Source organism: Streptococcus sp. HMSC073A12, from assembly GCF_001812815.1.
Taxonomy (GTDB): domain Bacteria; phylum Bacillota; class Bacilli; order Lactobacillales; family Streptococcaceae; genus Streptococcus; species Streptococcus vaginalis.
The window spans coordinates 17,828-75,498 of sequence record NZ_KV810536.1 but is presented as its reverse complement, the minus strand read 5'-3'; the positions used below and the strand labels follow the sequence as shown (position 1 = coordinate 75,498).

The following is a 57,671-nucleotide window of genomic DNA, read 5'->3' as shown; positions in this document are numbered from 1 at the left end:
GTAGCCAATTGAATACAGTCATCCAAGACTAAGTCTTCTGGATTGATTTGACTAGATTTGCCATCGCGAATGACCGTTATCTTTTCTTTGTTTAAAAGATTCAGTTTGTCGACCATGTGTTTAGCTCGCAATTCTGTCACGATACCAGAGAGGGCATTAAAACAGATAACAGCAAAGAAAACCAAGTTGCTCCATGCTTGTACAGTAACGAGTGCCAGGGCAATGGTAAAATTTAACGCATTAAATAGCGTAAAAACATTGCGCTTGATGATTTGCCAGGTGCTGGTACTCGTATTGGCTGTAAAATTATTGGTAAGTCCTTGTGCAATTTTTTCTTGGACTTGCTGGTGGGTTAATCCTGTAAATTCTTTCATGTTCATGAGGATAATCATACCATTTTTTTAATAAAATTTCTAATAGAATCCATTCAGCTGTAACAGTTTTAAAGCAAAAAAAGTTTGCGAGTGGTCATTGGATAAGGTATAATAAAAAGGATAAGAAGGGAGAGCCTATGTTTTATAGATATTTAAGAAGATTGGTGATGTTGATTTTATGGGCTTTAAATGGTAATGCTCAATACCATCATTTGGAGAACATTCCAGACCAAGAGGAAAATTATATTTTAGTGGCTCCACACCGTACTTGGTGGGATCCTGTTTACATGGCTTTTGCAACAAGACCCAAGCAATTTATCTTTATGGCAAAAAAAGAATTGTTTACAAATCGCATCTTCGGTTGGTGGATTCGCATGTGTGGTGCATTTCCGATTGACCGTGAGAATCCAGGAGCATCTGCTATTAAATACCCCGTCAAGATGTTGAAATCAAGCAATCGGTCTTTGATTATGTTTCCAAGTGGAAGTCGGCATTCGACAGATGTAAAAGGGGGCGTTGCACTGATTGCTAAAATGGCAAAGGTACGCATTCTTCCAGTTGTTTATGTAGGACCGATGAGTTTGAAAGGTTTGGCAAAAGGCGAACGTGTAGACATGGATTTTGGACAACCCATTGATATTTCAGACATCAAAAAGATGAATGATGAGGGTGTGGAAGAAGTTGCCTGTCGTATTCAGACAGAATTTGATCGTTTAGATGCAGAAGTAGCAGCTCTTGAAGTGAAAAAAAATCCAAATATATTATTGCTAATCCCCCGTTTGATCGCTCTGTTACTGTCAATTGTTGTTGGCTTGCTGACATTTGCTTTCAGTTTCATCGCAAGTTTCGTTTGGGATCCTGATAAACATAGGAAATAAAAATCTTGTAGAAGAGGTATGCCTCACCTTTCGAGAAGGAGCATCTATGAAAATAGCAGTTTTGCTGTATCCAGCATGTTCATTGCAGGAAATCACAACTTTGACATCAACACTTTGTCTTTCTTTTGGACAATCTTTGGATTATCTTGCTTCAGAAAAGAAAGTCTATACGAGTGAAGAAGGATTGCAAGTTATTCCAGATTTTACTTTTAAAGAAGTGCAAAATGAAAAGTATGATTGCATCATATTGCCAGGCACGCTAGAGCCATTTGTTAGCCTTTATGATTCCAGACTAATTTCTTTTTTGGAAAGGGTAGACACAAAGCGGACGATAGTAGCGGCTATTTCCTCATCTCCTATGTTTTTAGGGAAAGCAGATTTGTTGAGAAGCCGGTATTACACAGGTGGTCTGTATATGGAATTAGTAGAGTATTTTTCTTTTTTGGAAAAAGGAACTTTCCTCCATCAGCCTGTTGTAAAAGACAAGAATGTTATTACAGCCATTGGATTTGCTTATGTAGAATTTTCTCAAACCGTTTTGAATGCTTTAGGATTAGAAGTGCCGAGCGATTTCTTTTTGAGAAAAAATTCCTACACTCCAGAAGAGTTAACGTATCATTTAGAGACTGCTGATTATCAAGAAATACTGCAAGAAATTTTACGATATGAACAAAAATTCCAGGAATGATTTTCTGGTTTTTTACTATGAATTTTAAGATATAAGGAACCAAAACACACGAAACTTATATGAAACCGCTTGCTAAAATAGATTTAAAATAGTATACTAAATTTAAGGTATACGGTTTTAAAAAGGTGATAAGAGTGATGCTCACTCTTAAAAGTTGATGTATTCAACATGCAATCATAAAAGGAGAAATATATGAAAAAATTGATTTTTCGCTTAACAATTCTGCTATCTACTCTCATTCTCTTTCCTTTTCAAGCAGTAGAAGCCTGTACAGGTTTTATTGTTGGGAAGAACTTGACAGCAGATGGTTCGACTTTGTATGGTCGTACAGAGGATTTGGAGCCTAATCATAACAAAGTCTTTAAAGTTCATCCAGCCAAGAACAATCAAGCGGGAGAAAAGCTGATTGATGAAGCCAATGGCTTTGAATGGCAATTACCCGCACATAGCTATAAATATACTTCTGTTTCGGACGTTACACCAAAAGACGGTATTTTTGATGAAGTAGGCTTCAATGAGCATGGAGTTTCCATTTCTGCTACAGTATCAGCTAAGGCGAATAAAGATATCCAGAAAGTTGATCCTTATGTGGAAAAAGGTTTAGCAGAATCCATTATGACAACGGTTGTCTTGCCACATGTCAAAACGGCTCGTGAAGGTGTGGAGCTCATTGCAGAGATTGTCAAAAAACAAGGCGCTGCTGAAGGAAACATTGTGACAATTGCAGATAAGACAGGTGTCTGGTACATGGAAATCTTATCTGGTCATCAATATGTTGCCATTAAATATCCAGACGACAAATATAGTATTTTCCCTAACACCTTTTTCTTAGGAAGTGTTGATTTTAATGATAAGGAAAATGTCATTGCTTCAGAAAATGTAGAAAAAGTAGCACGAGATGCAAATTCCTACAAGGAAATCAATGGCATGTTCCATATTTCCCAATCTTACAATCCGCCAATGGCAGAAGCTGATCGTTCGCGTGCTTGGGCAGGTATTAAGGCTTTGAATCCAGACGCACCAGTCAATTATGATGATAAATATTTTGATTTGTTGCAATCTAGCAATAAGAAAATCAGTGTTGCAGATGTGATGCGGATGCAGCGGAACCGTTTTGAAGGAACGCAATTTAAACCCCTTGACCAAATGGAATTGGACGGGAAAGGCATTCCTCAACGTGGAAAAGTAGATCCAGTCTATAAATATCCTCTTGGCAATCCAAACGTAATGGAAGCGCACATTTTCCAATTGAAAGATAATATCCCTGCTAGCATGGGTGGTGGCACAATGTGGCTTTCTGTTGGTAGTCCTCGCTTTGCACCATACTTGCCATACTATGGAAATATCAACAATACTTATGCTGCTTATCAAGTTGATACAACGAAATATGACAAAGATTCTTGGTATTGGGTTGCGTCACACATTTACGATATGGCAGCCAAACATCAAAAATTATTTGGCAATAGCATTCAAGAAAAAGGGAAAGCTTTGGAAGCACGATTGATTGAAGAACAAGCCAAATTAGATGAACAATACGCAGCTGCAGGTGGAGCTTCGTCAGAAGAAGTGACTGCGTCTAGTATGGCGCGTGCAGAGGCAGTCTTTAAAGAAATGAAAGCTCTAGAAGCTGAAATGGAAGAAAAGATTAAAAATGAGCAAACGCCACCAAGCTCTAGCTTAGAACCATCTTCAAGTACAAGTGAGTCATCTTCAACCACATCTTCCACTTCATCTACATATCAATCTTCTTCAAGTACAAATGAAACGTCTACATCTAGTTCATCAGATACTGAAAAACCTAAACCAAGCGAAACTTCTGATACCTTAGTGGATACAGCCACAGGGGTTCGCTTGCAAAATGCAGATTTGGTGAAAGCTAATCTCAAATTAGCAGTTAAAAAGACGATTGAAGAAAACGCAGATAGCTATGACATTACCTTGACCAATCCAAAAGGCGAAGCAGTGTCACAAGTCAGTTCAACAGTAGTGACAGTACCAGTGAAGCAAGGTGCTACGGTGGATTCTGTTTATGCTATGAAAGACGGCAAGCAAGCGGAAAAATTTGATTTTGTTCTCAACAAAGATCAAACGATTAGCTTTAAAACAACACACTTCTCTACTTACAAAGTAAATTACAAAGTTGTCAAAGAAACGCCAAAACAAAATAAACGTGGCTTCCTTCCGTCAACTGGTGAAAAAGTAACCTTCCTCGGTTTGGTAGGAATTGTCATTTTAGGAGTTGTCATCTTCATCTTAGCAAAACGTTCAAAAAAGAATAATGACTAGTTGAAGCAAGAAAATCAACATCATGTTGAAGGGATTCCCTCAAAGTTAGGTACAAACTAATTTTGGGGGATTTTTATATGAATTGGATAAATTTCTACATTGAATTGACAATGATAATGTTAATGATTTTTGATAACAATAGTTGTCAAAATGACACGAATGAGTTACAATAGAGATGAAAGGAGAGGAGCATATGAAGCTGGAAAATCGATTAAAAGAACTTCGAGCGCGAGATAGGTTGAATCAAACAAAGTTGGCTAAAAAAGCAGGAGTTTCTCGACAAACCGTCAGTTTGATTGAGCGGGGAGAGTATGCTCCGTCTGTCATCATTGCCTTGAAGATTGCACATATTTTTGGAGAAAACGTAGAAAATGTATTTTATCTAAAGGAGAATAGCGATGAAAAAATGGATGAAAATTATCGGTTTACTAGTAGTGAGTGTTTTGCTAGGAATTTTTGTAGCAAATAGTTGGCTCGGAAATTTCCATTTTCCAACTTTTTAAATAGTACACTTTTCGGGTGGATGATTCGTGTGCTTAATCTGATTTTATTCTGTATGACAATTTATTTACTACAGTCTAGTCGGACAATTCAAAGCCAGTCAGAATTAACAAATGGAGATGAATTAAATGAACAACTTTATCAGAAGATGTTCAAAAATTTGGAATATGGTACTATTTTATTAGACGTTGTGACAATCTTGACGATTTTTGATATACTAACATTAATGTATTCATTACTAAAAATAGTGTTTTGATTACAGGCAGTTTATTTCCTTATGTAGCACTTGCTTTTATTCTATATGGACAATATTGTCTCCAAAAGACAATTGAGTAGGTTCGGCATGTTAAATTGCCAATCGTTACATTTCCCGAAGATGTTTTAGCCTTGATGAAGACCTATGATGAAGCAGAAAGAGAAGCACATTATGAGCAGAGCTTTAAGATTCTTTTTCAGTTAAATCAGTTTATTTTGCCAGCGTTCTACATCCTCCTGTTTACTATTTCGCTTCTATTACGTGAAATTCAATACCTTCCTATTGCAATTGTAGTATTTATCCGTCTTTACATCAATGTAGTAAATATTTCTATGATAAAGAAATACTTTAAATAAGGCTGGTCAAAAAGTATCTCTACCTCTATCTCATTTAGTGATAAGCGAATAGCACAATAGGTGATTGCTCAAAGCATTGCTTTGAGGTGGCGGATAGGGCTTGCGAAGCAAGTCTGAAACCTGTTCGCTTTTCAAGCTAGAAAGAACACTTTTGACGAAAACTCTGTTTTCTTTATCCACCGCCTCAACAGTCAGGGAGACTGTTGATCAGTCTTTCATGTAGGGAACTACGAACTTAAATTTTTCAAGATAAGTTCTGTCCCAATCTTATGAAACATAACTAGTTATACGAGGAGCATTTTAATGAAAAAAATAGCCCATCTTGGACTTGGAATTTTAAAATTATTGGGACTGATTGTGTTAGTCATGGCTATCAATGGCATTCCTATGTTGTTTCTAGCTAGAGGGCAAGATTTGCCCGTGTATATAGAAATTTTACTGGTGTTAGCCTACCTTGTGCTCGTGTTTTTTGCTATCCGCACTTTATGGAGAAGATACCAAACACACATCTCAAAAGACGTCAAAGTTCTGTCGTTTTCTTGGGGAGATTTTGGAAAAGTCTTGTTATTCTTTTTAGTGGCGAGAGTGGTAGCAGTAGTTGGAACTTATCTAAATATTCTTTTAACAGGACAAAGTACGACCAGCAACGATAACGCTTTACAAAGTCTAGGAAAAATTATGTCTGTTAATCATATTTTTTTTGCTCTGTTATATGTAGTAACTGTTGCAATAATAGCTCCGGTGATTGAAGAATTAGTATTCCGTGGTTTTGCGACAATCTTTTTCTTTGAGAAAGATCAAAAAATATCAGCAGCCATCATAACATCTATCATTTTTGCACTTCCTCATATTTCAAAATGGACAGAGTTTCCACTTTATTTTGCCATGGGATTAGTGCTTTATGCTGCCTTTGCACGTCGAGGAAATCTCAAGGATTCAATAGCTGTGCATATTTTAAACAACACACCAGCAGCTCTCGTTATGCTGCTTACGATGTTTCAATAGTGGTTTAAAAATGGCAAATCATTCATAATTTAAAATCAAAAACACGAAAGGAGTAGTACCACTTATTGTTGGTATGTCCCATTCGTGTTTTTGTGTTATTAGATGTTATTTTTGTTAATTGATATTTTATAACCCGTAATTATAATCATCATCTTGCATGGCTTCAACTTCACCAAGAAGATAACCGTTTCCGACTTGAGAAAAGAAGTCATGGTTAGAGGTTCCAGTTGAAATACCATTCATGACAATCGGATTGACGTCATCAGCTGTATCAGGGAAAAGTGGGTCTTGACCAAGATTCATCAGAGCTTTATTAGCATTATACCGAAGGAAAGTTTTGACTTCTTCCGTCCATCCGACGCCGTCATACAAAGTTTCTGTATAGTCTTCTTCGTTTTCATAGAGGGTGTAGAGCAGGTCGTACATCCATTCTCGGAATGTTTCTTGTTCTTCTTCTGGCAATTCGTTAAAGCCTAACTGGAATTTATAACCGATATACGTTCCGTGGACAGATTCATCGCGGATAATCAATTTGATGATTTCAGCTACATTGGCTAATTTGTTATTTCCAAGATAGTAGAGCGGAGTAAAGAAACCAGAGTAGAAGAGGAAGGTTTCTAAAAAGACACTGGCAACCTTCTTTTCAAGAGCATTTCCATTGAGGTAAATCTCGTTGATAATTTCTGCTTTCTTTTGCAAATAAGGATTTGTATTGGTCCATTCAAAAATTTCGTCAATTTCTGATTTCGTGTTAAGGGTTGAGAAAATAGATGAATACGACTTAGCGTGAACAGACTCCATGAATTGGATGTTATTCAACACAGCCTCTTCATGAGGTGTGCGAATATCTCCTCGGATAGCTTCGACACCTGATTGGGATTGCATCGTATCCAATAATGTTAATCCGCCGAAGACCTTACCAACAAGGTCTTTTTCTTTAGGTGATAATTTTCTCCAGTCATCCAAATCGTTGGAGAGGGGGATTCGCGTATCGAGCCAGAATTGCTCGGTCAGCTTTTCCCAAGTGGACTTGTCAATGACATCTTCAATGGCATTCCAGTTTATGGCTTTATAATAGGTTTTCATGTTGATTACTTTCTTTTATTCCAATTGATTTTTATCGTTTACAGATAGTTTAAATTTGTTCTGAAAGGTTTTTAAAAACTTTATATAGTACAAAAGAATCTCGCTCATAGCAGCTGTTGTACTAACATAAACAAGAGAAATTTTAATCCTCGTTAAATCACGCAGCTCTCACACTGGTTGGCTCCAACTTCGCCGCCGTCATCTGTAAAGGTGCGGACATAGTAGATCGATTTGATGCCCTTGTTAAAGGCATAGTTGCGCAGGATAGACAGGTCGCGTGTCGTTTGTTTGTTTTCGGTTTTCCATTCGTAGAGTCCTTGCGGAATGTCGCTACGCATAAAGAGGGTCAGAGATAGTCCTTGATCTACATGCTCAGTCGCTGCTGCATAGACATCAATGACCTTGCGCATATCCATGTCGTAAGCGCTGGTATAATAAGGAATCGTCTCAGTTGATAGACCAGCTGCGGGATAGTAGATTTTTCCGATTTTCTTTTCTTGGCGTTCTTCGATGCGTTGCGTAATAGGGTGGATAGAAGCAGATACATCATTGATATAGCTGATAGAGCCATTCGGTGCAACGGCTAGGCGGTTTTGATGGTAGAGACCGTCAGCCTTAACCTTATCGCGTAACTCTGCCCAGTCTTCTGCAGACGGGATAAAGATGCCTGTGAAGAGTTCTTTGACACGGTCAGACTGAGGTACAAATTCACCCGTCAGGTATTTGTCAAAGTAAGTACCGTTGGCATAATCAGATTTTTCAAAGTTGTGGAAAGTCATGCCACGCTCACGAGCAATATTGTTGGATTCAACAAGTGTCCAATAATTCATGAGCATAAAGTAAATGCTGGTAAACTCAACTGATTCAGCTGAACCATATTCAATCAACTGTTGAGCCAGATAACTGTGTAAGCCCATGGCTCCTAGCCCAAAAGTATGAGCTAAGCTATTGCCATGATCAATAGTCGGAACGGCTTTGATGTGAGAGCTATCTGTAACAAACGTTAGCGCCCGCGTCATGGTACGGATAGACTTACCGAAATCTGGTGAAGTCATCATATTGACTACATTGGTCGACCCAAGATTGCAAGAAACATCCGTTCCCAAATGTACAAATTCTTGAGCATCATTCAGGAGACTTGGTTCTTGTACTTGCAGGATTTCAGAGCAGAGATTACTCATGATGATTTTACCGTCGATTGGATTTGAACGGTTAGCTGTATCGATATTTACGACATAAGGATAGCCAGATTCTTGTTGGAGTTTAGAAATTTCTGTTTCTAAATCACGAGCTTTAATTTTCGTTTTATTAATCTTAGGGTTGGCAACCAATTCGTCATATTTGTCAGTAATATCAATATAAGCAAATGGGACACCGTACTCGCGTTCAATAGAGTAAGGACTGAAGAGGTACATTTCCTCATTCTTACGAGCTAATTCGTAAAATTTATCTGGAATGACAACTCCTAAAGAAAGAGTTTTAACCCGAACTTTTTCGTCAGCATTTTCTTTCTTTGTAGAAAGGAAAGCGATGATATCTGGGTGGAAGACATTGAGGTAAACAACCCCGGCTCCCTGACGTTGCCCCAGCTGGTTAGAGTAAGAGAAGCTGTCCTCAAACAGTTTCATCACTGGTACAACACCAGAAGCAGCCCCTTCATACCCTTTGATGGGAGCACCTGCTTCACGCAGGTTACTGAGAGAGATCCCAACGCCACCACCGATACGAGATAGCTGCAGAGCAGAGTTAATGGAGCGGCCGATAGAGTTCATATCATCTGTTACTTGGATGAGGAAGCAAGAAACTAGTTCACCGCGACGGGCACGTCCTGCATTGAGGAAGCTTGGTGTAGCCGGTTGATAGCGCTGGTGAATAATTTCATTGGCAATATCCTTGGCGATTGCTTCATTACCGTTGGCAAAATAGAGCGCATTGAAAAGAACGCGGTCTTCCATGCTTTCAAGGTAATACTCGCCGTCATTTGTTTTGAGAGCGTATTGATTGTAGAATTTATAAGCTGCCATGAAAGATTTAAAGTGGAAATCTTGCTCATGAATGAAGGAAGCTAGCTCTTCGATGTATTCAGGTGAATAAAGCTGGATGAATTCTTTTTCTAAATAGTTTTCTTGAATTAAATAGTGAATTTTTTCTGTGATAGAAGAGAATTTTTTCGTATTTGGTTCAACATTTTCTTTAAAGAATGCTTCCAAGGCTTCCTTATCTTTGTGAAGCATAATCTGTCCGTTGATTGGACGGTTGATTTCGTTATTCAGACGGAAATACGTCACGTCTTCGAGTTGTTTAAGTCCCATATTGTTCCTTTTCTAAATAATTGAATTGTTTTGCAAAAGAAAGAGCTTCTATGGTTTATAGAAGCGGCTGGATAGCTCTATGATTACAACAATTTTATGATAATTTTTTCAATTTACCTGGTTGAAAACCGGAAAATGCTTCCGTTGGAGTTTGAACGACTGGAGCAGCATTAAAGCCTAAGCTTTTCACATGATCGATGTATTCAGGCTGTTCGTCCAAGTTGATTTCACGATATTCGACATGATTCGTATCTAAGAAGCGTTTTGTCATTTTGCATTGCACGCAATTATTTTTTGAGTAAATAGTTACCATAATGAACTCCTAATTTCTTTAAATTCAGTATAGAATTAGTATATCCAAATCAGGGAATTTTGTCAACTGTCACGTTCTAAATATTGTGTTTTGTTTTGGAATTTTAAATACCATGATACTAGATATAGTGTTTTCTTGGAAAGAGAAAAAGATAGAATGAACTCCTGTTTTGGGCTTCGTTAGACTAAGCTTTCCTTAGGGAACAATGGATTAAAAATGTGTCAATCAATTGGACAGTGAAAATCTCGTTTTAATGAAATTTCAGTAATTCTCATAAAAAAGACTTGCTGAATACACATAAAATTCTTGAAAAAATTTTACAAAGATGTTATAATCTAGAATTGTAAGGGTTATCACATGAGACCCCAAAAAGATTACATTAAAGGAGAGTCAAACTATGGCTTCTAAAGATTTCCACATTGTGGCAGAAACAGGTATTCACGCACGTCCAGCAACTTTGTTAGTTCAAACTGCTAGCAAATTTGCTTCAGATATTACTCTTGAATACAAAGGTAAATCAGTAAACCTCAAATCAATCATGGGTGTTATGAGTCTTGGTGTTGGTCAAGGGGCTGATGTAACAATTACTGCAGAAGGTGCAGACGCTGATGATGCAATTGTAGCAATCGCAGAAACAATGACAAAAGAAGGATTGGCTTAACATGACAGAAATGCTAAAAGGAATTGCAGCATCTGATGGTGTTGCTGTTGCTAAGGCATATCTACTTGTTCAACCGGATTTATCATTTGAGACTGCTTCAGTCGAAGATACAAATGCAGAAGAGGCTCGTTTGGATGTAGCTCTTGAAGCTTCACAGAACGAGCTTTCTGTTATCCGTGAGAAAGCAGTAGAAAGCCTTGGAGAAGAAGCAGCTCAAGTATTTGATGCTCACTTAATGGTACTTTCTGACCCAGAAATGATTGGTCAGATTAAAGAAACAATTCGTGCAAAAAAAGTGAATGCTGAAGCAGGTCTGAAAGAAGTAACAGACATGTTCATCACTCTCTTTGAAAATATGGAAGATAACCCATACATGCAAGAACGTGCAGCAGACATTCGCGACGTGACCAAACGTGTGTTGGCTCACTTGCTTGGTGTACGCTTGCCAAACCCTGCTATGATCAATGAAGAAGTGGTTGTGATTGCTCACGACTTGACTCCTTCTGATACCGCTCAATTAGATAAAAACTTTGTTAAAGCTTTTGTAACCAACATTGGTGGACGTACAAGTCACTCAGCTATTATGGCTCGTACTCTTGAAATTGCTGCGGTTCTTGGAACAAATAACATTACCGAATTAGTAAGAGACGGTGATACAGTTGCTGTGAATGGAATTACTGGTGAGGTTATTATCAATCCAACAGAAGAACAAGTTGCAACCTTTAAAGCAGCGGGTGAAGCCTATGCAAAACAAAAATCTGAATGGGATTTACTGAAAGATGCTGAAACAGTAACAGCTGACGGAAAACATTTTGAACTGGCTGCAAACATCGGTACACCAAAAGATGTTGAAGGTGTCAACGCTAATGGCGCTGAAGCTGTCGGACTTTACCGTACTGAGTTTCTTTATATGGATTCCCAAGATTTCCCAACAGAAGATGAGCAATATGAAGCTTACAAAGCTGTTTTGGAAGGCATGAATGGTAAGCCAGTTGTTGTCCGCACAATGGATATTGGCGGAGACAAAGAGCTTCCTTACTTTGATCTTCCAAAAGAAATGAATCCATTCCTTGGATTCCGTGCGCTTCGTATTTCAATTTCGGAAACAGGAAATGCAATGTTCCGCACACAATTACGTGCACTTTTGCGTGCATCTGTTCATGGGCAATTGCGTATCATGTTCCCAATGGTTGCTTTGTTGACTGAATTCCGTGCAGCAAAGGGCATTTTGGAAGAAGAAAAAGCTAAATTGCTTGCAGAAGGTGTGGCAGTTGCGGACAATATTCAAGTTGGTATCATGATTGAAATTCCAGCGGCAGCAATGCTCGCTGACCAATTTGCAAAAGAAGTTGACTTCTTCTCAATTGGTACCAATGACTTGATTCAATACACAATGGCTGCTGATCGTATGAACGAACAAGTTTCCTATCTTTACCAACCATATAACCCATCTATCCTTCGCTTAGTGGATCGAGTGGTCAAAGCTGCTCACGCTGAAGGCAAGTGGGCTGGTATGTGTGGTGAAATGGCAGGTGACCAAACTGCTGTTCCACTTCTAGTTGGTATCGGTCTGGATGAGTTCTCAATGAGTGCAACATCTGTTCTTCGTACACGTAGCTTGATGAAGAAATTGGATACGAAGAAGATGCAAGAACTTGCTCAACGTGCTCTTACAGAATGTGCAACGATGGAAGAAGTTCTTGAACTTGAAAAAGAATATCTTGATTTTGAATAATATCGAAACGGAGACCATGGTCAATTAAGACAATTGGAATCTCAATTATTGAAAGAGGGCGTTGTTGTCCTCTTTTTTATATTGCAGATAATTTAGTTTTTCCATGCTCCTTTTCACTTCCTTTTGCTCATTTTTGCTATAATGATAATTATGAACAACTTGATTAAATCAAAATTAGAATTGTTGCCTACTAGTCCAGGTTGCTATATTCATAAAGATAAAAATGGCATTATCATCTATGTCGGAAAAGCTAAGAATCTGCGTAATCGGGTGCGCTCTTATTTTCGTGGGAGCCATGATACTAAAACGGAAGCACTGGTGTCTGAGATTGAGGATTTTGAGTTTATTGTCACGGAGTCTAATATTGAAGCCTTGCTGCTTGAAATCAATCTAATCAAGGAAAATCGGCCTAAATATAACATCATGCTTAAGGACGATAAGTCCTACCCTTTTATCAAAATCACCAATGAGATATATCCGCGACTTATTATTACACGTCAGGTTAAAAAAGATGGTGGTTTATATTTTGGCCCGTATCCTGATGTAGGTGCTGCGAATGAAATTAAGCGCCTGCTGGATCGCATTTTTCCTTTCCGCAAGTGTACCAATCCACCTGAGAAAGTTTGCTTCTACTATCATATCGGACAGTGTCGAGCTCATACTGTCTGCCATAATGATCCACATTTCTTTCAAGAGATGGCTCAAGAAGTAGCAGATTTCCTCAAAGGTCATGATAATAAGATTATTGATGAATTGAAAGGAAAAATGACTAGTGCTGCTGAAAATATGGAATTTGAAAAAGCGGCTGAATACCGAAATTTGCTTCAAAGTATTGCGACACTTCGCACCAAGCAACGAGTGATAGCAAAGGATTTACAGAATCGGGATGTCTTTGGATATTATGTGGACAAAGGATGGATGTGTGTACAGGTTTTCTTTGTCCGTCAAGGAAAACTCATTGAGCGAGATGTAAATATGTTTCCTTATTACAATGACCCTGACGAGGATTTTCTGACCTATATTGGTCAATTTTATCAGGAAAAATCTCATCTGATTCCCAATGAAATTTTGATTCCATCTGATATTGATGAAATAGCTGTTCAGGCTGTGGTGGATACGAAGATTCTCAAACCTCAGCGAGGAGAGAAGAAACAGCTGGTTAATTTGGCTATTAAAAATGCGCAAGTTAGTTTGCAGCAGAAGTTTGATTTGTTGGAGAAATCTGTTGAAAAAACACAGGGAGCTATTGAAAATCTAGGTCAGTTGCTCAATATTCCCACTCCAGTTCGGATTGAATCGTTTGATAATTCCAATATTATGGGAACAAGTCCTGTTTCAGCTATGGTGGTTTTTATCAATGGCAAACCCAGCAAAAAAGATTATCGCAAGTATAAGATTAAGACAGTTATCGGTCCTGATGACTATGCTAGTATGCGAGAAGTGATTAAGCGCCGTTACAGTCGGGTTATGCGAGATGGTTTAATACCGCCTGATCTTATTGTCATTGACGGTGGTCAGGGTCAAGTCAATATTGCTAAAGACATCATTCAAAATCAATTAGGGTTAGATATTCCTATCGCTGGTTTGCAAAAAAATGACAAGCACCAGACGCATGAATTGCTCTTTGGCGATCCTTTGAAAGTGGTTGAGTTATCTCGCAATTCGCAGGAATTTTTCCTCTTACAACGCATTCAAGATGAGGTGCACCGCTTTGCCATTACCTTCCACCGCCAGCTTCGCTCAAAAAACTCCTTTTCTTCGCAACTAGATGGCATTGAAGGACTGGGGCCTAAACGCAAGCAAAATCTGATGCGACATTTTAAATCTTTGGCCAATATCAAGAAAGCTAGTGTTGATGAAATTGTCGAAGTGGGTGTACCGCGAAAAGTGGCAGAGGCAGTGCAGAGAAAATTGAGAGAGTCTAGAGATAAAAAAGAATAACAACAACTAGGTCTTAAATCTTATGAATTAAGGTGAAAGCGTTCGTTTTCTCATAAAACCCCTGCAAGCTCTTCCAATTTATGGTAAAATGGAATGAGTATAATAAGAAAAGGAAAGTCCTTATGAAATTTCTTGAATTAAATAAAAAGCGTCATGCAACTAAGCATTTCAATGATAAAGCAGTTGATCCGAAAGATGTGCGGACGGCGATTGAAATTGCAACTTTAGCGCCAAGTGCTCATAATAGCCAGCCTTGGAAATTTGTAGTTGTGCGTGAGAAAAATGCAGAGTTGGCTGAGATTGCTTTCGGTGCAAACAAAGACCAAATCACAGAAGCACCTGTGACGATTGCTCTTTTTACAGATACAGACTTAGTTAAACGCGCTCGGAAAATTGCTCGTGTGGCTGGGGTCAATAATATGTCCGATGAATTGTTGCAATATTATATGCAAAATTTACCGGTTGAATATGGGCATTATTCTGAGCAGCAAAAAAGCGATTATTTGGCTTTAAATGCTGGTTTGGTGGCAATGAATCTTGTTTTAGCATTGACTGACCAAGGAATTGGTTCCAATGTTATCCTTGGATTTGATAAGTCGAAAGTCAATCAAGTGCTAGATATTGATGAACGCTTCCGTCCAGAACTTTTAATTACCGTTGGTTACACAGACGACAAACTGGAGCCAAGTTATCGTTTGCCAGTGGATGAGATTATTGAAAAACGTTGATAGAAAGGAATCTGATTTTATGACGATTGATTTTAAAGCAGAAGTTGAAAAACGTCGCGATGCTCTGTTGAATGACTTGTTTAGCCTTTTGGAAATTAACTCTGAGCGAGATGACACGAAAGCAGATAAAGAACATCCTTTTGGGCCTGGACCTGTTAAGGCTTTGGAAAAATTCTTAGAATTAGCTGCGCGTGATGGCTATCCAACGAAAAATGTTGACAATTATGCAGGGCATTTTGAATATGGCGAAGGAAAAGAAGTGCTTGGAATTTTTGCGCATATGGATGTTGTGCCGGCTGGAAGTGGCTGGGATACAGATCCCTATACGCCAACTATCAAGGATGGTAAATTATTTGCGCGTGGTGCGAGCGATGACAAAGGGCCAACGATGGCTTGCTATTATGGACTGAAAATTATCAAAGAATTAGGCTTGCCGACATCTAAGAAGGTTCGTTTTGTAGTTGGTACAGATGAGGAATCCGGCTGGGCTGATATGGACTATTATTTCAAACACGTTGGTCTGCCAGAGCCAGATTTTGGCTTTTCGCCAGATGCAGAATTTCCGATTATCAATGGTGAAAAAGGAAACATCACCGAATATCTTCATTTTGCAGGGGAAAATGGCGGAGCTGCGCACTTGCATAGCTTTACTGGCGGACTTCGTGAAAATATGGTTCCTGAATCTGCAACAGCAGTGGTATCAGGAAATGTGCCAAATCTTGAAGATGAATTAGATGAATTTGCAAAAGAACACGGACTTCGATTTGAATACCAAGAATTACCGAGTGGTCAAATAACAATTACGATTGTTGGGAAATCCGCTCACGGAGCATCTCCACAATCCGGTGTCAATGGCGCGACTTATCTGGCGAAATTCTTGACCCAGTTTGATTTTGCAGATTCTGCTAAAGACTATCTTGAAGTGACTGGGAACATTCTTTTAGAAGACCATGCAGGAAAAGCTTTAAAAGTGGATTATATAGATGAAAAAATGGGTGCTCTTTCTATGAATGCTGGGGTTTTCCGCTTCGATGAAGCAAGCAACGACAACACCATTGCTCTTAATTTCCGTTATCCACAAGGAACCAATCCAGAAATGATCAAATCTAAATTGGAAAACTTGCCAGTAGAAAAGGTGACATTGTCCGAGCACGAGCATGTTCCCCACTATGTTCCAATGGAAGATCCGCTTGTGAAGACACTTTTAGATGTGTATGAAAAGCAAACAGGTCTGAAAGGTTATGAGCAAATCATTGGTGGAGGAACGTTTGGTCGTCTCTTGAAACGCGGTGTTGCTTATGGTGCCATGTTCCCAGGCTATACAGATACCATGCACCAAGCAAATGAATTTATAGATGTAGAAGATCTTTTCCGTGCAGCAGCTATTTATGCTGAAGCAATTTATGAACTGATTAAATAAAACAGGTAAACTCAGCTAGAAATAGTTGAGTTTCTTTCAAAGAAAGAGAACAATTATGATTTACACAATTACGAGTGCGACAGGTCAATTGGGGCAAAAGGTTGTTGCTGAGGCACGAAAACATTTAAATTCTAATGAAATTCGGCTATCTGTTCGAAGTCCCAAAAAAGCAAGTCAATATGTAACAGCAGGGATTGATGTTAGAGCAGCTGATTATTTAGATATGGATTCTATGGTCGAGGCTTGGCGTGGAACGGATGTTTTGATTTACATTCCAAGTATTTCCCATCCAAGCATTGTGCGTGTGCCAGAATTTTAAAATTCGGTCATTGCAGCAGAAAGAGCTGGAGTTAAGCACTTTATCTTTGTTGGATTTTTCGCCGATCAAGTCAATAGTCCATTTCACATGGCAGCTTTCTTTGCATATGCCAATACTCGTCTAGCGTCAGCTGGATTTTCTTACAGCATTATCAAAAATGCTATGTATGCTGATCCATTGGTGCCTTATTTACCTGAGTTAATAGAGCGCAAGGCTGTTATTTATCCAATGGGCAATGCCAAAATGAGCTTTGTTCCGCAGGAAGATAGTGCAGAAGCTATTGTCAAACTGGCTATGTTACCTGCCTTACAGGGAAAGACGTATGTTTTGACTCAAGAACGCAATTACACAATGTTGGAGCTGGCTAATCTTTTGTCCGAGGTTTCTGGTCACGAGATTGGCTACTAACCAGTGACGGTTGAGGAATTTGCTGCTCTGTATGATCAGCCTAAAGGTTTCGGTGTTGTGCTGGCTTCCCTTTACCAAGCTGGAAGTCAAGGCTGTTTGGACATTGTGACAGATGATTTTCGGACGATCACAGGACGGCAGGCAGCTGATTTGAAAACTTATATGAAGAAGAATTATCAAAAATAGAGGCAAGAAATGGAAACGCTAGAAGACATTAAGAAAGCTATTATGGATGATTCACAAAATCAAGCATATACAAAGCGAGGAATTGAGCCGCTTTTTGCAGCGCCTAAAACGGCACGTATCAATATTGTCGGTCAAGCACCGGGCATCAAAGCGCAGGAAACGCGCTTGTACTGGAATGATAAGAGCGGTGATCGCTTGCGTGAATGGATGGGTGTTGATTATGATACTTTTTATCATTCAGGTTATTTTGCTGCGATTCCAATGGACTTTTACTTTCCAGGTCATGGAAAATCAGGAGATTTGCCACCTCGCAAGGGTTTTGCTGAAAAATGGCATCAACAGATTTTAGAATTGTTACCAGATCTGGAATTAACTATTCTTATTGGCCAATATGCTCAGAAGTATTATCTTCATCAAAAGGGAACTGTAAAGTTAACCGATACGGTAAAACATTATCAAGATTATTTGCCAGAATATTTCCCACTTGTTCACCCATCTCCACGAAATCAAATCTGGCTGGTCAAGAATCCTTGGTTTGCAGAGCAAGTGATACCAGATTTGCAGGCGAATGTTCAACAGATTATTTCAAGATGAGCACTTGCTCATCTTTTTTTTGAAACCAAATCTTTGACAAAAAAAGGTTCGATATAGTATTATAAATAAACTTCTATATCGTATGTTTTAGAAAGAAGAAAAATGGGTAAAAAAGTAGTCAATAGTGGATTTTACATTGGGAAAATTCATCGTTTATCTAATCGATTAATGAATCATATTTTGTTAGAACGAGGGATTCAAGCTTTTAATGGAGAACAGGGACGTATTTTACATGCGCTTTGGCAAAAAGATTATCAAAGCCAAACCGAACTGTCAGAGCAGACCGGTTTGACGTTGAACACTCTAACCAAAATGATTGACCGAATGATTCGCATGAAGCTTGTGGAACGGTGTTCTCATGAAAAAGATAAGCGGAAAAAGATGATTTGTCTGACAGATTATGCAAAAGGATTAAAAGCAGAATATGATGCAATTTCTGATGAAATCATTGAAATCTTTTACAGTGGTTTTTCTGATCTGGAAATCAGTGAATTTGAGATTTATTTAGAGCGTATTTTAGTAAATTTAAGCCAATCAAGAAAGGATGAAGCATGAACGAGTTAATCAAATTAGTCACCAATCAATGGCAGTTTCTGTTAGGTCTTATCTGGGATCATGTCTGGATATCGGGTTTGTCTATCTTACTTGCTTTAATTTTGGGAGTTGGGCTTGGAATTTTCATCAGTTTCAAAAAAAGCTGGGCTGGTGTCGTTATCGGAATAGTGAATATTCTTTATACAATTCCCTCTATTGCCCTTTTAGGGATTTTGATTTCAATTACAGGAATTGGTAACAAGACAGCAATTGTAGCTTTAACCTTGTATGCACTGTTACCCATGGTACGGAGCACTTATACAGGGATTACAGGTGTTGATCCGCTTCTCGTTGAAGCAGCAGAAGGAATGGGTTCTACTCGCAAGCAGATTTTAACCAAAGTGCAATTGCCGCTTGCCTTTCCGGTCATGATGGCAGGTTTTCGAAATATGGTGACGATGACCATTGCGCTAGCCGGGATTGCTTCTTTCGTTGGTGCTGGTGGTCTGGGGCTTGCAATCTATCGTGGAATTACCACTAATAATCAAACCTTGACCTTAGTCGGAAGTGTTTTAGTAGCTTTGTTGGCACTAGCCTTTGATTTTCTCCTTTCTTTGGTCGAAAAATAAATCTTAAACCATAAAAAAGTATCCAAAAAATGGTTGGTTGTTTTAGGTTTCATAACTTTTTTGACAGCAGGAATAATAGCGTTTTTCCAAATGAATCCAATGGGTGGAACGGTCAAAATTGCGACCAAGCCACAGACAGAAAACTATATCTTAGGGGAAATGCAAAAGCAAGTTATTGAAGAATACACCAATCTGAAGGTCAAAATGACCAAAGGTGTTGGTGGTGGTACCTCAAATATTCATCCAGCAATGGTTAAAGGTGAATTTGATATTTATGCTGAATACACCGGTACAATCTGGGAAGTTATTCTCAAAAAATCAGGCTCGTATGATGAAAGTCAATTTAAGACGCTTGAAAGTCAATACCGCAAGAAATATCAACTTGCATGGGCAAATACATTTGGCTTTAATAACACATATGGCTTAGCCGTTCGCAAGGATGTAGCAGAAAAATACAATATTAAAACCTTTAGTGATTTAGCCAAAGCTAGTTCTAATTTAACTTTTGGTGCAGAGTATGACTTTTTTGGTCGTGAAGACGGTTTTGCACGTTTGCAATCTACCTATGGTATGAAGTTCAAATCTCAAGTAGATATGGATAGCGGATTGAAATATCAGGCTATTAAATCCGGAAAAGTTGATGCGATTGATATTTTTACTACAGATGGACAGCTTTATGGTGCCAATCTAGTGGTTTTGAAAGATGATAAAAAAATCTATCCTTCTTATCAGGCAGGAACAGTTGTTCGAGAAGCCACTCTAAAAAAATACCCACAATTGAAAAAAGCATTGGCAAAATTAGACGGTATTTTAACGGATAGTAAAATGGCAGAATTGAACCACAAAGTAGAAAACGACAAAGAAGAGCCTGCTAAAGTTGCTCATGACTATCTTGTAGAGAAAGGGATTTTGAAGAAATGATTGAATATAAAAATGTCAACAAATCATATGGAAATCAAGACATTATCAAAAATCTAAATCTAAAGATTGAAGATGGCACTTTTCTGACAGTTGTGGGGACTTCTGGTTCGGGCAAAACGACATTGTTAAAGATGATAAATGGTTTGGTCAAGCCGAATCAAGGGCAAATCCTTATCAATGGTCAAGATGTGCAGGACACGGATTTGATTGAATTGCGGCGAAACATCGGTTATTCGATTCAAGGAAATGGGCTTTTTCCGCATTTGACAGTTGCCGAGAATATCGCTTATGTGTTGAATTTGCAAAAGAAAAATCAAGTGGAAATAGAGAAAGTTGTAGATGAAAAGTTAGCCATGCTTGGTTTGGATACCCAGCTAAAAAATCGCTATCCAGCAGCTTTGTCTGGTGGACAGGCGCAACGAGTGGGGATTGCACGTGCATTAGCTGCAACTCCTAATATTTTGCTAATGGATGAGCCGTTTGGAGCAGTGGATGCTATTACGCGCTATCAGTTACAGCGTGAATTAAAGTTACTGCATGCAGAAACCGGAATTACAGTTGTGTTTATCACACACGATATAGCAGAAGCTTTGAAACTAGGTACGAAAATCCTCGTTTTAGATAAGGGAGAAATCCAGCAATATGGCACGCCGCAGGAAATAAAAATGCAGCCTGCAAATGATTTTGTCAGAAAACTACTAGAATTAGCAAGCTAAGGAGAAGTTCTATGAATCAAAAAATGAAAGCCATGGTGATTTATGAGCCTGGTGGTCCAGAAAAATTTGTTCTAGAAGAACGAGCCATCCCGAATGTAAAAGCAGGCTGGACTCTAGTCAAGATTAAAGGTTTTGGTATCAATCATTCAGAAATTGTCACTCGGAAAGGTCTATCTCCAACTGTTCAATTCCCTCGTATTTTAGGAATTGAGTGTGTAGGACAAGTAGTTGAAACGACAAGGAGAGATTTGCAAGAAGGGCAAAAAAATTGTTTCCATCATGGGTGAAATGGGACGTGCCTTTGACGGTTCTTATGCTGAATATGCTCTACTTCCAAATGAGCAGATTTATCCCGTAGATAGCCAATTACCTTGGTCTGAGTTAGCAACAGTACCAGAGACCTATTATACCGCTTTTGGCTCCTTCAAAAATCTGCAGATAAAAGAAGGAGATTCAATCTTAGTCCGAGCTGCGACAAGTGGCGTTGGATTAGCTTTCTTAAAATTGGTAAAGGCGCAATTCCCACAGAATCGTGTAGTTGGCACAGTTCGTTCTCTCGCTAAAAAAGATTTGCTTCAATATCTAGGTTTTGATGAGATTATTTTAGATGAAAAAGGAGTTTTGCAAACTGAGGAAAAGTTTGATAAAATCCTTGAATTAGTCGGTCCGGCTACTCTAAAAAATTCATTTGACCATATTCAAAGTGCAGGAATTATCTGTAACACTGGTCAATTAGGTAGCAAATGGTATGTAGAGGAGTTTGACCCAATCGTAGAAATAAAAAATAATAGTTTTTTGACGAGCTTTTATTCAGGCAATGTGAGCCAGCAGCTTATTGATGAACTTTTTAGCTATATTGATGCTTACCAAATAAATGTATCTCCTCAACGAGTCTTTTCATTAGAGCAAATCCCAGCAGCCCATTCTTATATCGAAAGTTAAGTGGGATTTGGTAAAATGGTCGTCTTAAATGATTAACTAGAAAAATTAAAAGTGTGCAAATTGCATGCTTTTTTGAATTGACAGACAGTATATCTACGCTTATAATGAAAATTAGAAAATTCTATAAATGAGGCAATACAGATGAAAAAAAGGATTGGGATTTTATTAGTAGCGAGTTTTTTTCTTTTGACAGCTTGTGGGGGAAAGAAAACGAATGTGGAAACGAAACAAGAAGGAAAAGCAACGTCTGCAAAAGTTGCGTCCTCTGAGCCAGCAAAGAAAAAAGCAAAAGTTCATTATAATGGTTCTTACTATAGTGTAAAAGGAAAATACGATGAAATTGTTATCGCAAATAAACATTATCCATTATCTTCAGATTATAACCCCGGTGAAAATCCTACTGCTAAAGCAAAATTGCTGGAATTGATTACTGCTATGCAGCGCGAAGGCTATCCTATCAGTCATCAATATAGCGGTTTCCGTAGTTATCAAACGCAGGTTACTCTTTATCAAAATTATGTCAATCAAGACGGGAAAGAAGCAGCAGATCGTTATTCTGCCCGACCTGGCTATAGTGAACACCAAACAGGCTTGGCATTTGACTTGATTGGCACAGACGGAAATCTAGTAACAGAAGAAAAGGCAAGTCGATGGCTTTTGAAACATGCAGCCGAATATGGTTTTGTCGTGCGCTATCTAAATGGTAAAGAAGACAAAACTGGATATATGCCAGAGCAATGGCATCTCCGCTATGTTGGAAAAGAAGCAAAAGCGATTGCAGATTCAGGACTATCTTTAGAAGAATATTACGGTTTTTCCGGGGGAGATTATAAGGATTAAAGTTGAACACAAGGAGACAATACACATGAAAATTTACACAATGAACCCTACTATTGATGTCGTGGAAACACCTGTTGAAGAAACTAACCGCATCATCCGTCATCCTCACTTAGAAGAAGGAAAAATAATTCCTGGACACAAGGCTGATGCTTTGGTGACTGTTGTCTGTCTAGAGGGAAAGGTTGATTTTACAGCATCTGGTCAAACCGTTCAACTTGTTCCTGGAAGTTTTTTAACCATGGAACCCAATGAACTTCATAGTTTATATGGTGTGAAAGATAGCCATGTATTGGTTATTCAGCAATTAAAATACTGAATGTGAAAAAAGGTAAAAACTTGGAAGTCATACTGTCGTAGATTCCAAGTTTTGTTGATTATATAAAAAACCTTTCCCAAAATTGGAAAAGGCTTATTATCAACATTTTTTGTAATGTAAATACGATTTTTATTTGAGACCGTATTTTTTGTTGAAACGATCCACACGTCCATCTGCTTGAGTGAATTTTTGACGTCCAGTATAGAATGGATGTGAGTCTGATGAAATTTCCACACGGATCAAAGGATAAGTGTTTCCATCTTCCCATTCAACAGTTTCGCTAGAATACTTAGTAGAACCACTAAGGAATTTGTAGCCGGTTGAAGTATCCATAAAGACAACAGGACGGTATTCAGGATGAATATCTTTTCTCATTTTTAAAAATTTCCTTTCTGCCATGGTCTCTCTGCGAGCCATAGATTCGTTACTTTGATAGTTTACCAAATTCTAGCGGATTTGACAAGTCTTTTCTACCAAATTATTTCCTTTTTGCCAATTCTTTCAATTCTTGATAAACTTCTTCGATTTCTTCTTTGGAGTAAGCATTGGCACCACTGGCAAGAGGATGACCGCCTCCGTCGTGTTTTTTAGCTACTTCATTGATCGGGATAAATTTACTCCGTAGTCGAACGCGGTAATTGCCATTTTCTTGCTCAACAAAAATTCCCCATAATTCAACACTGTCAATACGCCCTGGAGCTGAAACGATAGCGGAAGTATCAGCATCTGTTAAATGATTGGCTTTGAGAAGTTCCTGAGTTAAAATGACACGAGCTGCACCATTTTCATCGACTTCTAAATGGTCATAAACATAGCCTTGAAGTTTAGCGATTTGATAGCTGAAAGAGTCCATTTTTCGAGCCAAAGCAGCAAAATCAAAGGGATACTCGCGAAGTTTACTTGCGACAGCCATTGTGCGGGCAGTTGTGGCAGGATATAGGAAACGTCCTGTATCACCGACAATTCCAGCATAAAGCAATTTAGCAGAATAATCATCTAGTTTGAGTTTATTTTCCAATGCAAAGAGAGCAATTAACTCACTAGCACTACTAGAGCTAGTATCTACCCAAGAAATGTCCCCGTAAATATCATCGTTTGGATGATGATCAATTTTGATGAGAAAATCTCCTTTGTTGTACCGTTCGTCATCAATCCGAGCAGTATTTGCTGTATCACAAACAATAACTAAAGCATGTTTGTAATCATCATCTGAAACATCATCCATTTTAGCCATCCAAGCAAGAGTAGGTTCAGTCTTTCCTGCTACTTTAATCTTTTTCTCAGGGAAATTGACTTGAAGTAATTTTTTCAAACCGACTTGACTTCCTAAGGCATCAGGATCAGGTCGCATGTGACGATGAATGATGATTGTATCATATTCTTTAATTTTATGTAAAATTTGCTTGAAAATTTCCATATGATAACCTCCGCTCTACCTTTTATTCATTGTATCATAAGATGATTATTTTAAAAAGTAAAAGGGAAAAGTAGGGAACTTTAAGAGATTGGAAGTGCAACAATTTGTTCAATGTGTTATAATAAACTGATAGAATTTTTTTGGAGGAAATTATGGCTTTAGCAAAAATTGTATTTGCGAGTATGACAGGAAATACAGAAGAAATCGCAGATATTGTAGCTGATAAATTAAAAGAACTTGGTTTAGAAGTAGATATTGATGAATGCACAACGGTTGATGCAGAGGAATTTCTAGAAGCAGACATCGCAATCGTTGCTTCTTACACATACGGTGACGGCGAGTTGCCTGATGAAATTGTTGATTTTTATGAAGATTTAGCTAGTCTTGACTTGACCGGAAAGATTTATGGTGTTGTCGGATCGGGCGATACATTCTATGATGAGTTCTGTAAGGCCGTAGATGACTTTGATCGTGCTTTTGCGGCAACAGGTGCTGAAAAAGGCGCTGAAAATGTCAAAGTCGATCTATCAGCAGAAGATGAAGATATTGAAAATCTGGAGAAATTCGCTGAAGCATTAGCCGAAAAAGTACGGTAATCATGTAAGAAGGCTGGGAAATTTTCCTAGCCTTTTTTAGCTTAATTTATTCGATTTTAGGCATATATTCTGACATTTCTAATATAGAATAGTATAATAAGAGAAGAGAATTTGTATCAATGGGAGGAATGAGATGACGAAAGAACGAGATTATACCTTTGGATTTCATGACGATGTGAAACCTTTGTTCTCAACAGGCAAAGGTCTGACAGAAGAGGTTGTTCGTGAAATTTCTGAAATTAAAAATGAGCCACAATGGATGTTGGATTATCGCTTGCGTTCTTTAGAATTATTCCATAAATTGCCCATGCCTGATTTTGGACCAGATTTATCCGGCATACGATTTGATGATATTGTCTATTATCAAAAATTAAGTGGGGATCGGGCTAGAAGTTGGGATGAGGTACCAGATGAAATAAAGAAAACCTTTGAGCGTCTGGGGATTCCTGAAGCAGAGCGTCAATTTTTGTCAGGGGCTGTTGCTCAGTATGAATCTGAAGTGGTCTATCACAACATGAAAGAAGAATTTGCCAAGCAAGGCATTATCTTTACCGATACTGACACGGCAGTACAAGAATATCCGGATTTGGTAAAAAAATACTTTGGAACAGTCATTTCTAATGCAGAGCACAAGTTTTCCGCTTTGAACAGTGCTGTTTGGTCAGGTGGCACATTTATCTATGTTCCTAAAAATGTTCAATGTCAGGTGCCAGTTCAGACCTATTTCCGTATCAATGGAGAGAATGCCGGTCAGTTTGAACGCTCGCTCATTATCGTAGAAGAGGGTGGCTCTATTCAATACATTGAAGGTTGCACAGCGCCGACTTATACGACCAATAGTCTTCATGCTGCAAATGTGGAAATTATTGTCAAAAAAGATGCTTTTTTCCGCTATACAACGATTCAAAACTGGTCAGACAACGTTTATAATCTGGTGACAGAGCGTGGAACGGTTGAAGAAGGCGGTACTTTGGAATGGATTGACGGAAATCTGGGCAGCAAGGTCAATATGAAATATCCTTGTAGCATTTTGAATGGCCGCAATGCAAGAACTTCAGTCCTTTCCATGTCCTTTGCTAATTATGGTCAGCATTTGGATGCGGGTTGTAAAGTCTATCACAATGCGCCAAAGACTTCTAGCACATTGATTTCCAAGTCTGTTGCCAAAGACGGTGGTAAGACGGATTACCGTGGTCAAGTCCGTTTTGGCAAGAACAGTGCTGGTTCAAAGTCTCACATTGAGTGCGACACGATTCTTATGGATGGTGAATCCAGCTCAGATACCATTCCATTTAATGAAATTCACAATTCAAATGTTGCACTTGAACACGAAGCTAAGGTTTCTAAGGTTTCAGAGGATCAGCTTTATTACCTTATGAGCCGCGGTATTAGCGAAGAAGAAGCAACTGCTATGATTATCAATGGCTTTATGGAACCAATCACCAAAGAACTCCCAATGGAGTATGCAGTCGAACTTAATCAGCTCATCAATATGAGTATGGAAGGCTCTGTAGGATAAAAGTAAAAACAGTCGTGAGGCTGTTTTTTTGAAACAAGAGAAAGAAAAAAGCACCGAATCGGTGCACGCTTTTGCAAGCTTGAGTACGGACAAAGCCTTATTTTAACTTGCTGTGCTGTTTCGAATGGTTCCAAAACACAATACACTTTAATCATAGGACTTGCAAAATTTTTCAATCGTGCTATAATATTTTTTAGAGACATATCGCTGACTGGAATCTTTTAGAGAGCGCGTGGAGCTGAAAATCGCGCAGAGAAAGGCAGTTGAGACTACTCTGTTAGCTTTTATGCAAACATAAAACGGTGGCTACGTTAGAGCCAATCAGAGGTGTCAACAAACTTTTTTGTTGTACATGAATGAAGGTGGAACCACGTTGCGACGTCCTTTTCGGGATGTCGTTTTTTTTTTATTTTGTTGAAGGGAGGAAAAGTTATGCTATATATGATTGGCTGATCACCCTGCAGCGGGAAATCAACGCTCGCTTCCCTTCTTGCTCGGAAGTACGATTTGCTTCATATCAAGCTGGATGATTTGGTAGATGAGATGATAGCTCAAGCAAGAGAGGACTTAAAGCCGATTTCCCTTCTGAGACAGGACAGAAATCCGGAACAAATCTGGATGAGAAATCCAGAAGAGATGGCAGATGAAGAATGGCGTTTTTATGAAGAGATTTTTCCTTATGTGACATCTTACTTGATAAAAAATCAAGACAAAGCCCTCTTGGTGGAGGGAGCAGGGCTTCTGCCTCACCTGATAAAAAGTCTTGAAGAACCAGCGGTTTCCTATCTATGCTTGACTCCGACAGTTGATTTTCAGAAAAAGCATTATAAGCAGAGAGAATGGGTTCCTTATGTTTTAGAGGGAACTTCCAATCCTGAGCAAGCTTTTGAAAACTGGATGCAGCGTGACATTCTTTTTGCCCAAATGGTGCGGAAGGAAGCTCAGAAATTAGGCTATCCCAGTCTCATGACAGACGGCAGTCAATCAATCGGAAAAGGAGACTGCTGAAGAGATTGCCAGGCGCTTAAAATTGCCCAATACAAATAAATAGATATTAAAGGAGAAAACTATGATTAAGATTACTTTCCCAGACGGCGCTGTTCGTGAATACGAAAGCGGCAGCACAACATTTGATATTGCTCAGTCTATCAGCAATTCCTTGGCAAAGAAATCCTTGGCTGGTAAATTCAACGGCAAACTCATCGATACCACTCGTCCTATTACAGAAGACGGTAGCATCGAAATTGTGACACCTGACCACGAAGACGCCCTGCCTATCTTGCGCCATTCGGCTGCTCATCTCTTTGCCCAAGCTGCTCGTCGTCTCTTCCCAGACATTCACTTGGGTGTCGGTCCAGCTATTCAGGACGGATTTTACTATGATACAGACAATACCGCAGGACAAATTTCCAACGAAGACTTGCCTCGTATCGAAGAAGAAATGAAGAAGATTGTCAAGGAGAATTTCCCGTCAATTCGCGAAGAAGTGACAAAAGATCAAGCGCGAGAAATTTTCAAGAAAGATCCTTACAAGTTGGAATTGATTGAGGAGCATTCAGAAGATGAAGGTGGTTTGACAATCTACCGTCAAGGTGAATATGTGGATCTCTGTTGTGGACCTCATGTCCCGTCAACTGGACGTATTCAAATTTTCCATTTGTTAAATGTAGCGGGTGCTTACTGGCGTGGAAATAGCGATAATGCTATGATGCAACGGATTTATGGTACAGCTTGGTTTGATAAGAAAGATTTGAAAAACTATCTTCAAATGCGTGAAGAAGCGAAGGAACGTGACCACCGTAAGCTCGGTAAAGAGTTGGATCTTTTCATGATTTCTCCTGAAGTTGGGCAAGGTCTTCCATTCTGGCTTCCAGATGGTGCGACTATTCGTCGTATCGTAGAGCGCTATATTACAGACCGCGAAGTCAATGACGGCTACCAACACGTGTATACGCCACCGCTTGCAAGTGTGGATTTATACAAAACTTCTGGTCACTGGGAACATTACCAAGAAGATATGTTCCCGCCAATGGATATGGGAGACGGTGAACAATTTGTTCTTCGTCCGATGAATTGCCCACACCATATTGAGGTTTATAAAAACCATGTTCATTCTTATCGTGAGTTACCTATTCGTATTGCGGAACTTGGTATGATGCATCGCTTTGAAAAATCAGGTGCACTTTCAGGACTCCAACGTGTTCGTGAAATGACCCTAAACGATTCTCACTTATTTGTCATGCCAGAGCAAATTCAAGAAGAATTTAAACATGTGCTGGATTTGATGATTGACGTTTACAAAGACTTTAATATCACAGATTATCGTTTCCGTCTGTCTTATCGTGACCCGAATGACAAACATAAATATTTTGATAATGATGAAATGTGGGAAAATGCTCAACGCATGTTAAAAGGAGCAATGGATGACTTAGGTTTGGACTACTTTGAGGCAGAAGGCGAAGCTGCTTTCTACGGTCCTAAATTGGATGTCCAAGTAAAAACGGCTCTTGGAAATGAAGAAACCCTTTCCACTATTCAATTGGACTTCTTGCTACCAGAACGTTTCGACCTTCATTATGTTGGAGCAGACGGTGAAGAGCATCGTCCAGTCATGATTCACCGTGGTATTGTGTCTACTATGGAGCGCTTTATTGCTTACTTGATTGAAACATACAAAGGTGCTTTCCCAACTTGGCTTGCTCCTCATCAAGTGACGGTCATTCCAATTTCTAATGAAGCGCATGCTGATTACGCTTGGAAAGTAGCGAAAGAACTGCGCAATCGTGGTGTCCGTGTGGATGTCGATGAACGCAATGAAAAAATGCAATACAAGATTCGTCAAAGTCAAACTCATAAAGTTCCTTATCAATTGATTGTAGGGGACAAGGAACAAGCAGATGGTACGGTGAATGTCCGTCGTTATGGCAGCAAACAAACGCATACAGAAACACTTGCAGAATTTGTAGACCATATTTTGGCTGATATTGCTAGAAAATCACGCATAGATGATAAGGACAACTAAGCTAAAAAGTAGATGATAGGATGCAATGATGACACAGATGCATATAAAAATGTGCAACAGAGAATTATACCATATATTCTGTCATCTCACTTTACAATCTTTCAATTTCTGAGCTTAAGCTAGAAAAGATATAAATCAAAAACTCTATTTCTAAAAGGAATTTTCCCGATTAGAAATAGAGTTTTTTAGTTTATCATTGCCAAGCGTCATAATCAAATGTTTGTAAAATCGTATTCGTCATTTCTTCAGGTGTTTCTTTAGTGCCACTTGAAATCCAAAGTGAGATAATGCCCTCTACACTAGATAGAAAAACTTCAAGCGCATATTTTTCAGAAATAGTGAAATTTTCTTTTAAAAAGTGTTCGGTTTGAACTTTGTGCTGATCGTTCGTTAAAATACTAAGCATAAATTCACGGATTGTTTCACGGAAATTGAGGTAATGACTTTGAGAAACAGCATAAATCAGGTCATGGTTTTGTTGGAGATAGCTTAGATTTGTAATGATTGTTTGTAGTTTCTTCAAAATTTTTACGTAATTGGGTAATAATTTCTTCTTTTAGTGTTTCAATTAGGTCGAATTTATCAAGATAATGAAGGTAGAAAGTTCCACGGTTGATACCTGCTCGTTGACAGAGTTTACTAACGGAAATTGTTTCAAATTTTTCTTCTAACAAGAGCTGAATGAGGGCTTCTCTGATATGCTGCTTGGTTGCTGTTTGTCGATTTTGTACCATAATACTCCTTAAATGAACACTCTGTTGATAATTGATGATTGCCTTTATGTTAAGTCTATTTTATAATAAAGATAGGATTCAATCAACAAACAGCTTGTTTATTTAATTGGACATGGAAACTGAAAGAGGAAAAGGCGATGGCTTATATTGAAATGAAGCATAGTTACAAGCGGTATCAAATGGGAGACACAGAAATTATTGCCAACAATGATATCTCTTTTGACATCGAAAAAGGAGAATTGGTCATCATTCTTGGAGCTTCTGGTGCTGGAAAATCGACGATTCTGAACATTCTTGGTGGAATGGATAGTAATGACGAGGGAGATGTGCTGATTGATGGGCAAAATATAGCGCATTACAACGCTTATCAACTGACAGACTATCGGAGAAATGATGTTGGTTTTGTATTTCAATTTTATAATTTAGTTCCCAATCTGACGGCGCTAGAGAATGTTGAGCTGGCTTCAGAAATTGTTCAAGATGCGCAGGATGCAGCAGAGGCGTTAGCAGCAGTTGGGCTAGGAAATCGACTGCATAATTTTCCTACTCAATTATCTGGTGGTGAGCAGCAACGTGTTTCCATTGCGCGTGCCGTGGCAAAAAATCCTAAAATTTTGCTTTGTGATGAACCAACAGGTGCGCTAGATTATAAAACAGGTAAGCAAGTGCTGCAAATTCTTCAAGATATGTCACGCAAACAGAGAGCAACAGTGATTATCGTGACTCACAATGGTGCGTTAGCTCCGATTGCAGACCGCGTGATTCGTATGCATGATGCACGGATTCAGTCCGTCACTTTGAATGAACATCCTCAAGATATTGCAAGTCTAGAGTATTAGTGAGGAGTGGTGATATGAAAAAATCCATTCTAAATAAAGACATCTGGCTCTCTTTTCGTCAGTCCAAAGGACGCTTTCTGTCCATTATGTTTTTGATGATGTTAGGTTCTTTTGCGCTAGTGGGCCTGAAAGCAGCCAGTCCAGACATTGAAAATTCAGCCAATCGTTATCTTTCACAGATGAAAATGATGGATTTGGCAGTGATGTCAGATTATGGTATCAGCAAAGCTGACCAAAAAGAACTGAATGCAGTTCCAAATGCACAGGTAGAATATGGTTATTTTACAGATACGGTGGTTGGAGATAGCTCAACTTCTGTTCGAGTTTTTTCTCAGACAACTAATATTTCTAAGTTCAAGCTTGTCTCAGGTCATTTTCCAAGCAAGGAAAATCAAGTGGCTTTGGCTAGTTTTTATCAAGGAAAGTACAAGATTGGCGATAGCATTACTTTAAACGAGGAAGGAACCAATAAGTATGCTTTGAGACGGCATACCTTTACAGTGACAGGATTTGTCAATTCAAGTGAATTGGCTTCAACTATTTCTCTTGGCAGTTCTAACTCAGGGAGTGGTACCTTGTCTGCTTATGCAGTGGTGACGCTCAAAACGTTTCAAAGTCCAGTCTATACGGTCGCTCGTTTGAGATATAACAATTTAAAAACACTCAACTCCTTTGGAGATTCCTATAGAAAAAAGGTAAAACGGCATGAAGATGAGTTAGAAAAGCTACTGGCTGATAATGGAAAAAAACGTTTATCAGAGATAAAAGCCCAAGCACAGGCAAAAATTGCGGACGGAGAAGCAAAAATTCAAACTTCTCAACAAGCATTGGCAGATGCCCAGCAGCAACTAAGGAATGCGCAGGATCAAATTGATCAAAAAAGAGCAGATTTAGAGCTTGCTCAAGGTCAACTAACTGAAAAAGAAAACTTGCTTGCACAGGGCGCAGCTCAAATTGCACAGGCTGAGCAGACTTTGGAAAATACGAAAGAAAAATTAGATACAGCCGCCGCTCAACTGTCTTCAGGTTGGGCACAATTGAATCAAACGAAAACCCAATTAGATCAGGCAGCTAGTCAATTATCTGCTGCAAAAGAAAATGTAACAAATGCTCAAGCTACATTAGCTACAGCGCAGGCAGAATTGGAAAAAGGTCAAATGCAACTTGCAGCTGCAAAAACTAATTTGCAGACCAAAATAGCTGCGCTACAAGCACAAGGAATTGATCCAGCAACAGTGCCTGAAATTGTGGCAGCACAAACTCAACTAGCACAAGAAGAAGCAAAATTAAATCTTGCTCGTACAGAATTAGAGAAAAAGCAGGCTGAATTTCAAACTGGACTGTCGCAGTACAAAAGCCAAGAAGCGCTTTATAAAGCAGGACTTGCCCAATACCAATCTGCAGCTGAGGCATTGAATGCGAAACAAGCTGAATATGACGCAGGCTTAGCTCAATATCAAAGTGGTCAGGCAACCTTAAGAAATAAACAAACCGAGTACCAAGCAGGTCAAGCCCAATTGGCGCAAGCAAAACAACAAATCGCAGACGGTCAGGCGCAATTGGACCAAGCTCAGGCAACATTGAACGATAAAAAAACTGAATACGAAAAGCAAAAGAAAGATGCTGAAACAAAAATAAAAAATGGGCAAGCAGACATTCAAAAGGCAAAAGAGGAAGTAGCTGGTTTGTCTGTATCAACCTACCGTGTGTATACACGTCGGACATTTCCAGGAGCTGACGAGTACACAACAACGGGGAATCGTGCTTATGGAATCTCAGCTGTAGGAAATGCTTTTCCGATTGTACTATATCTGGTAGCTGCCCTTGTAACGGTAACGACAATGACACGTTTTGTCAGCGAAGAACGCACAAATGCTGGCGTTTTAAAAGCTTTAGGTTATCGGAATCAAGATGTCGTTAAGAAATTTGTCGTTTATGGCTTGGTTTCAAGTTTGTTAGGTACAGTAATGGGAAGTTTGTTAGGTACTTATTTCTTACCCTACATCTTAGGGAAAACTATTTTTAAGACATCAACTTATCCAGATTTGCGATTAGAATTTTATTGGGAAATTAGTCTCATTGCTCTTTTATGCTCGGTCTTGTGTGGTGTCGCACCAGCCCTTTATATTGCTCACAAAGAGTTGAAAGAAAAACCATCTCAATTATTGTTGCCCAAGGCACCTACCAAAGGCTCAAAAATCTTGCTAGAGCGGATTGACTTCATCTGGCGTCGGCTTAGCTTTACGCAAAAAGTGACGGCTCGAAATATCTTTCGTTACAAGCAAAGAATGCTGATGACCATTTTTGGTGTGGCAGGCTCCGTCGCCCTCTTATTTGCCGGTTTGGGGATGTCTTCTTCCATGGAAGGTATGGGAAATCGGCAGTATGGAGAAATTATCAAATACGATGCGGTCATTTCGCAAAAACATCATCTCAAATCAGACGAGCAAGCAGCAATCAATCATTTATTAGCAGATAAAAAAATAGCTAAAAAACGCGGTATTTATCAAGAAACATTTACCAAAAAAATCAAGGGTGCTAAAGATGAACAGTCTCTCGCGTTATTTGTGACAACAGGCAAGGATTTTCATCATTTCATAGAGTTATATGATAGTCAAAGCAAAGCGATCTTGAACTTGTCTTCGCATGGAGCGGTCATTTCTCAGAAATTAGCAACCATTATGCATGTTTCTGTTGGAGATACTTTTGAGGTGACATCCGATGAAGGAAAACGCTATAAAATCAAAGTTTCTGGTATCACTGAAATGTACGCAGGGCATTTTATCTTTATGAATCAGGACTATTATCAAACGGTATTTGCTCGTAAGTTCCAAGAAAATGCTTATCTGATAAAATTGAAAGATTCCTCTAGCAAAAATGTGCAGGATACCGCAGCAGCCTTCATGAAATTAACTGGTGTGCGAGCAGTCGTACAAAATACGGGGATTTTGGAACAAATTGATGTCATTGTCAAATCTCTTGGCTTTGTAATGCAGATTTTAACTGTTGCCTCTATTTTACTAGCCATTGTGATTCTTTATAACTTGATGAATATCAATGTTGCAGAGCGGATTCGAGAATTATCAACGATTAAAGTATTGGGATTTCATAATAAAGAAGTCACGCTTTACATTTATCGAGAGACCATTCTTTTGTCTGTTATTGGTATTATTGTAGGCTTGTTTTTAGGAAATATTTTACATCGCTCCCTTTTAGAGACGATTGCCCCAGACGCCTTTCTTCTCAATCCGGCAGTATCGGTGTTTGTATATCTTGTACCAGTCTTTTCTATCATCATGATTTTGATTGTCTTAGGCTTTATGGTCAATGCAATATTGAGGCGTATTGACATGTTGGAAGCGTTGAAGTCGGTAGATTGATGAGGCAGTAAAACTTTCACTCAAACTTGGGAGTGGAAGTTTTTTCTTGGTTTGTTATAATATTTTATAAAGGACAGATGAAACGGTACAATGAAACGAAAAATTGCTTTATTATCAGATATTCATGGAAATGTAACGGCATTAGAAGCTGTTTTGGCGGATGCTAAAAAGGAACAGGTGACCGATTACTGGTTTTTGGGAGATTTATTGGCACCCGGAACGGGGCGAAAGAAAATTATTGACTTAATGGCTGCTTTACCGATTAGCCTTCAAGTGCGGGGAAATTGGGAAGATAGCATTTGGAATGCTCTTCATGGGAAATTAGATATCAGTCGCCCTAGTCATTTATATATGGTTTGTTTATGCCAGTATCTTTTGGAAGAAGTCACACCTGAAGAACTGAACCGATTGCATGAGCTGCCTTTGCAGCTTTTGACAAAAGTTGGCGATTTAGAAATTGCTGTGACTCATCATTTGCCAGATAAAAATTGGGGACGAGAGTTGATTCATATTGGTCAACAAGAGAATTTTGATCGCCTGTTTGAAGGTAACAATTGTGCCATTGCCATTTATGGTCATATTCATCAGCAATTTCTTCGTTATGCGACGGGGGGACAGATGATTATCAATCCGGGATCTATCGGTCAGCCGTTTTTTCTAGATGCTTGTTTGCGAAAGGATCTGCGAGCTCAGTATGCTATTTTAAAAATTGATGAACAGGGATTAGCAGATGTCGATTTTCGACGAGTGGCTTATGATGTAAATAAAGAATTGGAAATGGCTAGAACATTGAAGTTGCCTTATTATGAAGTATATTACGAAAGTCTGGTCAATGGAATTCATCATACGCATAATCATGATTTACTTCGAGCAATTAGTGAGCGAGAAGATTATGTTGCACATCTCAAGGAGTTTTTTGAGAAGTAACACTTGAAGTTACAACGTAAATAAAGTATACTAGTAATAGAATCTGCAAATGAAAGGAGTTTTACATGCAAATTTCGAGTCGTTTTACCATTGCCACGCACATGCTGACTGTTATAGCATTAGAATGTCAAAAACATAAGGTGACTAGCGATTTTCTAGCTGACAGCGTTGGAGTAAATCCTGTCATTATTCGCAAGACATTATTACAGTTGAAAAGTGCAGATTTGATTTCTGTTGCGCGTGGAACGGGCGGGGCTGTCATCAGAAAAGATTTAAAAGACATTACCCTCTTGGATGTCTATCAAGCAGTAGAAAGTCTGGGCAAATCTGGGCAACTCTTTAGCTTTCATGAGCATCCCAATCCATCTTGTCCCATTGGCAGAAATATTCACTTAGTTTTAGATGACAAATTAGCAGAAATTCAAGCAGCAATGGAAGAAGAACTGAGCAAGACCAGTCTGGCAGATGTCGTTGCATCTGCCCAAGAAGAGATAAAAAAACAATCCATTTCGTGAGAAATGGATTGTTTTTTGGAGAAAAAGAGGAGCTAAAAATAACAGTTGATTTCATAATCAAGAAAAACTTGCTGATAATCATAGAGGTCTTCCGGATGTAGAGCTTGCACATTTTCCATTTCATAAGAACGTTTTAGTAATTTATATTTATTTTCACCGAATTGATGAAAAGGTAAGAGTTGTACTTGATCAATAGATAATTTTTTAAATAAAATAGCAAATTGTTCGGCATCTTCTAGAGAGTCATTAAAGCTAGGGATAACAGGAATACGCAGGACAATGGTTTTTTGTTGCGAAAAAGCATAATGAATATTTTTGATAATTAGTTCATTTTTGACCCCTGTGACTTTGCGGTGATTGATGGTGTTATAATGCTTTAAGTCAGTATAGATAAAATCTACATACTGGAGCAAATCAACGAATTTGTTATGATCTACAAAGGCTGTCGTTTCAATTGCTGTATGGATACCTTTTTCTTTGGCAGCTTTAAGGATTGCTTTGGCAAATTCAAACTGAGCAAAGATTTCTCCACCAGACAAGGTCAGGCCCCCACTTGATTCTTCATAAAATTCTCTATCTTTGAGAACTTCTTTGATAATCTCTTCAACGCTTTTTTCCTCTCCCATGGTGATAGTCTTTTTGCTAGAAGCGTCTAACATGGGCTCAGGTTTAAATTTCTGAGATTCTGGATTGGCACACCAAGGACAGCGTAAAGGACAGCCTTTTAGAAAAACAGTTGTCCGAATTCCTGGTCCGTCGTGAATACTAAAATGTTGAATATTAAAGATGATTCCTTTTTCTGCACTCATGATGTACACTCTTTTCTTGCTTATTTTCTTTTATTATATCAAACAAACGAAAGAAAAACAATTACGAATGAAACTATTTTTTGTTTTATTTATTCCTTAAATTCTGTTAAAATAAAGAATGAGGTGAATAAAATGGAACGTTTAGATGAAATCGTTAAGCTCGTTTCGGAGTTTGAAAAAATTGATGTTAATACTTTATCTGATAAATTAAAAGTCTCTAAAGTAACGATTCGGAAAGATTTGGATAAGCTGGAAATGAAAGGCTTGCTTCATCGGGAGCACGGTTATGCGGTCTTAAATAGTGGTGATGACTTGAATGTCCGGCTTTCTTTTCATTATGATACCAAGCGAAAGATAGCACAAGAAGCGGCAAAAATTGTTGCAGACAATGAAACGATTATCATTGAATCTGGTTCAACTTGTGCTCTGTTAGCTGAAGAAATCTGTCGTACTAAGAAGAACGTGAAAATTATTACAAATTCTTATTTTATCGCAGACTATGTGAGAAAAGTAGATTCTTGCAAGATTATCTTGCTAGGCGGTGAATTTCAGAACGATTCGCAAGTTACGGTCGGTCCTTTACTTAAGGAAATGATTCAATTTTTCCATGTAGAACATGCTTTTGTAGGGACTGATGGCTATGATGAAGAGCTTGGTTTTACAGGTAAAGATTTAATGCGTAGCGAAGTGGTGCAATATATGTCGGAAGCATCTGATAAAATGATTGTGTTAACAGATTCGAGTAAATTTGATAAAAGAGGGACTGTCAAGCGTTTTGGTTTGAAACAGGTTTCGCAGGTGGTAACCGATCAAGCTATTCCGACAGCAGCGGTTCAACGCCTAAAAGCAGCCAATATCAAATTGACTCTAGTCTGATAAGTAGAGGGAGATAAGATGAAAAGTGAAAGAAAAAGGCTATTAGCTAAGATTGCTTATCTTTATTATATAGAGGAGAAAAGTCAGGCAGAAATTACAGCAGAGACAGGGATTTATCGGACAACTGTGAGTCGTATGCTGGCTGAAGCTAAAAAGGAAGGTATTGTCAAAATCGAGATTGAAGCCTTTGATGCGCGTTTGTTTCATTTAGAAAATGTAGTGAAAGAGAAGTATGGGTTAAAAGGACTTGAAATCGTAGCAAATCAAGTGGATGATTCACCTTCTGATTTGGAGCAGCGGTTAGCTCAATCAGCGGCAGGAATGCTTCGGGGGATGATTGATGACAATGCTAAAGTTGGATTTTCATGGGGAAAGAGTCTTAGTCTCTTGGTAGAACACTCGGGCAGTCGGCACTTGAATAATGTGCATTTTTTTCCATTGGCTGGCGGACCTAGCCATATTCATGCTCGTTATCATGTTAATACCCTCATTTACAGTATGGCTAATAAATACCATGGGGATTGTCGCTTTATGAATGCGACGATTATACAGGAAGACGAGATCTTAGCAAAAGGAATTTTATCTTCTAAATATTTTGATGACTTAAAAAGAAGTTGGCAAGAACTAGATGTGGTTGTTGTTGGTATTGGCGGACAAGTGGATGAAAAGAATCGGCAGTGGTTGGATATGCTGACGGCTGAAGATTTTCGTACAGTGGAAAATGAAGGAGCTGTCGGAGAAATTTGTTGCCGCTTTTTTGATGAAAATGGTGAGTTGGTTGATGAACAGTTGCAAAATCGAACAGTTGCTATTTCTTTAGATTATTTAAAAACAGTTCCTTACAGTCTGGCTTTCGCCTATGGTCGTCAAAAAGCTGCCGCTATTTTGGCGGTTTTACGTGCTGGGTATGTCAACCATTTAGTTACAGATGAAGCAACTATTTTAAAAGTGTTGGAATTGGATAATAGTGCAGTTAATTAATTAGGGGAACTATATACCAGTTTACACCACTAACAACATATTGTATTTATGAGAATATCAAAAAAGTCGATTTCCGTTTTGGAAGTCGCCTTTTCAATTTTAATAGTTGTTCCCTTTTGAAGAGTTGTGCTTTTTACATAATAGTTGGCAATTTTCAGGGACAGTTTTTCCACCTAAAGACCACGGTGTAATATGGTCGCCTGCTAGCTCTTTAAGAGCATACTCCCTGTTGTTTCCTTCATCCACACAATAAACGCAGTGATGGCTCTGTTCTTCATATTTTTGCTTGATGGTTTTATCATCAAAAGCTCTAAGTTGGAGATATTTGGAATCTCCGTAAATGATGTACTGATAAATCCCTTTCATTTTAGTTGTGACTTCATCATCATTTACCAACTCTGCAATTTTTTCGTTAATGACAGAAGCACTATTTTTAATGATATTGTTGTCTAACTGTCCTAATTGATATTCTTTGTAGATTGTTCCCCAATCCATCCCTTTCAAACTGTTTTGATAGCTTATAAACTTTCCACGAACCCATTCAATTATGGCAGAAAAATTTTGCCATAATTCAGAAGCATCTGCATCTCCTTGATGCTTCAACATATAATCTTCGATTGTATTTGTACTATCGTCATTATCATTTTGTGAAGCCCATTTAATAGCAGTTTGTAGATACTCTTGTCTATTCCAATTACCATTTAATAGTGGTTCTGCTTTATCGTTATTCGGATTTTCGTCAGCAAGTACAACGCCACGTCCACTTTTTGTTGAAAATCTTTGTTTGGCGTTAGAAAGCCAAGTGCCAGTGTAAGCGGAATTTCTTAGCTCTTGTTCATTTAATGGTTCTCCTGCTGTATTTATAACGTGAAACCATTTCATTTTTTCAGATGCTGTTCCTTCACAAACATATATATCTAATTCATAATCAAGAATTTGAACTGCTAAGTCAGTTAGGTTCATTTGAAGATTTGGGAAATCTTGTTGTGGAGCACTAGACGGAAATTTGTTTGATTTTACAGAATAATTTCCCATAACATAGTTACAAATAGCTAAAATACGCTGTTGACCATCAAGAACTTCATATTGCCCATTTCCCAAGTCGACCCAGTACATGATACCTAAAGGACACTCGTCTAAAACGGTTTGGATTACAGCTTGTCTCTTATCTTCGTTATATACGCTATTTCTTTGATAAGATGGACGGATATTTAAGTTGCCATTATATCCTTTTACAGCATCTGTTGTTGCGCCATCATCATTATTTGTATAACCACTAGCTAAATCTCGAATAGTAAATGGTTTATTTAGTAAATCTCTTAATCTAGTTACTTTCATTATATCATCTCCTTTGTTAATAACCTCTGTCTTCCGCACGACTGATAGGATTTAAGTTTCTTATAAAGATACGTTTATAAACATTTTTGTCATTGAAACTAACATTGAAACTCTCTCCTTGTTTATGGTATGGTTCACCAGGATCTCCGTATGAATATGAACAACCTAATATTTCAAATTCTCTTGGATTGAACTTATCAATGAAAGTAATAGGAACGCCCATCATTCCTTCATAATCAATTGGTATATCTTTTACGTTATCTATATTTATTCCATTATAATTATCATATTTTGGGTATTTCTCTTCAAATCCTTTATAATATTTATGAGCTTTTGTTTGGTCGAACTTATCTCCAATATGCCACAAGCCATCATGACGCTTTTGTAAATCTAAGTTAGTGTACCAACAAGCCATAATATGCTTGACTCTTCTGCCATCTTCGTCTAATTTCTCATAATTTGCATCATCTGGAACATAAAGCCAAAAGTCTGAATTCATACTTCTAGCACCAATCCAAATTTGATTATTCTTGATTAAAGGGAATACTTCTTTGTAAGTTACCGCATTCTTATTTCCAACAACAATAAATGATTTATTGTAATTGATTAGTTGGCTAATATACTCCTTAAACAAACTAAACGGAGGGTTAGTAATAACAATGTCCGCTTCTTTCAAATAGTTTATACTGTCCTCGCTTCGAAAATCTCCAGCGGTATACTCATCATCTCCATAAATAGTTTCAATATTTCCAGTTTCCATATTGAAATCATCGCCACCTTCATAAATCAGAGCATACGACGGTTCGCTATCCTTTTGAAAATGTGTTGCTATCAGTTTTTTAAGACCCAGACTAGCAAAATTGTTATGAAAATAACGCCAAAAATTTGATTGTGTTGGGTCATCACAATTACAGTAGATAACTTTATCTCTAAAATGTTCCCTATAATGCCCCATTTCCTCAGCAATATCTTTATAGCGAGTATAAAACTCATCATTTTTTACTTTTTTAGCCTTGTGTAGTGAGCCAGCCATTATGCCACCCCACTTTCGTAGGGAGTATAAAAGGCTTCTTCACAAAAATGTGAAAAAGCCTGTTTTAGAGCTTTACAAAAAACACGTCCGATTACATAATCAGCGTGAGCTGTGAGCTGTGAGCTGTGAGCTGTGAGCTGTGATTGCGTTCATAATACTTAATTTCCTTTATTTTTGATACTTCTATTATATCAAAATTTTGGCTTTTTTGCATAGTAGAAGTTTACATTTTTATTGACAATCATTCTTGTTTTCGATATAATATAATCAAGAAGTAAGGAGTACCAGTTATGAAGTTTGAGTTTAAGTCATTATTTGATTTACAATCTGCTTTTCCAGACGAACAGTCATGTATTGACCATTTAGAAAATATGATTTGGGGCGATATGATTATCAGCCCTTTTGATGCTACCTCAAAGGTCTACAAATGCAAAGGTAACAAATACCGTTGCAAAAATACTGGAAAATACTTCAATGTCAAGACTGGTACTCTTTTTGACAATACTAAAATTGAACTTCGTAAATGGTTTATGGCAATTTGGCTTGTGACTTCTCACAAAAAAGGAATCTCATCTGTGCAATTATCAAAAGATATTGGTGTTACGCAAAAAACAGCTTGGTTCATGCTGCAACGTATCCGTAAGTGTTTTAGTTCTGAAAACAACAATAGTCTTGATGATGTTGTGGAAGTTGATGAAACCTACATAGGTGGTAAAAATAAGAATCGTCATAACTCCAAAAAAGTCAAAAATGCTCAAGGGCGTTTATTGAAAGACAAATCTGCTGTAGTAGGCATGGTACAACGTCAAGGTAAAGTTAATGCTCATCATGTACCAGATACAAAGACGAAAACATTGACTGAACAGATTGTCAAATATGTAAAGGAAACAGCTCGACTTTACACAGATGAATGGCTGGGTTATAATAAAGTGGCTAAGATGTATAATCATGACTTTGTTAATCATGGAATTAGTGAGTATGTGCAAGGTGATGTTTATACCAACACGATTGAAGGCTTTTGGGCTGGATTGAAACGTGGAGTATTAGGAATTTACCATTCGTGGTCTAAGAAATATCTTCAAGACTATGTAGATGAATTTGTTTTTCGTTATAATACTCGTAACTATTCGGATAGTGAGCGTTTTAATCTCCTGATTTCAAATGCCTGTGTCCGAACTAAATACAGGGAGCTGATTTATGGCTACTAATACATTACATGACCTACATTTTGAATTGGAAAGGTCTATCGCTCGTAGAGTTGATAGTAAGCTGATTGGTTATCAGGTCAGTCTTTCAGATGGTTTTTACAATAAATACACCAAACTCTGGGATAAGACCTATTCCTTTGATTTTGTTACTAAACATCGCTCTTTTTATACTCAACTGACAAAACGTTGTGTTTATGATGTACTTGGAGATAGTCAAAAGAAAATTGACAGAAAGGCTATTGCCAAACAAATGGCAGAGTTAGAAGCTTTGGTTGATATTGCAGAAAGTAAAGAGGAGTTTCAGAACTTTTTTGAGAAAAAATACAGTCTCAAATTTCCTGATTTGAACGATTGCATTTATCAGAAGAAAAAAGAGTTATCGGATTTTGACAAAAAACTTTGGATAGCGATGCACTATAACCTTAGAAAAGATGAGGGGGAATAATAATGACAACATGGTACGATTACATGGTGAGAGCTAGTGAACATGCTGGAAGTAACGGTGATTTGTGGTTTCGCTATCTTTATAAGGTCATTAAAGATGAGGAGACTAAACTAACTACTGATGATGTAGAGCAATTGTTGAAAAATCCTACCTTAACACCTTTCCAAAAAATAACCCTTCAAGATGCTTTAACAGAAGGTACACACACAAGAGAACACGTTTTGCAGGCGAACCGTAAAAGTAAGCCAAAAGATATTTTGAAACTCTTTAGAGAGGGTAACTATGGATAAGAAAGTTTTATTTGAAGCTTTCAATACAGAATTAGCTAAGGAAAATATCAGCCTCGAGATTATCTGTGTTGGTGGCTTTGTCCTCGAATACTACAACCTTCGAGGAACAAAAGATGTTGATGCTTTTTATCAAGAAGATGCTAAAATCAGAAGCATTATTGAGAAAGTTGGCGATGATTTTGGTGTGAACGAACCTGAAGAATTATGGTTGAATAATAACGTTGCTAATATGAATAGAGTACCACCGCGGTCAATCTGTGAGAAGGCATTTAGCTATTCAAATTTGACTGTTTTTGTACCACCATTATCCTACATTCTTGGTATGAAGCTAGAAAGCGGACGAGATAGGGATAGACAAGATGCAGGAGATATTATTAAGTTAATCAAAATCCGTTCCATAAAAGATGTTACCAACAAGCTCAAAGAATATGGTTTTCAACCAGACCTTTCATTGATATTGGAAGTATTTGAGATAGCCTATGGTATGGAATGGTTAGCAGAATACATGACCGAACATCCAGATGGATTGAGATAAACTAAAAGACGATTTCCGCTTGGAAGTCGCCTTTTTTGATATTCTCGTAAGTACTATATATTGTGTCTAGTGTAAACTGGTATATAGTTCCCTTAAATAATATTAGTTATAGAGCTATGATGGGAGAATTTATTATCTATTATAATGGAAAAATTATTGGCGGAATACATGATGGTAGATTACTTGTTAAACCCGTGCAGATATGCCAAATGTAGTGTATGACTTGCCGTATGATGGAGCAAAAGAAATAATTCTTGATTATAGTAGAATTTTGAACGAAAAAATTCAATTATGATAGAGTTAAAAAATGACCTTGTCCCTCTTGAACGAGGGACAAGGTCATTTTTGTTATCTCAGTATTCATTTGATAAGAAATTGTTTACTTCATCGTTGGGAAAAGCAATACGTCACGAATAGAAGTGACATCTGTCAACAGCATAATTAAGCGGTCAATTCCAATTCCGAGGCCTCCAGTTGGCGGCATGCCGTATTCAAGAGCTTCTACGTAATCGTAGTCAATGCCAGTTGCTTCGTCATCTCCGAGTTCCTTAGCTTTGGCTTGCGCTTCAAAACGCGATAATTGGTCAATTGGGTCGTTCAACTCTGTAAAGGCGTTGGCAAATTCGCGTCCAACGATAAAGAGCTCAAAGCGGTCTGTAAAGCGTGGGTCATCTGCATTTTTCTTAGCTAGCGGAGACACTTCTACTGGATGACCATAGATAAATGTAGGCTGAATTAAGGTATCTTCAACAAAGTCTTCAAAGAAAGCATTGATAATATGACCAACCGTAAAGTGTTTTTCAACCGTTACATGATGTTCTTTAGCCAGTGCAGTCGCTTCTTCGAGAGTCATATCTTTCCAGAAATCAATGCCAGTTTGTTCTTTAATGGCTTCTAGCATGTGTTTACGTGCAAATTTGCGACCGATAAAGATTTCAGTACCTTGATAAGGGACACTTTCAGCATCTGTGACAGCTTTCGCTGCACTTTGGATAATTCCTTCTGTCAAGTCCATGATATCTCCAAAGTCTGCATAAGCTTGATAAGCTTCAATCGTAGTGAATTCAGGATTGTGAGTGGCATCCATTCCTTCGTTACGGAAAATGCGTCCCATTTCATAAACACGTTCCATACCACCAACAATCAGACGTTTTAAGTGCAATTCAGTTGCGATACGAAGTACCATATCAATATTTTGTGCATTGTGATGAGTAATAAATGGACGAGCAGCAGCACCACCAGCTTCATTATGTAAAACGGGTGTTTCAACTTCAAGGAAGCCTTGGTTATCAAGATAACGGCGAATTTCTGAAACGATACGACTGCGAGTTACGAAGCGTTCAAAGCTTTCCCGATTGGAAATCAAATCCAAATAACGTTTACGATAAATCGTTTCAACATCTGTTAGTCCATGGAATTTTTCAGGCAATGGACGAAGTGCTTTAGAGAGATGTGTAATGTGAGTTGCTTTAATCGAAAGTTCTCCCATATCTGTGCGCATGATCTCACCTTCGATACCAAGGAAGTCGCCAATATCCGCTTTTTTAAAAATTTGATAATTTTCTTCACCAACAGTATCTTTTCTAACATAGATTTGAATTTGACCTTCACGGTCTTGGATATGAGCAAAACCGACTTTGCCTTTCCCGCGCTTGGTCATAAGTCGTCCCGCAATGGTAGCAGTTTCCGCTAATTCATGTAGCTCTTCTTTTGTTTTATCACTATATTTTTCTTTTAATTGGGCAGAATCTGCAGTACGTTCAAAACGTTTACCAAATGGGTCAATGCCTTGTTCTGCTAAAGCAGCCATTTTTTCACGACGAATCAGCTGCTGGTCATTTAATTCTTCAATATGTTCAGTAGTCATATTCTTCCTCCTAAAGTTTACCTTCCTCATTCTATCATAAATAAGGCAGAAATTCATCTATAAATAAAGAAAAACCGTGATTTTATACGCTCACGGTTTCAATTGTTTTTAAGTGATCAACATTGTTCCAATCAAGAAGTGTAAAATGCTCAAAATCTTGCGTTTCAAGAATGGTGACACTTCCATTTGTAAGACCACCCTGCTGGCGAAGTTGAGCAAAGTCATAACCTAGTAATAAACGTAAAGAAGCAGTTAAATTCGCTCCATGACCAACAAAAAGAAGATTTTTATAAGATTGCCCTTTTTGTGATTTAATGAAGTCTATTGTACGTCGTGTAGTATTGTAGACTGATTCTGCACCAAAAATAGAGTTGTTAAATTTCGCTAGATTGTGACGGAAAGCTTCCATTTGGTGAGGATAGATAGCCGTAATCGTAGAAACTTTTTGTCCTTCTAGGGATCCTAGTTGCCATTCACGTAGCTCGGCATGTGGCTCAACGACTTGTGAAAAATGATTTTCACTATTGATAATCTGTGCAGTTGCCATTGCGCGTGGTAAATCACTTGAAAAAATCTTGTCAAATTTAATGTGAGCCATGTGTTTTCCAAGCAAGTGCAATTCTTCAATAGAAGTCTCAAGCAGCGGTGAATCACCATTGGCTCCTTGAAAGCGTCCTTCTAAATTCCATTGAGTTTTTCCGTGTCGAATGAAGTAGAGTTTCATACAGTTTCCTTTCTATTTTGAATCCTCTTTTAAATCTGCAAAGGTCGCCTCGACAAAATGAGCTAAATCCTCTGCGTTAATTTCAATACTGTGTCCTAATTCTCCAGCCGATACGATAATAGTTTCGTCTGTTAAAGCCGAATTGTCAATGTAAATAGGAAAGTGGTGTTTTTGACGAATGCCGACAGGATTATTTGCTCCGTGAATGTAGCCAGTTGTCTTGTCTAAATCTTTTTGCGAAATCATGCTTACTTTTTTGTTACCAGATATTTTGGCCAGCTTTTTTTCAGCTAGATGTTCTGTTATGGGCAAAATCCCAATAATTGTCCCTGTTTTATCGCCTGTTAGAGCCAATGTTTTGTAAATCTGTGAGCGCTCTATTCCTTCAGGCAATTGTCCTTCTAAAGCATTGATTTGGAGCCCTTTGTGAGGGATTTTTGCTTTTGTCAAAATTTGTTCTACAAGAGTTTTCTTAATTTTTGTTTTTTTAGCCATTATTTATACTTTTCCTCCAATTGGCTCATCCAAGCGCCCAGCCAAGTTCCTAATCCAAAGAAGAACGCAGCAGTAACGAAGGTGATGATAGAAGTATTAGCATAATGAATACTTTCGCTATTCCCAGGGTTTGGTACCAAGATGAGAACAGTACTAGATAAGACAATCCCAATGATAAAATGGTACACTTGAGAATGATAATTTTCCAAAGCATAATTCATGGATTTTGAAAAAATCACAAGTGCGAGGAGACCGCCAATTCCGATTGGTAAAAAGGTTCCCAAAATATCTAAAGATTTAAAACCGATTAGCATCGGGGAATACAGTCCCAAAATCAAGAGCAAATTTGAAGGACTTAAACCTGGAACGAGAATTCCCAGTGTGATAAGGGAACCAGCTAAAATAAAAGTCAAGAAATTTGCAGGTAACGTTCCGACTAAACTATTGAGGAAATAAAGGCAAATCCCAGAGATGAAAAAAGTGGCTACGAACCAAATAACATCAGTTCGGTCGCGATCAGATTCTCTGGTAGATTCCTTTAGCAAGCTTGGAATCGTACCGATAATCGCTCCTGCAAATCCCCATAAAACAATGATTTTATAATGCTCTAAGAGATATTCAACTGGCAGGGAAAATAGTGCAATCCCTAAAACCATTCCAATACCAACAGGTAAAAAATAAAGTACATTTTCACGAAAATTCTCTTTTATATGCGCTAAAAAATAAATCATCCGCTCGTAAATCCCCAAAATAGTGGCTAAAACTCCACCAGATACCCCAGGGAGAATAAATCCTAGCGCGATGACAATTCCCTTAACAATTCTGATTAACCAAGAAATCATTCATTACTCCCTAAACTTTTCTTTGTTAGTCATTATAACATATTTAGAAACAAGAAAGTAGTGATAACTAGACGAGAAGAAAAGAAAAACTCTGCAAAGTTTTCGATTCAAACTATTACAGAGTTATTATTTTCCATTACCAAATAATTTTTTAAATGTTTTTGTCTGATTTTTTAAAGGAGATAGCTGATTAAGATCGACATCATGTGCAAAACCACCAATTGAGCCTTGTGATGTGTATTGATGTAAATCGTATTTTAAGTCTGTCTTAGGGGCAGTGTTGTAATAACCGTCATTATAGCCGTAAGTTGGAATCCAAATAGCTGTGAATTTCTTAGTTGAGATACTGTGTTCTTCAAGGAAATAGGTTCCGACATAAATCCCGATGTTCTTAGCACCCAATGATGATAACTTAGCGCGAAAAGCTTCAACACCAGCATTCATGTTCTCCATAGTTTTTTCTTCAACATCTAGCCAGTAGTAGGTCGGTTTGTATTTTGAAGCAGCTTTATAAAAACTTTCGGCAGCTTTTTGCATTTCTTTCTTGTTGCTACCAGCCACATAAGCATAGACAGCGACAGGAATATTTCGTTTTTGAAATTCTTCTATGTGGCGTTGATAGGATTTATCAATTCCGTTTAAGTGTGTAGCTGCATTTTCTTTTTTTGCTTGTGCTCCGCTATGCACGCGTATAATGGCGCCAGAAACATTTTTTGCTAGTACGTCATAGTTAATATCACTTGGCAATTGCCAGCCGGACAAGTCAATGATTGGTTTATAGGCTTTGTCTGCTTCATCGGAATCTGAAGTATCAGTTGACTGAGAAGTAGCTGATGTTTGTGTAATAGCGTCCTTTTGCTGTTTAGTTTCCTTGTTTTCTGAATAATGCTTCGCTCCTAAAATAATCACAATGAAGCTAACAAAGAAAACAAAGACAACAAGCGGTTTAATCCTCTTTCTCATATAATTTCATTTTAACGTAAAGTCAGATAAAAAGCAAAATAAACTAGTAGAAAATAAGTATTTGTCATCAAATTGAAATATTAAAGAAAGCGGTTTATTGGACATAATGGTGAAGAATGCTTATAAATCCTATTCATGGACTCAGCTTATTGTTCTTTTTTTTAGTTAAAGTTTAGTCTAGATACTGCAAGGATTTAAAAAATACCGTTCGTCAAATACTTTTTTTTTACCCTGAAAAGTGGTATAATGTTCGGTGAAAATTTAATAATATTAGGTGAACTATGAAAATTGATAAACGCCACCTGCTTAATTATTCCATTTTGATTCCTTATTTGGTTTTATCTATTTTGGGATTGATAGTTGTTTATTCAACGTCAAGTGCCACTTTAGTACAGGTAGGAGCAAATTCGCTCAGATCTGTTTTAAATCAAGGAATTTTCTGGGTAATCAGCTTACTTGCCATTGCTTTAATTTACAAAATAAAGTTAGATTTCTTAAAAGACAATCGACTGATTGTCATTGTTATTTTTGTGGAAATCTTGCTTTTAATTTTATCTCGCTTCCTTGGTGCCCGAATCAATGGTGCACATGGTTGGTTACGATTTGGTCCGATTAGTCTCCAGCCGGCTGAGTATTTAAAAATTATTCTGATTTGGTTTTTAGCACAGCGGTTTTCTCATCAGCAAGATGAAATCGCAACGTATGACTATCAGGCTTTAACACGAAATCAACTGATTCCACGCGCACTGAACGACTGGCGAATCCTAGTCGTTGTGTTAATTGGAATCGTAGCAGCGCTGCCTGACTTGGGGAATGCGACCATTCTTTTGCTGACGACCTTAATCATGGTAACGGTTAGTGGGATCGGTTATCGCTGGTTTTCAACTCTTCTTGGGATATTTGTCACTCTTTCCACAGCGGTTTTAGCAGGCATCTGGTTGATTGGTGTGGAAAAAGTTGCTAAGGTTCCTGTGTTTGGCTATGTAGCAAAACGATTTAGTGCCTTTTTTAATCCTTTTAAAGATTTATCAGGCGCAGGTCACCAGCTAGCTAATTCCTATTATGCCATGAGCAATGGCGGTTGGTTTGGCTTAGGATTAGGAAATTCTATCGAAAAACGTGGTTATTTACCAGAAGCACAGACAGACTTTGTCTTTTCCATTGTTATTGAAGAATTTGGATTTATCGGTGCCAGCTTGATTTTAGCCCTCTTGTTTTTCCTTATTTTGCGGATTATCCTTGTGGGAATTCGAGCGAAAGATCCATTTAATTCTATGATGGCTCTTGGTGTTGGTGGAATGTTACTGACACAAACGTTTGTCAATATTGGAGGAATTTCCGGTTTGATTCCTTCGACGGGTGTCACCTTCCCATTCTTGTCACAAGGTGGAAATAGTTTGTTAGTATTATCCGTAGCGATTGCTTTTGTTTTAAACATTGATGCCAATGAAAAACGAGAAAGTTTGTATAGAGAAATCGAAGAAACCAATCACGGTTTAAGAATTATTCGCTAACGTTAGATTGAGCAAAAGCTTATTGAAAGGTGTAGATTATGTCACTTCAAAAATTAGAAAATTACAACAATAAAGAAGTTATCAAAGAAGAAGTTACGATTCTGACGGACTTATTAGAAGAAGTTACAAAAAATATGCTGAGTCCTGAAACCTTTGAAAAAATCATTGCTTTAAAAGAATTAGCAGCAGCTGGAAATTATGAAGGGTTAAATGAGATTGTTCAAAGTCTATCGAACAAGGAAATGTCCTATATTTCTCGTTATTTTTCAATACTGCCTCTTTTAATCAATATTTCAGAAGATGTGGATTTGGCTTTTGAGATTAACTATCAAAATAATGTGGGGCAAGATTATCTTGGGAAATTATCCACAACGATTGATTTGGTTTCTGAAAAGGAAAACGCTGCTGAAATTTTGGAGCATTTGAATGTGGTTCCTGTTTTAACAGCTCACCCAACTCAAGTGCAACGAACGACTATGTTGGATTTGACCAATCATATTCATGTCTTGTTGCGTAAATACCGCGATGTGCGAATGGGCTTGCTCAATGAGCAAAAATGGCACAATAATCTTCGCCGATATATTGAAATTATCATGCGGACAGATATGATTCGTGAGAAGAAATTAAAAGTGACCAATGAAATCACTAATGTGATGGAATACTACAATAGCTCTTTCTTGCAGGCGGTGACTAATTTAACAGAAGAATACAAGCGCTTAGCCAAACAGCACGGGATTGACCTGAAAAATTCTACCCCTATTACGATGGGAATGTGGATTGGTGGTGACCGAGATGGAAATCCTTATGTTACAGCTGACACATTGAAAAAATCCGCTTTGACACAATGTGAAGTGATTATGAACTATTACGATACGAAAGTTGCTAATTTGTACCGTGAATTTTCTTTGTCAACAGGTATCGTAAAAGTAAGTGAAGCGGTGCAGGAAATGGCTTATCTGTCAGAAGATAATTCTATTTACCGCGAAAAAGAATTGTATCGTCGAGCCTTCTACTATATTCAAACAAAACTAAAAAATACAAAGACTTACTTTATTGATCAGATAAAAACCGAGACACATTACCACAAAATTGAAGAATTTAAACATGATTTACTAGCTATCAAGCAGTCTCTTCTTGAAAATAAAGGCGAAGCAATGATTTCTGGTGAGTTTACTGAGTTGCTTCAAGCAGTAGAAGTATTCGGTTTTTACCTTGCTTCCATTGATATGCGTCAAGATTCCAGTGTTCATGAAGTCTGCGTTGCGGAGTTATTAGCGAGCGCAGGAATTGTGGAGCATTATAGCGAGCTTTCTGAAGACGAAAAATGTCACGTTCTGCTAAATGAACTTCTCTATGATCCGCGGATTCTTTCTGCTACACATGCTAAAAAATCTGCACTTTTGCAAAAAGAATTAGAGATTTTTCAAACGGCGCGTGAGTTGAAAGACAAGCTAGGAGATGCGGTTATTAAGCAAACCATTATTTCTCATGCTACGAGCGTGTCTGACCTTTTAGAGTTGGCTGTTATGCACAAGGAAGTTGGTCTCATTGACAAAGAATTTGCGCGTGTACAGATTGTGCCGCTCTTTGAAACCATTGAAGACTTGGATAATTCCTATGACACGATGAAGAAATACTTATCTCTTCCAATCGCTCAGAAATGGATTGCCTCTAATAACAACTATCAAGAAATCATGCTGGGCTATTCAGACAGCAATAAAGACGGTGGTTACTTATCATCCTGCTGGACTCTCTATAAAGCGCAACAGCAACTGACAGCTATTGGAGATGAATTTGGTATAAAAATCACCTTTTTCCACGGTCGTGGTGGAACGGTTGGTCGTGGTGGCGGACCTACTTATGAAGCCATTACCTCTCAGCCTCTCCGCAGTATCAATGACCGAATTCGCCTGACAGAGCAAGGAGAAGTTATTGGCAATAAATACGGAAATAAAGACGCTGCGTACTACAATTTAGAAATGTTGGTGTCGGCAACGATTAACCGTATGATTACCAAGAAAAAGAGCGATACTAGCACATCTAACCGCTATGAGCATATTATGGATCAGGTAGTAGAACGAAGCTATCAAATTTATCGTGATTTGGTTTTTGGCAATGAGCATTTTTATGATTATTTCTTTGAATCAAGCCCAATCAAAGCTATTTCCAGCTTTAATATTGGTTCGCGACCGGCTGCGCGTAAAACAATTACCGAAATCGGTGGCTTGCGTGCCATTCCGTGGGTCTTTTCATGGTCGCAAAGTCGGGTGATGTTCCCTGGTTGGTATGGTGTTGGATCCAGCTTTAAAGAATTTATTGATGAAAATCCAGAAGAAAATCTAGCTTTCTTGAGAAAGATGTATAAAAATTGGCCTTTCTTCCAATCGCTTTTGTCCAATGTAGACATGGTGTTATCAAAGTCGAATATGAATATCGCCTTTGAATATGCTCAATTGTGTGAAGATAAAGAAGTACAAGAAATTTATTATACAATTTTGGATGAGTGGCAATTAACCAAGAATGTTATTCTTGCTATTGAAGATTATGATGACCTGTTAGAGGAAAATCCCTACTTGCGAGACAGTTTAGACTACCGCATGCGTTATTTTAATATCTTGAATTATATTCAGCTGGAACTCATCAAACGCCAACGCCGTGGGGAGTTATCTCCTGACGAAGAAAGGTTGATTCACGTCACAATCAATGGAATTGCGACAGGACTGAGAAACTCAGGCTGATGAAGAATAAAAAATCGGATTATTTCCGATTTTTTTATATCTTTGTAACCCAAAACGCTTCCAATTCGTTATACTAGTGAAGGAAGGGGGATGAGGATATCAAACTAGATGATTATGAAAAAGTCTTGATTACCTTTGCAAAAGAAATCGTCTATTATCTGCAAGGCTCAGGCGTTCCAAAAGAGCAAGCAGAAGATGTTGTTCAGGATGTTTTTATCAAAATGCTAGAGTCTGATTTTGTCATCCCTGCTCAAAAAATGCGAGCTTGGATGTATAGTGTGTCTATTCGCCGCTATATTGACAAATACCGGCGTGATAAGCATTATATGGAAATCCTGCGACGAGATTTTTTTACAAAGGAAAATCAATTGATTGTTGAAGAAACAGATTATGACTTTCTCATGGAGGAAGTAGAAAAGTTGCCCACACAGGATAAAATCATGTTGGATCTTTATTATTTTCAAGGATTCTCAATAGGCGAAATAGCAGAAGTACTCCATTATTCTAAGAGCAAAGTCAAAGTTCAGCTCATGCGCAGTCGAAAGAAACTTCGACAGATTTTGGAAAAGAAAGGATATCATCATGGAAACATTTGAAATCGTTGCAAAGAAAAACAAAAAGCGAAATACCAAGCGGATTATCCTCTGGTCAACAACAGTAGTGGTAGTATTTTTTGGAATATATATTGCTGCTCGTATGATTACAGGAAAACTCATCAGCGACCAAGCTTGGAAGGTGGTCAATGAGGTACAGCTAGTTGAAAGCGTCGCCTTTCCTAATATTGAAACGTATACCTGGTCTGCTAATGGTGGAGATATGTTTCACGGTGGTATTAAAGGTAGACAAGCTAAAGATATTTATGGGATTCCGCTAGACTATGGTGAATACAAGACAGATTTTGTAATTTTTAATATCAATCGAGGAACTCTTTTTCATGCAAATTCTGGCAGATATACAGAATCTGGGGCAACTATTCAAATAGAAAGTAACCAAAAAGTGCCACAATTCTACAATAAAAATGTGAAAGAGGAGAAAGGAGAATCTGTCCATGAACCAACTAAAGAGCTTCCTTACGTAAAAGATATGCAAAATCAATTAGTAGAAGTGGCTCTGACCTTTGATAAACCATATAGTTTAAAAGAAATTCGAGCAATGATACCTAAGAACCTCAAGACCAATTGGTATTGGATTGGTACAAATTCAACAAGCGATCCAAGCTGGTGGCAACCAAGCAATCTATATGGTACGAGTCCAGATTATCTAACGCAAAAAGAATATGTTCACAAAAAGGAAGCAGAAGAAGCTATTAAAAACCTCAAAGAAGGAGAGAGACTGAGTAACAGACTTGCCCAAATGAAAGATGTAGATGGATTCTTGGCTAATCTGAAGAAATATATTAAAAGTGGATTTGGAAAAAGTAGCTATAATAATGTAACTCCGTCAGATGACATTAAAACCTACTTGAAAAAATTTGGTAAGCTAGACTTGTCTAAGAAAGAAGACCTAGAAAAATTAGAATTCTCAGGCGTTATCCTAACAGGAAAAGCTGAAAATTTTGCACAGTTGGAAGGTAAGGAGTGGATTTATGCATCAAGCATTGGAGCTTCTATACCAAATCAACCATACTACAAGTTGGACAAAGAATAAATTGATAAAAAAGGCGTAAAATGCTTGCAATTTGAAGAAAATTTGATAAAATAGTAAGGAAAGTTAGACTGTATTGCCTACTGTCTATCTATAAAATATATTTTATTGGAGGCTTTTACTCAAATGGCAAAAGAAAAATACGATCGTAGTAAACCACACGTTAATATCGGTACAATCGGACACGTTGACCATGGTAAAACTACCCTAACTGCAGCTATCACGACTGTACTTGCACGTCGTCTTCCAAGTTCAGTTAACCAACCAAAAGATTATTCATCTATTGATGCTGCTCCAGAAGAACGCGAACGCGGAATCACTATCAATACTGCACACGTTGAGTATGAAACTGCTAAACGTCACTATGCTCACATCGATGCTCCAGGACACGCGGACTACGTTAAAAACATGATTACTGGTGCTGCTCAAATGGATGGAGCTATTCTTGTAGTAGCTTCAACTGATGGACCAATGCCTCAAACTCGTGAACACATCCTTCTTTCACGCCAAGTAGGTGTTAAATACCTTATCGTCTTCATGAACAAAGTTGACTTGGTTGACGATGAAGAATTACTTGAATTGGTTGAAATGGAAATCCGTGACCTTCTTTCAGAATACGATTTCCCAGGTGATGAAATCCCAGTTATCCAAGGTTCAGCTCTTAAAGCTCTTGAAGGTGATGAAAAATATGAAGACATCATCATGGAATTGATGGATACTGTTGATGAATACATTCCAGAACCAGAACGTGACACTGACAAACCATTGCTTCTTCCAGTTGAAGATGTATTCTCAATTACTGGACGTGGTACTGTTGCTTCAGGACGTATCGACCGTGGTACTGTTAAAGTCAACGACGAAGTTGAAATCGTTGGTATCCGTGACGAAATCCAAAAAGCAGTTGTTACTGGTGTTGAAATGTTCCGTAAACAATTGGACGAAGGTCTTGCTGGAGATAACGTAGGGGTTCTTCTTCGTGGTATCCAACGTGACGAAATCGAACGTGGACAAGTTCTTGCTAAACCAGGTTCAATTCATCCACACACTAAATTCAAAGGTGAAGTTTACATCCTTACTAAAGAAGAAGGTGGACGTCATACTCCATTCTTCAACAACTACCGTCCTCAATTCTACTTCCGTACTACAGACGTTACAGGTTCAATCGAACTTCCTGCAGGTACTGAAATGGTAATGCCTGGTGATAACGTAACAATCGACGTTGAATTGATCCACCCAATTGCCGTAGAACAAGGAACTACATTCTCTATCCGTGAAGGTGGACGTACTGTAGGTTCAGGTATGGTTACAGAAATCGAAGCTTAATTCAATTAAGTTCCCAGATGAACAATTAAAGTCAGACAAATGAGCTCCGCTGTTGCGGGGCTTTCTTTTTTATGATTTCATTCGACTCAGTCTTTATTTCTCTATTAAATTATGGTAAAATAATAGATGTAAATAAAAAAAGAAGAGGTATGTGAAATGTCACGTAAACCATTTATTGCTGGTAACTGGAAAATGAACAAAAATCCAGAAGAAGCTAAAGCTTTTGTAGAAGCAGTTGCAAGTAAACTTCCTTCATCTGATCTTGTTGAAGCAGGTATCGCAGCTCCTGCGCTTGATTTGACGACAGTTCTTGCTGCAGCAAAAGGTTCAAATCTTAAAGTTGCTGCACAAAATACTTATTTTGAAGACGCTGGTGCATTTACTGGTGAAAATAGTCCCAAAGTTCTTTCTGAAATGGGTCTTGATTATGTTGTAATTGGTCACTCAGAACGTCGTGACTATTTCCATGAAACAGACGAAGATATCAACAAGAAAGCTCATGCTATCTTCCGCAACGGTCTTCTTCCAATCATCTGCTGTGGTGAATCTCTTGAAACTTACGAAGCTGGTAAAGCAGTGGAATTTGTAGGTGCTCAAGTATCTGCAGCCCTTAAAGGATTGACAGCAGAACAAGTGTCTTCTCTTGTCATTGCTTACGAACCAATCTGGGCTATCGGTACTGGTAAATCAGCTACTCAAGACGATGCTCAAAAAATGTGTAAAGCAGTTCGTGATGTTGTAGCAGCTGACTTTGGTCAAGAAGTGGCTGACAAAGTACGTGTACAATACGGCGGCTCAGTAAAACCGAACAATGTAGCTGAATACATGGCATGTCCAGATGTTGACGGTGCCCTTGTTGGTGGAGCATCACTTGAAGCAGAAAGTTTCCTTGCATTGTTGGACTTTGTAAAATAATTTCTTAAAAGAAATAGTTAGCTTGCCATATTTTATGGTAGGCTTATTTTAAAATGGAGAAATAAAATGAAAAAGAAAAGTTTATTTTATTTAGCAAGCACAGCTATTTTAATTGCAGCTAGTTCACAGCAAATTTTTGCTGATGAACCTGTAAAAACTTCTACGCCACAGCCGACAGTAGAACTCAATAAACAAGAAACTCATTCTTTAGCTGAACTCCAAACAAAAGAAGTAACTCAAACTGCTCCAATAAATCAAACAACTTCATCTTCTTCATCTAAAATCGAAGCAACTACTGCTTCAACTGAGGCTAAAGTTTCAGAAGAACAATCAGTTGTAAAAGAAAATTCGACAACTACAACTGAGACTAAAAAAGACAACAAGTCAACTTTTTTTGCTGCGCAGAATAATCAAGCAACAGCCAGAAGTAATCCTGATGCGCAAGTAAAAAAATCAACTTTTGTAGATGTCAGCAGTCATAATGGGCATATCAGCAAAGAGGATTATCAACATTTAGCTGAAAAAGGGGTAAATGGGGTTGTTGTCAAATTAACAGAAGGAACGAGTTATAAAAATCCTTATGCGGTTTCTCAAACACAGAATGCACAAGCGGCAGGTATGCAAGTGTCGGCTTATGCTTTTTCTCATTATACTAATGAAGCAGAAGCAAGAGCAGAAGCGCGCTATTTTGCAGAGGAAGCAAGGCGATTGAACCTTCCTTCCTCAACTGTTATGGTAAATGATATTGAAGATTCTGATATGCGTCCGAATATCAATGCAACTACTCAAGCTTGGGCAGATGAAATGCGGCGTATGGGCTTTTCAAATTTGATGTACTATACAAGTGCAAGTTGGCTTGATCGAAATAATCTCAGAACGAAAGGACCAATCCAAACAGAGCAATTTGGCTTGGAGAATTTCTGGGTAGCGCAATATCCAACTTCAAAATTAAGTGCAGATGATGCGAAAACACTGAAATATAATAGTGAAGCAGGTGCTTGGCAGTTTACTTCGCAAGCTGAACTACTACTTGGTCGTCATGTTTTTGACCAAAGTGTGGATTATACTGGACGTTTTACGAATAAGGCAACTCCAAGCAATCGTGCTGCAAATCAGCCAATAAAAGGAAAAATCACAGTTCAAAACAAGAATCCTAACACAGGAACCTTTGATGTGATTGTGTCGGACGTTTCTGCTCCTTATGGCGTTCGTGAAGTGAAAGTACCGACCTGGTCTA

The 57,671-nt window shown here is 38.1% G+C and carries 52 protein-coding genes and 6 pseudogenes (1 of these 58 cut by a window edge); 43 read left to right on the top strand and 15 right to left on the bottom strand.

The window, feature by feature from the left end:
* Positions 1-392 carry the 5' end (the start) of a cation-translocating P-type ATPase gene (locus HMPREF2876_RS04450; RefSeq protein WP_070584290.1) on the bottom strand. Its footprint begins 1,963 nt before the window's first position, so the window shows 392 of its 2,355 coding nt (coding positions 1-392); the start codon lies at positions 390-392; its stop codon lies beyond the left edge, outside the window.
* A gap of 119 nt (positions 393-511) precedes the next feature.
* Between HMPREF2876_RS04450 and HMPREF2876_RS04445 the strand changes: the two genes are divergently transcribed.
* From HMPREF2876_RS04445 to HMPREF2876_RS04410, 7 genes are all read left to right on the top strand, one after another.
* Positions 512-1,252 carry a lysophospholipid acyltransferase family protein gene (locus HMPREF2876_RS04445; RefSeq protein WP_070584288.1) on the top strand — a complete coding sequence of 247 codons (741 nt, stop codon included), beginning with the start codon at positions 512-514 and terminating at the stop codon, positions 1,250-1,252.
* Between the two features lie 46 nt (positions 1,253-1,298).
* A complete protein-coding gene (locus tag HMPREF2876_RS04440) occupies positions 1,299-1,940 on the top strand; it encodes a DJ-1/PfpI family protein (protein WP_024052998.1) in 642 nt (213 codons plus the stop codon).
* Between the two features lie 192 nt (positions 1,941-2,132).
* Positions 2,133-4,226 (top strand): C69 family dipeptidase, encoded by a 2,094-nt coding sequence (locus tag HMPREF2876_RS04435; RefSeq protein ID WP_070584286.1) that lies wholly within the window; start codon positions 2,133-2,135, stop codon positions 4,224-4,226.
* 193 nt (positions 4,227-4,419) lie between these two features.
* Positions 4,420-4,695, top strand: a complete 276-nt coding sequence (locus tag HMPREF2876_RS04430) for a helix-turn-helix transcriptional regulator (RefSeq protein WP_024053000.1) — start codon at positions 4,420-4,422, stop codon at positions 4,693-4,695.
* Between the two features lie 54 nt (positions 4,696-4,749).
* A complete protein-coding gene (locus HMPREF2876_RS10890; protein WP_224783939.1) occupies positions 4,750-4,983 on the top strand; it encodes a hypothetical protein in 234 nt (77 codons plus the stop codon).
* 95 nt (positions 4,984-5,078) lie between these two features.
* Positions 5,079-5,339, top strand: a complete 261-nt coding sequence (locus tag HMPREF2876_RS10885) for a DUF3169 family protein (protein ID WP_042754189.1) — start codon at positions 5,079-5,081, stop codon at positions 5,337-5,339.
* A 303-nt stretch (positions 5,340-5,642) separates the two neighbouring features.
* Positions 5,643-6,344: a CPBP family intramembrane glutamic endopeptidase gene (locus tag HMPREF2876_RS04410; protein ID WP_070584283.1), complete on the top strand. Its 702-nt coding sequence runs from the start codon at positions 5,643-5,645 to the stop codon at positions 6,342-6,344.
* A gap of 126 nt (positions 6,345-6,470) precedes the next feature.
* Here the strand turns inward: HMPREF2876_RS04410 and nrdF are convergent, their stop codons facing one another.
* The 3 genes from nrdF to nrdH form a co-directional block, all read right to left on the bottom strand.
* On the bottom strand, positions 6,471-7,430 hold the full coding sequence (gene nrdF / locus HMPREF2876_RS04405; protein ID WP_024053002.1) for a class 1b ribonucleoside-diphosphate reductase subunit beta: 960 nt from the start codon (positions 7,428-7,430) through the stop codon (positions 6,471-6,473).
* 152 nt (positions 7,431-7,582) lie between these two features.
* Entirely contained in the window at positions 7,583-9,742 is a 2,160-nt protein-coding gene (gene nrdE, locus HMPREF2876_RS04400; RefSeq protein WP_070584281.1) for a class 1b ribonucleoside-diphosphate reductase subunit alpha, read from the bottom strand.
* Between the two features lie 94 nt (positions 9,743-9,836).
* Positions 9,837-10,055 (bottom strand): glutaredoxin-like protein NrdH, encoded by a 219-nt coding sequence (gene nrdH / locus HMPREF2876_RS04395; RefSeq protein WP_003023812.1) that lies wholly within the window; start codon positions 10,053-10,055, stop codon positions 9,837-9,839.
* A gap of 397 nt (positions 10,056-10,452) precedes the next feature.
* Between nrdH and HMPREF2876_RS04390 the strand changes: the two genes are divergently transcribed.
* The 14 genes and pseudogenes from HMPREF2876_RS04390 to HMPREF2876_RS04320 all read left to right on the top strand — a co-directional run bounded on the left by HMPREF2876_RS04390 (position 10,453) and on the right by HMPREF2876_RS04320 (position 22,945).
* On the top strand, positions 10,453-10,716 hold the full coding sequence (locus HMPREF2876_RS04390) for a phosphocarrier protein HPr (RefSeq protein WP_003023815.1): 264 nt from the start codon (positions 10,453-10,455) through the stop codon (positions 10,714-10,716).
* 1 nt (position 10,717) lies between these two features.
* Positions 10,718-12,451 carry a phosphoenolpyruvate--protein phosphotransferase gene (gene ptsP / locus HMPREF2876_RS04385; protein WP_024053004.1) on the top strand — a complete coding sequence of 578 codons (1,734 nt, stop codon included), beginning with the start codon at positions 10,718-10,720 and terminating at the stop codon, positions 12,449-12,451.
* A gap of 150 nt (positions 12,452-12,601) precedes the next feature.
* The gene (gene uvrC, locus HMPREF2876_RS04380; RefSeq protein WP_070584280.1) at positions 12,602-14,392 is read left to right on the top strand and encodes an excinuclease ABC subunit UvrC; all 1,791 of its coding nucleotides are present in this window, start codon (positions 12,602-12,604) and stop codon (positions 14,390-14,392) included.
* 122 nt (positions 14,393-14,514) lie between these two features.
* Positions 14,515-15,120, top strand: a complete 606-nt coding sequence (locus tag HMPREF2876_RS04375; RefSeq protein WP_003041180.1) for a nitroreductase family protein — start codon at positions 14,515-14,517, stop codon at positions 15,118-15,120.
* Between the two features lie 19 nt (positions 15,121-15,139).
* A complete protein-coding gene (gene pepV / locus HMPREF2876_RS04370) occupies positions 15,140-16,540 on the top strand; it encodes a dipeptidase PepV (RefSeq protein ID WP_070584413.1) in 1,401 nt (466 codons plus the stop codon).
* A gap of 55 nt (positions 16,541-16,595) precedes the next feature.
* Positions 16,596-17,267, top strand: a pseudogene (locus HMPREF2876_RS10155) (NmrA family NAD(P)-binding protein).
* A 3-nt stretch (positions 17,268-17,270) separates the two neighbouring features.
* Positions 17,271-17,453: a hypothetical protein gene (locus HMPREF2876_RS11125; RefSeq protein WP_224783938.1), complete on the top strand. Its 183-nt coding sequence runs from the start codon at positions 17,271-17,273 to the stop codon at positions 17,451-17,453.
* Between the two features lie 9 nt (positions 17,454-17,462).
* On the top strand, positions 17,463-18,047 hold the full coding sequence (locus HMPREF2876_RS04355) for a uracil-DNA glycosylase family protein (protein ID WP_070584276.1): 585 nt from the start codon (positions 17,463-17,465) through the stop codon (positions 18,045-18,047).
* A 102-nt stretch (positions 18,048-18,149) separates the two neighbouring features.
* Positions 18,150-18,602, top strand: a complete 453-nt coding sequence (locus tag HMPREF2876_RS04350; protein WP_006268509.1) for a MarR family transcriptional regulator — start codon at positions 18,150-18,152, stop codon at positions 18,600-18,602.
* Positions 18,599-20,131 (top strand): annotated as a pseudogene (locus HMPREF2876_RS04345) (glycine betaine ABC transporter substrate-binding protein). The gene HMPREF2876_RS04350 and the pseudogene HMPREF2876_RS04345 overlap by 4 nt, the downstream one beginning before the upstream one ends.
* Complete coding sequence (locus HMPREF2876_RS04340) at positions 20,128-20,847, top strand: ATP-binding cassette domain-containing protein (protein ID WP_024053012.1); 720 nt, start codon at positions 20,128-20,130, stop codon at positions 20,845-20,847. Before HMPREF2876_RS04345 ends, HMPREF2876_RS04340 begins: the two are co-directional and overlap by 4 nt.
* 11 nt (positions 20,848-20,858) lie before the next feature.
* Positions 20,859-21,789 (top strand): annotated as a pseudogene (locus HMPREF2876_RS04330) (alcohol dehydrogenase catalytic domain-containing protein).
* A 141-nt stretch (positions 21,790-21,930) separates the two neighbouring features.
* Positions 21,931-22,629 (top strand): LD-carboxypeptidase LdcB/DacB, encoded by a 699-nt coding sequence (gene ldcB / locus HMPREF2876_RS04325; RefSeq protein WP_070584271.1) that lies wholly within the window; start codon positions 21,931-21,933, stop codon positions 22,627-22,629.
* A gap of 25 nt (positions 22,630-22,654) precedes the next feature.
* A complete protein-coding gene (locus HMPREF2876_RS04320) occupies positions 22,655-22,945 on the top strand; it encodes an AraC family ligand binding domain-containing protein (RefSeq protein ID WP_024053016.1) in 291 nt (96 codons plus the stop codon).
* 129 nt (positions 22,946-23,074) lie between these two features.
* Here the strand turns inward: HMPREF2876_RS04320 and HMPREF2876_RS04315 are convergent, their stop codons facing one another.
* Together HMPREF2876_RS04315 and HMPREF2876_RS04310 are read right to left on the bottom strand one after the other, a co-directional pair.
* Entirely contained in the window at positions 23,075-23,320 is a 246-nt protein-coding gene (locus tag HMPREF2876_RS04315) for a type B 50S ribosomal protein L31 (protein WP_003023866.1), read from the bottom strand.
* Between the two features lie 103 nt (positions 23,321-23,423).
* Positions 23,424-24,362, bottom strand: a complete 939-nt coding sequence (locus HMPREF2876_RS04310; protein WP_024053018.1) for a DHH family phosphoesterase — start codon at positions 24,360-24,362, stop codon at positions 23,424-23,426.
* A gap of 152 nt (positions 24,363-24,514) precedes the next feature.
* Here HMPREF2876_RS04310 and HMPREF2876_RS04305 point away from each other — a divergent pair, with 152 nt between their 5' ends.
* From HMPREF2876_RS04305 to thrS, 4 genes and pseudogenes are all read left to right on the top strand, one after another.
* Positions 24,515-24,958: a flavodoxin gene (locus HMPREF2876_RS04305; RefSeq protein ID WP_003030007.1), complete on the top strand. Its 444-nt coding sequence runs from the start codon at positions 24,515-24,517 to the stop codon at positions 24,956-24,958.
* A gap of 133 nt (positions 24,959-25,091) precedes the next feature.
* Entirely contained in the window at positions 25,092-26,477 is a 1,386-nt protein-coding gene (gene sufB, locus HMPREF2876_RS04300) for a Fe-S cluster assembly protein SufB (RefSeq protein ID WP_070584269.1), read from the top strand.
* Between the two features lie 432 nt (positions 26,478-26,909).
* Positions 26,910-27,554: pseudogene (locus HMPREF2876_RS04295) on the top strand (AAA family ATPase).
* Complete coding sequence (gene thrS, locus HMPREF2876_RS04290) at positions 27,547-29,499, top strand: threonine--tRNA ligase (RefSeq protein WP_070584267.1); 1,953 nt, start codon at positions 27,547-27,549, stop codon at positions 29,497-29,499. Before HMPREF2876_RS04295 ends, thrS begins: the two are co-directional and overlap by 8 nt.
* Positions 29,500-29,692: 193 nt before the next feature.
* Here thrS and HMPREF2876_RS04285 read toward each other — a convergent pair.
* Positions 29,693-30,233: pseudogene (locus HMPREF2876_RS04285) on the bottom strand (TetR/AcrR family transcriptional regulator).
* A 137-nt stretch (positions 30,234-30,370) separates the two neighbouring features.
* On the opposite strand from HMPREF2876_RS04285, the gene HMPREF2876_RS04280 reads away from it, so the two are divergent.
* From HMPREF2876_RS04280 to HMPREF2876_RS04265, 4 genes are all read left to right on the top strand, one after another.
* Entirely contained in the window at positions 30,371-31,072 is a 702-nt protein-coding gene (locus tag HMPREF2876_RS04280; protein ID WP_042754190.1) for an ABC transporter ATP-binding protein, read from the top strand.
* 14 nt (positions 31,073-31,086) lie between these two features.
* On the top strand, positions 31,087-34,452 hold the full coding sequence (locus HMPREF2876_RS04275; RefSeq protein WP_070584266.1) for an ABC transporter permease: 3,366 nt from the start codon (positions 31,087-31,089) through the stop codon (positions 34,450-34,452).
* Between the two features lie 90 nt (positions 34,453-34,542).
* Positions 34,543-35,379, top strand: a complete 837-nt coding sequence (locus HMPREF2876_RS04270; RefSeq protein ID WP_024053027.1) for a metallophosphoesterase family protein — start codon at positions 34,543-34,545, stop codon at positions 35,377-35,379.
* A 65-nt stretch (positions 35,380-35,444) separates the two neighbouring features.
* Positions 35,445-35,894 (top strand): Rrf2 family transcriptional regulator, encoded by a 450-nt coding sequence (locus HMPREF2876_RS04265; RefSeq protein ID WP_024053028.1) that lies wholly within the window; start codon positions 35,445-35,447, stop codon positions 35,892-35,894.
* Positions 35,895-35,926: 32 nt separating this feature from the next.
* Here HMPREF2876_RS04265 and HMPREF2876_RS04260 read toward each other — a convergent pair whose 3' ends face one another.
* Complete coding sequence (locus tag HMPREF2876_RS04260) at positions 35,927-36,703, bottom strand: glycyl-radical enzyme activating protein (protein WP_024053029.1); 777 nt, start codon at positions 36,701-36,703, stop codon at positions 35,927-35,929.
* A gap of 132 nt (positions 36,704-36,835) precedes the next feature.
* Here HMPREF2876_RS04260 and HMPREF2876_RS04255 point away from each other — a divergent pair, with 132 nt between their 5' ends.
* On the top strand, positions 36,836-37,579 hold the full coding sequence (locus tag HMPREF2876_RS04255; RefSeq protein WP_003028982.1) for a DeoR/GlpR family DNA-binding transcription regulator: 744 nt from the start codon (positions 36,836-36,838) through the stop codon (positions 37,577-37,579).
* A gap of 18 nt (positions 37,580-37,597) precedes the next feature.
* A complete protein-coding gene (locus tag HMPREF2876_RS04250) occupies positions 37,598-38,560 on the top strand; it encodes a sugar-binding transcriptional regulator (protein WP_070584263.1) in 963 nt (320 codons plus the stop codon).
* Positions 38,561-38,659: 99 nt separating this feature from the next.
* On the opposite strand, the gene HMPREF2876_RS04245 is transcribed toward HMPREF2876_RS04250, so the two are convergent.
* Both HMPREF2876_RS04245 and HMPREF2876_RS04240 read right to left on the bottom strand, forming a co-directional pair.
* A complete protein-coding gene (locus tag HMPREF2876_RS04245; protein ID WP_024053036.1) occupies positions 38,660-39,898 on the bottom strand; it encodes a GmrSD restriction endonuclease domain-containing protein in 1,239 nt (412 codons plus the stop codon).
* 16 nt (positions 39,899-39,914) lie between these two features.
* Complete coding sequence (locus tag HMPREF2876_RS04240; protein ID WP_060458434.1) at positions 39,915-40,931, bottom strand: adenine-specific methyltransferase EcoRI family protein; 1,017 nt, start codon at positions 40,929-40,931, stop codon at positions 39,915-39,917.
* Positions 40,932-41,221: 290 nt separating this feature from the next.
* On the opposite strand from HMPREF2876_RS04240, the gene HMPREF2876_RS04235 reads away from it, so the two are divergent.
* The 5 genes and pseudogenes from HMPREF2876_RS04235 to HMPREF2876_RS11120 all read left to right on the top strand — a co-directional run.
* Entirely contained in the window at positions 41,222-42,139 is a 918-nt protein-coding gene (locus HMPREF2876_RS04235; RefSeq protein ID WP_070584261.1) for an IS1595 family transposase, read from the top strand.
* The gene (locus tag HMPREF2876_RS04230) at positions 42,129-42,584 is read left to right on the top strand and encodes a hypothetical protein (RefSeq protein ID WP_024053039.1); all 456 of its coding nucleotides are present in this window, start codon (positions 42,129-42,131) and stop codon (positions 42,582-42,584) included. The genes HMPREF2876_RS04235 and HMPREF2876_RS04230 overlap by 11 nt, the downstream gene beginning before the upstream one ends.
* A gap of 2 nt (positions 42,585-42,586) precedes the next feature.
* A complete protein-coding gene (locus tag HMPREF2876_RS04225; RefSeq protein WP_024053040.1) occupies positions 42,587-42,874 on the top strand; it encodes a hypothetical protein in 288 nt (95 codons plus the stop codon).
* Complete coding sequence (locus HMPREF2876_RS04220) at positions 42,867-43,409, top strand: DUF6036 family nucleotidyltransferase (RefSeq protein ID WP_024053041.1); 543 nt, start codon at positions 42,867-42,869, stop codon at positions 43,407-43,409. The genes HMPREF2876_RS04225 and HMPREF2876_RS04220 overlap by 8 nt, the downstream gene beginning before the upstream one ends.
* Before the next feature lie 116 nt (positions 43,410-43,525).
* A pseudogene (locus HMPREF2876_RS11120) lies at positions 43,526-43,665 on the top strand (competence protein TfoX); the annotation flags it as partial.
* 123 nt (positions 43,666-43,788) lie between these two features.
* Here HMPREF2876_RS11120 and lysS read toward each other — a convergent pair.
* The 5 genes from lysS to HMPREF2876_RS04195 all read right to left on the bottom strand — a co-directional run bounded on the left by lysS (position 43,789) and on the right by HMPREF2876_RS04195 (position 48,300).
* Complete coding sequence (lysS, locus tag HMPREF2876_RS04215; protein WP_024053042.1) at positions 43,789-45,276, bottom strand: lysine--tRNA ligase; 1,488 nt, start codon at positions 45,274-45,276, stop codon at positions 43,789-43,791.
* Between the two features lie 82 nt (positions 45,277-45,358).
* Complete coding sequence (locus HMPREF2876_RS04210) at positions 45,359-46,000, bottom strand: histidine phosphatase family protein (protein WP_024053043.1); 642 nt, start codon at positions 45,998-46,000, stop codon at positions 45,359-45,361.
* 12 nt (positions 46,001-46,012) lie between these two features.
* Positions 46,013-46,495 (bottom strand): aminoacyl-tRNA deacylase, encoded by a 483-nt coding sequence (locus HMPREF2876_RS04205; RefSeq protein WP_070584259.1) that lies wholly within the window; start codon positions 46,493-46,495, stop codon positions 46,013-46,015.
* Positions 46,495-47,337, bottom strand: a complete 843-nt coding sequence (locus tag HMPREF2876_RS04200) for a DUF368 domain-containing protein (RefSeq protein ID WP_070584257.1) — start codon at positions 47,335-47,337, stop codon at positions 46,495-46,497. Before HMPREF2876_RS04200 ends, HMPREF2876_RS04205 begins: the two co-directional genes overlap by 1 nt.
* Positions 47,338-47,463: 126 nt before the next feature.
* Positions 47,464-48,300, bottom strand: coding sequence for a glycoside hydrolase family 25 protein (locus HMPREF2876_RS04195; RefSeq protein ID WP_024053046.1), 837 nt, complete (start codon positions 48,298-48,300; stop codon positions 47,464-47,466).
* A 281-nt stretch (positions 48,301-48,581) separates the two neighbouring features.
* Between HMPREF2876_RS04195 and ftsW the strand changes: the two genes are divergently transcribed.
* From ftsW to HMPREF2876_RS04160, 7 genes are all read left to right on the top strand, one after another.
* Positions 48,582-49,814 carry a cell division peptidoglycan polymerase FtsW gene (gene ftsW, locus HMPREF2876_RS04190; protein WP_070584255.1) on the top strand — a complete coding sequence of 411 codons (1,233 nt, stop codon included), beginning with the start codon at positions 48,582-48,584 and terminating at the stop codon, positions 49,812-49,814.
* Positions 49,815-49,852: 38 nt separating this feature from the next.
* Positions 49,853-52,552: a phosphoenolpyruvate carboxylase gene (gene ppc / locus HMPREF2876_RS04185; RefSeq protein ID WP_070584253.1), complete on the top strand. Its 2,700-nt coding sequence runs from the start codon at positions 49,853-49,855 to the stop codon at positions 52,550-52,552.
* 125 nt (positions 52,553-52,677) lie between these two features.
* Positions 52,678-53,148, top strand: a complete 471-nt coding sequence (locus HMPREF2876_RS04180) for an RNA polymerase sigma factor (RefSeq protein WP_024053049.1) — start codon at positions 52,678-52,680, stop codon at positions 53,146-53,148.
* Positions 53,135-54,199 carry an anti sigma factor C-terminal domain-containing protein gene (locus HMPREF2876_RS04175; protein ID WP_070584251.1) on the top strand — a complete coding sequence of 355 codons (1,065 nt, stop codon included), beginning with the start codon at positions 53,135-53,137 and terminating at the stop codon, positions 54,197-54,199. Before HMPREF2876_RS04180 ends, HMPREF2876_RS04175 begins: the two co-directional genes overlap by 14 nt.
* A 123-nt stretch (positions 54,200-54,322) precedes the next feature.
* Complete coding sequence (gene tuf / locus HMPREF2876_RS04170) at positions 54,323-55,519, top strand: elongation factor Tu (protein ID WP_003023932.1); 1,197 nt, start codon at positions 54,323-54,325, stop codon at positions 55,517-55,519.
* Positions 55,520-55,675: 156 nt separating this feature from the next.
* Positions 55,676-56,434, top strand: coding sequence for a triose-phosphate isomerase (gene tpiA / locus HMPREF2876_RS04165; RefSeq protein WP_003023935.1), 759 nt, complete (start codon positions 55,676-55,678; stop codon positions 56,432-56,434).
* A 66-nt stretch (positions 56,435-56,500) separates the two neighbouring features.
* Positions 56,501-57,671: GH25 family lysozyme (locus HMPREF2876_RS04160; RefSeq protein WP_261674196.1), on the top strand; the 1,171-nt coding region annotated here is incomplete at its 3' end.

Coding starts and splice junctions, on each gene's coding strand:
- ftsW (WP_070584255.1), top strand. CDS start 48,582: ATGAAAATTGATAAACGCCACCTGCTTAATTATTCCATTTTGATTCCT.
- ptsP (WP_024053004.1), top strand. CDS start 10,718: ATGACAGAAATGCTAAAAGGAATTGCAGCATCTGATGGTGTTGCTGTT.
- HMPREF2876_RS10890 (WP_224783939.1), top strand. CDS start 4,750: ATGATTCGTGTGCTTAATCTGATTTTATTCTGTATGACAATTTATTTA.
- HMPREF2876_RS04430 (WP_024053000.1), top strand. CDS start 4,420: ATGAAGCTGGAAAATCGATTAAAAGAACTTCGAGCGCGAGATAGGTTG.
- pepV (WP_070584413.1), top strand. CDS start 15,140: ATGACGATTGATTTTAAAGCAGAAGTTGAAAAACGTCGCGATGCTCTG.
- HMPREF2876_RS04205 (WP_070584259.1), bottom strand. CDS start 46,495: ATGGCTAAAAAAACAAAAATTAAGAAAACTCTTGTAGAACAAATTTTG.
- HMPREF2876_RS04375 (WP_003041180.1), top strand. CDS start 14,515: ATGAAATTTCTTGAATTAAATAAAAAGCGTCATGCAACTAAGCATTTC.
- HMPREF2876_RS04435 (WP_070584286.1), top strand. CDS start 2,133: ATGAAAAAATTGATTTTTCGCTTAACAATTCTGCTATCTACTCTCATT.
- HMPREF2876_RS04200 (WP_070584257.1), bottom strand. CDS start 47,337: ATGATTTCTTGGTTAATCAGAATTGTTAAGGGAATTGTCATCGCGCTA.
- lysS (WP_024053042.1), bottom strand. CDS start 45,276: ATGACTACTGAACATATTGAAGAATTAAATGACCAGCAGCTGATTCGT.
- HMPREF2876_RS04265 (WP_024053028.1), top strand. CDS start 35,445: ATGCAAATTTCGAGTCGTTTTACCATTGCCACGCACATGCTGACTGTT.
- HMPREF2876_RS04260 (WP_024053029.1), bottom strand. CDS start 36,703: ATGAGTGCAGAAAAAGGAATCATCTTTAATATTCAACATTTTAGTATT.
- HMPREF2876_RS04390 (WP_003023815.1), top strand. CDS start 10,453: ATGGCTTCTAAAGATTTCCACATTGTGGCAGAAACAGGTATTCACGCA.
- HMPREF2876_RS04315 (WP_003023866.1), bottom strand. CDS start 23,320: ATGAGAAAAGATATTCATCCTGAATACCGTCCTGTTGTCTTTATGGAT.
- HMPREF2876_RS04220 (WP_024053041.1), top strand. CDS start 42,867: ATGGATAAGAAAGTTTTATTTGAAGCTTTCAATACAGAATTAGCTAAG.
- HMPREF2876_RS04305 (WP_003030007.1), top strand. CDS start 24,515: ATGGCTTTAGCAAAAATTGTATTTGCGAGTATGACAGGAAATACAGAA.
- HMPREF2876_RS04340 (WP_024053012.1), top strand. CDS start 20,128: ATGATTGAATATAAAAATGTCAACAAATCATATGGAAATCAAGACATT.
- HMPREF2876_RS04235 (WP_070584261.1), top strand. CDS start 41,222: ATGAAGTTTGAGTTTAAGTCATTATTTGATTTACAATCTGCTTTTCCA.
- sufB (WP_070584269.1), top strand. CDS start 25,092: ATGACGAAAGAACGAGATTATACCTTTGGATTTCATGACGATGTGAAA.
- thrS (WP_070584267.1), top strand. CDS start 27,547: ATGATTAAGATTACTTTCCCAGACGGCGCTGTTCGTGAATACGAAAGC.
- HMPREF2876_RS04245 (WP_024053036.1), bottom strand. CDS start 39,898: ATGAAAGTAACTAGATTAAGAGATTTACTAAATAAACCATTTACTATT.
- HMPREF2876_RS04275 (WP_070584266.1), top strand. CDS start 31,087: ATGAAAAAATCCATTCTAAATAAAGACATCTGGCTCTCTTTTCGTCAG.
- HMPREF2876_RS04210 (WP_024053043.1), bottom strand. CDS start 46,000: ATGAAACTCTACTTCATTCGACACGGAAAAACTCAATGGAATTTAGAA.
- HMPREF2876_RS04255 (WP_003028982.1), top strand. CDS start 36,836: ATGGAACGTTTAGATGAAATCGTTAAGCTCGTTTCGGAGTTTGAAAAA.
- ldcB (WP_070584271.1), top strand. CDS start 21,931: ATGAAAAAAAGGATTGGGATTTTATTAGTAGCGAGTTTTTTTCTTTTG.
- ppc (WP_070584253.1), top strand. CDS start 49,853: ATGTCACTTCAAAAATTAGAAAATTACAACAATAAAGAAGTTATCAAA.
- uvrC (WP_070584280.1), top strand. CDS start 12,602: ATGAACAACTTGATTAAATCAAAATTAGAATTGTTGCCTACTAGTCCA.
- HMPREF2876_RS04445 (WP_070584288.1), top strand. CDS start 512: ATGTTTTATAGATATTTAAGAAGATTGGTGATGTTGATTTTATGGGCT.
- HMPREF2876_RS04250 (WP_070584263.1), top strand. CDS start 37,598: ATGAAAAGTGAAAGAAAAAGGCTATTAGCTAAGATTGCTTATCTTTAT.
- HMPREF2876_RS04230 (WP_024053039.1), top strand. CDS start 42,129: ATGGCTACTAATACATTACATGACCTACATTTTGAATTGGAAAGGTCT.
- HMPREF2876_RS04410 (WP_070584283.1), top strand. CDS start 5,643: ATGAAAAAAATAGCCCATCTTGGACTTGGAATTTTAAAATTATTGGGA.
- HMPREF2876_RS04225 (WP_024053040.1), top strand. CDS start 42,587: ATGACAACATGGTACGATTACATGGTGAGAGCTAGTGAACATGCTGGA.
- nrdH (WP_003023812.1), bottom strand. CDS start 10,055: ATGGTAACTATTTACTCAAAAAATAATTGCGTGCAATGCAAAATGACA.
- HMPREF2876_RS04270 (WP_024053027.1), top strand. CDS start 34,543: ATGAAACGAAAAATTGCTTTATTATCAGATATTCATGGAAATGTAACG.
- tpiA (WP_003023935.1), top strand. CDS start 55,676: ATGTCACGTAAACCATTTATTGCTGGTAACTGGAAAATGAACAAAAAT.
- HMPREF2876_RS04350 (WP_006268509.1), top strand. CDS start 18,150: ATGGGTAAAAAAGTAGTCAATAGTGGATTTTACATTGGGAAAATTCAT.
- nrdE (WP_070584281.1), bottom strand. CDS start 9,742: ATGGGACTTAAACAACTCGAAGACGTGACGTATTTCCGTCTGAATAAC.
- HMPREF2876_RS04195 (WP_024053046.1), bottom strand. CDS start 48,300: ATGAGAAAGAGGATTAAACCGCTTGTTGTCTTTGTTTTCTTTGTTAGC.
- HMPREF2876_RS04310 (WP_024053018.1), bottom strand. CDS start 24,362: ATGGAAATTTTCAAGCAAATTTTACATAAAATTAAAGAATATGATACA.
- HMPREF2876_RS04320 (WP_024053016.1), top strand. CDS start 22,655: ATGAAAATTTACACAATGAACCCTACTATTGATGTCGTGGAAACACCT.
- tuf (WP_003023932.1), top strand. CDS start 54,323: ATGGCAAAAGAAAAATACGATCGTAGTAAACCACACGTTAATATCGGT.
- HMPREF2876_RS04355 (WP_070584276.1), top strand. CDS start 17,463: ATGGAAACGCTAGAAGACATTAAGAAAGCTATTATGGATGATTCACAA.
- HMPREF2876_RS04280 (WP_042754190.1), top strand. CDS start 30,371: ATGGCTTATATTGAAATGAAGCATAGTTACAAGCGGTATCAAATGGGA.
- nrdF (WP_024053002.1), bottom strand. CDS start 7,430: ATGAAAACCTATTATAAAGCCATAAACTGGAATGCCATTGAAGATGTC.
- HMPREF2876_RS04240 (WP_060458434.1), bottom strand. CDS start 40,931: ATGGCTGGCTCACTACACAAGGCTAAAAAAGTAAAAAATGATGAGTTT.
- HMPREF2876_RS04175 (WP_070584251.1), top strand. CDS start 53,135: ATGGAAACATTTGAAATCGTTGCAAAGAAAAACAAAAAGCGAAATACC.
- HMPREF2876_RS04440 (WP_024052998.1), top strand. CDS start 1,299: ATGAAAATAGCAGTTTTGCTGTATCCAGCATGTTCATTGCAGGAAATC.